A 55,604-nucleotide genomic window follows, 5' to 3' on the forward strand; every position below is an offset into this window, starting at 1 on the left:
GCGATCCACGCCCCCGAACCGCGCATCGCTCAGTTCTGCTGTACCCTGGTCCTTGCGTCCCAAAACGGCCAGGACCTTGTCTTTGAAGGAAAATCTCCCGGCCGCCTCGTCTGGCCGGGTCGCGGCGAACAGGGTCATGGCTTCGACCCCATCTTCCTGCCCGATGGATACACCCAGACCTTCGGCGAGATGGACCGCTGGGAGAAGAACCGCCTCTCCCACCGCGCCGACGCCTTCCGCAAGCTCGTTGCCGCCCTGTTTGCTTAGATGGACGACTGGCGCCACGCCGGCTTCGGCCTGTATATACACTGGCCCTTCTGCCAGTCGAAATGCCCCTACTGCGACTTCAACAGCCACGTCGCCGCCCGCATCGACCAGACCCGTTGGCTCCGCGCCTTCCAGCTTGAAATCGACCGCATCGGCGCGCTGACCCAGGGCCGCATCCTTAACACCGTCTTCTTCGGCGGCGGCACCCCGTCGCTGATGGAAGCAGCCACGGTCCAGGGCATCCTCGACCGCATCCGAGCCACCTGGACCCTTGCGAACGACGTGGAGATCACGCTGGAAGCCAACCCCGGCAGTGTCGAGGCCGCCCGCTTCGACGGCTACGCCAAGGCCGGCGTCAACCGCGTTTCCCTTGGAATCCAGTCGCTTGACCCGGACGACCTCCGCCGTCTCGGCCGGATGCACACGGTGGGCGAGGCCGCAAAGGCCATCGCCATCGCCCAATCCACCTTTGACCGCGTCTCCATCGACCTGATCTATGCGCGCCAGAACCAGACCCTGCCCGCCTGGCGCGACGAGCTTCACCGCGCGCTGGACTTCGGTACGTCGCACCTCTCGCTCTACCAGTTGACCATCGAGGACGGCACCGTCTTCGGCCAGATGCACGCGAAGAACCTCCTCAAGGGCCTGCCTGAAGAGGACCTGTCGGCCGACATGTTCGAGCTGACACAGGAGATTACCCGCAGCGCAGGCCTCCCCGCCTACGAGGTCTCGAATCACGCCCGACCCGGCGACGAATCACGCCATAACCTGATCTACTGGCGGATGGGTGACTATGCCGGGATCGGCCCCGGCGCGCATGGGCGACTCACCCTCGATTCGACCCGATTCGCGACCGAAGCCGAACGCCAGCCGACCCCGTGGCTGACCCGAACCCTCGCCACCCCAGGTTCCGCCGAAACCACTGACCGCCTGACCGCCGACGATCGCGCTAGCGAATACCTCATGTTCGCGCTCCGCCTCCGAGAAGGCGCGTCGCTCTCGCGCTTCGCCGCACTTGCCGGTCAACCGCTCTCTCCATCGGCCCTCGCCGAAGTCGAGGCCCTCGGCCTTGTTGCCCGGGACGGCGACCGCATCCGCACCACCGACCGTGGCGTGATGATGCTGAACGGGATCCTCCGCGCGCTGCTGGCTGATCGTCAGTCTGCGGACTGATCAGTCTTCATCTGGTATTTGCGAAAGGATCCGACACAATCTGTCGAGGTCATCCAGCGATCCGTATCGGATCACCAGCTCCCCGCTCTCTCCGCCCGGGGAATGTTCGATGCGCACCGGCATCTTCAGGTTCGCCGAAAGATCATCCTCCAGAGCCCGAGTGTCGGCGTCCTTCTCTCTTCCCTTGATGGCCTTGGGTGCAGCCGCCTTGGCGCCGTCCTGTGCCTTCATCAGGCGCTCGACGTCCCGGACCGAAAGCCCCTTGGCCACGATCTGCGCCGCCAGCTCACTGGCTTTCGGGCTTCCGATCAGGGCCCGTGCATGGCCAGCCGAAAGCTTTCCATCGCGCACCAGATCCTGCACATCCTCGGGCAGCGTCAGCAGACGCAGCAGATTCGCCACATGACTGCGGCTCTTCGACAGCGCCTCGGCCAGTTTCTCCTGCGTATGGCCGAATCGGGTCATCAGCTGCCGGAAACCGAGGGCCTCCTCGATGGCATTCAGGTCGGCACGCTGGATGTTCTCAATGATCGCAACCTCGAGGACTTCGGTATCGCTAAGGTCCCGCACTACAACGGGAACCTCGTGCAACTGCGCCAGTTGCGCCGCCCGCCAGCGCCGTTCTCCGGCAACGATCTCATAGCTGTCGCGGCCGAGCTTCCGCCGCACGATCAGCGGCTGGATCACGCCTTTCTTGCGAATCGAATCGGCCAGGCTCTCCAACTCGTCCTGCCGGAAATCCAGCCGCGGTTGCTGCGGATTCGGTTCCAGCTTCTCCACTGGCACCAGCAACTCTGCTTTCCGCGCCGTTGCCATCTGTTCCGGACCTGCGAGGTGGACATCCGCCATCAGGGCGGACAACCCGCGGCCAAGGCCGCGCCTTTCGTTCTTGGACATGCTCAGGCCTCTGAAACTTCGGGGGTTTTCCGGCGATCTGCAATTTCTCTCGCCAGCGCGCGATAGGCTTCCGCGCCCTTCGAGCCCGGATCGTAGGTCAGAACCGGCAGCGCATAGGACGGCGCCTCGCTGATTCGGACGTTGCGGGGAATCGTCGTTTTCATCACCAGGTCGCCCATATTGGCGCGGGCATCGGCCTCCACCTGTGCTGTCAATCTATTGCGTCGATCATGCATGGTCAACACAACGCCTTCGATCCGCAGATCCGGGTTCGCTGACCGCCGGACATCCCGAATCGTCAGCATCAGCTGCGACAGACCCTCCAGCGCAAAGAACTCGCACTGCAGCGGCACCAGTACCGAGTGAGCGGCGACAAGCGCATTGACCGTCAGAAGGCTCAGGGCGGGCGGGCAATCGATCAGCAGATAATCGAAGCCGTAGGTGTCCATTTCCGGTCGGCGCAAGGCGTCGTGCAGCAGGAAGCTGCGTTTCTCGATCGCCACGATATCCAGGTCGGCCGAGGACAGGTCCGCGTTGGCGGGGATGATCATGATGTCGGGAATTCCCGTTTCAAGCACAACATCCTGTAGGTCAGCACCATCTACGATCAAATCGTAGCTTGTCTTCTTCCGCGCATCAGGGCGCACGCCCATACCGGTGGACGAATTGCCCTGAGGGTCGATGTCCACGAGGAGAACCCTCTTCCCAAGCTCGGCAAGGCCGGCGGCGAGATTGATCGCGGTGGTGGTCTTGCCGACGCCGCCCTTCTGATTGGCCAGCGCGAGGATGTAGGGTTTGTCAATCATGGCTGGCACGTTCGATGTTCCTGATCACAAGAATTGCAGCTTCGCCATCAGACAGGCTCGGCCGGGTGTCAACGTCAAAGTCCCAGGCGCTCCGAGCTGCCGCCAGTTCTTCTGCAAAGCGGGCACCTTTGGGGAAGATTGCAGTTCCACCGGGCCGCAACAGCCTGGCAGCGTAGCCGACGAGGTCGGCAAGAGGCGCAAGCGCCCGGGCCGACACCACATCAGCATGCAGGTTCGGGAGAGATTCGATTCTCTGGCTGCGAACGTCGACGACAAGCCCGAGTGACTGGGCGGCCTGGCGCAGGAAGGTCGCCTTGCGCAAATCGGACTCGACCAGTGTCACACTCATCTCTGGCGACAACTCGCGCGCCAGAACGGCGACGACAAGGCCAGGGAACCCCCCGCCCGAGCCAAGATCAACCCAGGTCCGGGCGCCCTTCGGACGGAACGCGAAGATCTGTGCTGAATCGACGACATGGCGGGACCATAGGTCCGGCAGCGTGGTCTTGCTGACAAGGTTTATTGCAGGATTCCAGCGCCTGACCAGCGCCTCGAGCGCCTGAAGCGCGGCGAATGTTTCACGTGAAACAACGAGTCCGCCGACCGAATCTTCAGCCACAGTCATCATCCGGCCCGTCGCTCGCCGGGTTTTCGCAGGTGTGCCAGCACAAGCAGCAGCGCGACCGGGGTGACGCCCTCTATGCGTGACGCCTCCAGAATCGATTCGGGCTCAGCCCGCGAGAGCTTCTGTCTGAGCTCGTTCGACAGCCCCGAGATCATCCCATAATCAAAGCCCCGCGGTATGCGCTGGGCTTCCTGTCGTCGCAGGTCTGCAACCTCCTTGGCCTGGCGTTCCGCATACTGCTCGTATGTCGAATCGATCTGGAGTTGCGCGAGCACATCCCGGTCCAACATCTGGTAGGCGGGGAAAGCCTGGGAGACAACACCCAGATCCATGCCAGCCAGAGACAGGACTTCATAGGCCGATCGTTTCACGCCGTCCTTGCTAACGGCAACGCCGGCCTCGTTAAGTGCCTTCGGCCCGATCATGATTTCGCAAAGCGTTCTTCGCCCAGCTTCAAGCTTGCACACCTTGCTTTCGAATGCGATTCGGCGCCCTTCACCCACGCACCCGGCGTCAATCCCGACGGGCGTCAGCCGCCGATCCGCATTGTCTGCCCGCACAGTCAGCCGGAACTCTGCCCGCGAGGTGAACATGCGATATGGCTCGGTCACCCCGCGCGAGACCAGATCGTCGATCATCACACCGATATAGCTGTCGGCCCGGCTGAACTCGATCGGCTCCCGATCCCTGGATGAGGCGGCCGCATTGATGCCTGCTACTATACCTTGTGCGCCCGCCTCCTCATAGCCGGTCGTCCCATTGATCTGTCCGGCAAAGTACAACCCCTTCACAGCGCGTGTTTCCAGACTTCGGTGCAGGCCGCGCGGATCGAAGTAATCGTATTCGATCGCGTAGCCCGGTTGGAGAATCACCGTCTGCTCCAGACCCGGAATCGTGCGGATATAGGCATGCTGGACCTCCTCGGGCAGCGAGGTCGACAGGCCGTTCGGATAGACTGTGTGATCGTCCAGCCCCTCCGGCTCCAGGAACACCTGGTGCGAGGTCTTGTCGGCAAAACGCACCACCTTGTCCTCGATCGACGGGCAATACCGCGGGCCGACACCTTCAATGTGACCACCATACATGGCGGAACGACCAAGGTTCTCCCGCACGATCTGGTGTGTCGCCTCGGAGGTATGGGTGATCCCGCAGGATACCTGCCTTGCCTCTGGCGCCCGGCTCAGGAAGGAGAACATCGCGGGATCATCGTCTCCCGGCTGGCTCTCCAGCCGGGCCCAGTCGATGGTGCGCCCGTCCAGGCGGGGCGGCGTCCCGGTCTTCAGGCGTCCCGCCGGAAGCGCCAGTTCGGCCAGTTGGGCCGCCAGCAGCCTGGAGGGCGAATCGCCCATCCGTCCGCCCGACATCCGCCGGTCGCCGATATGGATCACGCCGTTCAGGAAGGTCCCTGCCGTCAGCACGACGCGGCCCGAGGCAAGCTCCACGCCCGAGGCCAGCACAACGCCTGCCACGGCATCCCCAGCCATGCGCAGCCCCGCGACCTCGCCCTCGATCACGTCGAGGCCCGGAGTCGCCAGCAGCTCCGCCCGCATCGCCTCGCGGTACAAGCGCCGGTCGATCTGTGCCCTTGGGCCCTGCACGGCGGGCCCCTTCCGGCGGTTCAGCAGGCGAAACTGGATCCCCGCCCGATCCGCCATCCGACCCATCAGCCCGTCCAGCGCGTCAATCTCGCGCACAAGGTGGCCCTTGCCCAATCCGCCGATCGCCGGATTGCAGGACATCGCACCCAGCGTTTCCACGCGCAACGTGACCAGAGCCGTGGCCACCCCCATCCGGGCCGCCGCCGCCGCCGCTTCGGCGCCCGCATGGCCGCCGCCAATCACGATGACATCGTAGTGTTTCACGTGGAACACCCCTTACTTGCCGATACAGAAGCTGGCGAAGATCTCGCCCAGCAGATCGTCGACATCCACTCGTCCGACCAAGGCATCCAGTGCCCGGACCGCCTGCCGCAGATGCTCCGCCGCCAGCTCGACGCGCGAGTCGGGTCTTACCACTTCCGCCCGTGACTCGGCCAGAGCGGCAATCGCCGTCGTCACGGCCACGCGATGCCGTTCGCGCACCAGGGCGCCAGCCGAGCCCACCCGCTGCGCCAGGATTTCGCCGATCCGCGCCATCAGTTCCGGGACGCCTTGCCCGGTCTTGCCCGAGACAGCCAAGCCAGAAATCCCAGATCTGGTGTCGGCCTTACCTATTACCACAATATCATCGCCTACCGGCTCCAGCGGCAAATCCGATCCGTCCGACAGGAACAGCCGCAGGTCGGCCGCCTCGGCTCGGGCAAGCGCCCGCTCGATCCCGGCGCGTTCCAGCCGATCCTCGGTATCGCGCAGGCCGGCCGTGTCCAGAAAGGTCACGGGTAGCCCGGCAATCTCCATCCGCACCTCGATCACGTCGCGCGTCGTCCCGGCAATTTCGCTGGTGATCGCCGCCTCCCGCCCCGCCAGCTGGTTCAGAAGCGTCGATTTGCCGGCGTTCGGGGCGCCGACAATCGCCACTTCGAACCCGTCGCGGATGCGTTCGGCCGCCATGACCCCGGCGGCCTCGCGGCCAAGATCGTCCATCAGCCCGTCGATCAGCGCCAGAACCTCGGGCGAGACGTCCACCGGCACGTCCTCGTCCGCAAAGTCGATGGTCGCTTCCAGAAGCGCCCCTGCCCGGATCAGGTCACGTCGCCAGCCCTCGACCTTCTGGCCCACCGCCCCCGACAGCACCCGAACCGCCTGACGCCGCTGCGCCTCGGTCTCGGCGTCGATCAGGTCGGCCAGACCCTCGACCTGCGCCAGGTCCAGGACGCCGTTCTCCAGCGCGCGGCGGGTGAACTCTCCGGGCTCGGCCAGCCGAAGTCCCGGCTGCTCGGACAAGGCCCGAAGGACAGCCCCCACCACCGCCGGGCCGCCATGACAGTGCAGTTCCACCAGCGCCTCGCCGGTAAAGCTGGCGCCCTCGGCGAACGAAAGTACCAGGGCCTCGTCCAGAAGCTCTCCGCCCCAGGTCAACCGCCGCAGCCCCGCCACGCGGGCGGCAGGGAGGGACCCGCAAAGCGCAAGACCGGCCGCAGGCGCCGCCGGTCCCGAGATCCGTACCACGGCGAGGCCCGACCGACCCCGCGCCGTGGCGAGGGCATAGATCGTGTCCATCGCCAACCGCCTGTCAGGTGTTCATCGACTCGAAGAATTCCGCGTTCGTCTTCGTCTGCTTCAGCTTCGAGATCAGGAACTCGATGGCATCCGTCGTCCCCATCGGGTTCAGGATGCGGCGCAGGACATAGGTCTTCTGCAGGTCGGTCTTGTCCACCAGCAGGTCCTCTTTCCGGGTGCCGGATTTCAGGATGTCCATCGCCGGGAACACGCGCTTATCGGCGACCTTGCGGTCCAGCACGATCTCGCAGTTGCCAGTGCCCTTGAACTCCTCGAAGATCACCTCGTCCATCCGGCTGCCGGTGTCGATCAGCGCGGTGGCGATGATGGTCAGCGACCCGCCTTCCTCGATGTTCCGGGCAGCACCGAAGAACCGCTTCGGACGTTGCAGGGCATTGGCATCGACACCACCGGTCAGGACCTTGCCCGAGGACGGCACCACGGTGTTGAAGGCCCGGCCCAGGCGGGTGATGGAATCGAGCAGGATCACCACGTCGCGCTTGTGTTCGACCAGGCGCTTGGCCTTCTCGATCACCATTTCCGCCACGGCGACGTGCCGCGTCGCTGGTTCGTCGAAGGTCGAGGACACGACCTCTCCCTTCACGGACCGCTGCATGTCGGTCACTTCCTCGGGGCGCTCGTCGATCAGCAGGACGATCAGATAGCACTCGGGATGGTTGGTAGCAATCGAATGGGCGATGTTCTGCAACAGCACCGTCTTGCCGGTCCGCGGCGGCGCCACGATCAGCGCGCGCTGGCCTTTCCCGATCGGCGACACCAGGTCGATGATCCGGGCGGAGCGGTCCTTGATCGTCGGATCGTCGATTTCCATCTTCAGCCGCTCGTCCGGGTAAAGCGGCGTAAGGTTGTCGAAATGGACCTTGTGCTTGGCCTTTTCGGGATCGTCGAAGTTGATCTTCGTGGCCTTGACCAGGCTGAAATAGCGTTCGTTCTCCTGCGGGGCCTTGATGACGCCCTCGATCGTGTCGCCTGTGCGCAGGCTGAACTGGCGGATCATCTCCGGTGAGACGTAGATGTCATCCGGACCCGGCAGGTAGTTGGCTTCTGGAGAGCGCAGGAACCCGAACCCGTCCTGCAAGACTTCCAGCACCCCGTCGCCGCCGATCTCCCAGCCTTCCTCGGCATGCTCCTTCAGGATCGAGAACATCATCTCGCCCTTGCGCATGCTGGGGGCGTTCTCGATCTCCCACTCTTCGGCCATGGCCAGAAGATCGGCCGGGGTCTTGGCTTTCAACTGGGCGAGATTCAAGCGTTCGACGGTCATGTCATACCTTTGTGCGGGTCCCGCGCAATGCGGGAAACCTCGGCGGATCTGGAACGGGAGACGCGATGGACCGGACGGCCCCGCATGGCGGCACCTAATCGCGCCCCGGCCAAAAGTCAATCAGAAGCGGGTGATGACGGCAAAGACGATGACCAGCATCAGGATCGTCGGAACCTCGTTCATCATGCGATAGGTGCGCCCGCTGCGGGTGTTGGTGCCCATGACGAATTCTTTCCGTCGCAGTCCCAGCCAATGATGGAACCAGGTCATGGTCAGGATGCAGACGGCCTTTACCCAGGGCCAGACGAAGGACCAGTCCACCACGCCCGGCGTAAAGACCAGCGCCAGGCCGAAGACCCAGGTCGCGATCAACGACGGGTTCATGATCCCGCGCAGAAGCCGCCGCTCCATCGTCTGGAACATCTTGTCGGTGGGCGACCCCATCTCGACCTGTTCGACGTGATAGACGAAGAGGCGCGGCAGGTAGAAAATCCCGGCCATCCAGGTGATCACCGACACGACATGCAGCGACTTCGTGACCAGGTACCAGTCGGCCAGGAAATCCGTGATCGTTGCAAGCATCGTCCCACTCCGTTCGTTCAAGTCAACTTCTTCTATTAAGAATAAAGAAAAGAAGGAATGCTGATGCTGTTGGGGCTGTGGACGACGGGATTTCCCGACTCTCCCCCAGATCGCTCCACAGGGAAGAGGCTGTGGACAAATCCGGGAAAATCCCTGAAAGGCCATGGCGGGATGAAAAAAATCATTATAAAGCAAATACTTGTTTCTTGATCACTTGATGCGCAATCCACAGGCGAGTGCTGCCCTCTCCCCGGGCATAACCACTTCTCCCGAGTCGCGTGACAAGGCCATGCACAACGGGATATCTCTGGCACAGCCGCCGCGGAACTGGCTGCCTGATCACAGGGCCACCCGCAGAGCCTCAATGGCCCCCATTCCGGACCCAGGAACAAACCGAGGTTATTCACAGCCTTGCCCCCGACCCTGATCCTCGCCTCCACCTCCGCCACCCGCCTGTCGATGCTCCGCGCCGCGGGCCTTGAGCCGATCCCCGTCGCTCCGCGCGTGGATGAGGCCAGCGTCCGGGATTCCCTGGTGGCCGAGGGAGCGACCCCCCGCGACATCGCCGACGCCCTGGCCGAGATGAAGGCGCGCAAGGTCGCCGAGAAGCATCCCGACGCGCTTGTCCTCGGCTGCGATCAGGTCCTCGCGCTTGACCGCGATACCTTTGCCAAACCCGAAACCCCCGACGATGCCCGCCAACAGCTGCGGCAGCTTCGGGGCAAGACCCACAAGCTCCTCTCCGCCGCCGTCGTCTATGAAAACGCCGAACCCGTATGGCGCCACGTCGCCGAGGCCCGCCTGACCATGCACCGCTTCTCCGACGCCTATCTGGATGACTATGTCGAGCGGAACTGGGACTCGATCCGCCATTCCGTCGGCTGCTACAAGGTGGAAGAGGAAGGCGTCCGCCTGTTCTCCGCCATCGTTGGCGACCATTTCACTATTCTCGGCCTGCCGCTTCTGCCGCTGTTGGCTTGGCTCGGCAACCGGGGCATGATCGCCACATGACTGATCACCCCCGCATCCCCCTTGCCGCCGTCATTGGCCACCCCGTCGCGCACAGCCGCAGCCCGGCGCTGCACGGCTACTGGCTGAAACGCTACAACATCAAGGGCCATTACATCCCGATCGACATTGCGCCCCTCGATCTGCCCCGCCTGCTGCGCACCTTGCCGGACCTCGGCTTCGTCGGCTGCAACGTCACGATCCCGCTCAAGGAGGCCATCCTCCAGATCGCCGATGTCGTGACCGACCGCGCCGCGTTGATCGGGGCCGCGAACACGCTGATCTTCCGCAAGGACGGCAAGATCCACGCCGACAACACCGACGGTTCCGGCTTCATCGCCAACCTGCGCCAGAACGCACCCGACTGGAAACCGGCCTCCGGCCCGGCTGTCGTGCTTGGGGCAGGCGGCGCCGCCCGCGCCGTGGTCGCCGCGCTGATCGAGGTCGGAGTCCCCGAAATCCGCCTCGCCAACCGCACCCGCGCTCGCGCGGACGCCATCCGCCAGGACTTCGGCGCCAAGATCCACGTTCACGAATGGGTCCAGGCCCCGAACCTTCTCGACGACGCGGTCACGGTCATCAACACGACATCTCTCGGCATGACCGGCAAGGCCGACTTCAACGTCCCGATGCACCGCCTGAACCCCGGGGCAGTCTGCAACGACCTGGTCTATACGCCGCTCAAGACCCAGTTCCTGATCGAGGCCGAGGAGCGTGGCGGCATCGTCGTTGACGGGCTCGGCATGCTGCTCCACCAGGCGGCCCCCGGCTTCGAACGCTGGTTCGGCGTCCGGCCCGAGGTGGACGAGGCGACCCGCAAGGCCGTTCTTTCGGCATGAAAAGGGCTTTCGTCCTTGGCCTGACCGGCTCCATCGGGATGGGCAAGTCCACCACCGCCCGGATGTTCGCCGAAGAGGGTCTTCCCGTCTGGGACGCCGATGCCACTGTGCACCGCCTCTATCAGCCCGGCCAACCCGCCGCCCTGATCGTCTCGCGTCTTTTCCCCGATGCGATGGACCCGGACGGCCGCGTCAACAGGCCCCGCCTGCGCGCCCTCATCAACGAAGATGCCACAGTGCTTGACCGTCTCAACGCCGCCGTCCACCCGCTTGTCGCCCAGGATCGCGCCCGCTTCCTTGCCCATGCGGATGCGCCCATCGTCCTTCTCGACGTGCCCCTTCTCTATGAAATCGGCCTCGAAAAGGCCTGCGACGCTGTTGCCGTGGTCTCGGCGCCCCCGGAGGTTCAGCGCGAACGCGTCTTGATGCGCGGCATGACCGAGGCCGAATTCCAGACCATCCTCGACCGCCAGATGCCCGATGAGGAAAAGCGCCGGCGCGCCGATTACATCATCCCCACGACCAGCCTTGAAGGCGCCCGGCAGGCCGTGAAAGATGTGCTGAAAGACATCCGGCGGACCAAAGATGCGTGAAATCGTCCTCGACACCGAAACCACCGGACTGGAACCCGCAGAAGGCCACCGCATCGTCGAAATCGGCGCGGTCGAGCTGTTCAACCATCTGCCGACCGGCAGGACCTGGCACCAGTATATCAACCCCGAACGCAGCATGCCGCTGGGGGCGTTCGAGGTGCACGGCATCGGCCATGACATCCTGGAAAGCCCCGCAAAGCCCGTCCCCGGCGGCATCACCCTGCGGGACAAGCCGGTTTTTGCCCGGATCGCGCGGGCGTTCCTCGATTTCGTCGGCGATGCCCAGCTGGTGATCCACAACGCCGCCTTCGACATGAAGTTCCTGAACTTCGAACTGGAACGCGCCGGCCTGCCGGTGTTGCCCCTCGCCCGGGCGACGGACACGGTGATGCTTGCCCGGACGAAGTTTCCCGGCTCTCCTGCCTCGCTCGATGCGCTGTGCCGGCGGTTCGGCATCGACAACTCGATGCGCGAAAAGCACGGCGCGCTGCTCGACAGCGAAATCCTGGCCGAGGTCTATCTGGAGCTGATCGGCGGCCGGCAGCCCGATCTGGTCCTCGGCTCGGCCAGCCCGCTGCCCGGCCGCACCGTAACGGGCGAGGCTGTCGCCTGGCGCCCGCACCCGCGCCCGCACCCGCTGCCGCCCCGGATCACCGAGGCGGAAGCCGCTGCCCATGCCGAGATGATTGCCCGGATGGGCGCCTCGGCCATCTGGACAAAGGACGCCTAGCCAGAACCCAGGACTGCGGGCTCAGTTGATCTGCTCGCCCGGCGCCGCCTGTTGCGCCTGGGCTTGCGCCCGCCGCGCCAGTTCCTGACGGTAGAGCGACATGAAGTCTACGGTATCGACGTTCAGCGGCGGGAAGCCACCGTCCCGCGTCACGTCCGAGATGATGCGGCGCACGAAGGGGAACATCAGGCGCGGGCACTCGATCAGCAGGAAGGGGTGCAGCTGTTCCTCCGCGACGCCCTCGATGTGGAAGGTCGCGCCGTATTCCACTTCCAGCAGGAACAGCACGTCGCCGTTGACCTTGTTCTTCGAAGTCACCTTGTATTTGGTGATGACCTCGAACTGGTTCGGGACAGGGCGCTTGCGGGCGTCGAGGCTGACCGCGACCTGGATGTCGGGCTGCACTTCGCCGGCGCTCAGACCTTTCTGCACGACCACGTTCTCGAAAGACAAGTCGCGCACATACTGGGCCAACACTTGCATCTTTATCTGCTGCGGCGCAGCCGTCGCGCCATTCCCTGCCGGGGTTTCGTCTGCCATGTCCGGGTCTCCTCAAGAGTTGGCGCCTTCTATCAGGTCGGGCGCCCGCTCTCAATGCTGCGGTTCATCGAGATGGAAAAGGCCGACCAAGGGGGGTCGGCCAAAGGTTAATCTTTCGTATACGCCCACGATCAACATTTTGATTCCATGTCGAAATCGGAAAATGTCCACCGTGGACAGACTGGACCTCAGGTCAGAGAATCTCGCTCATCTTCACGACGCGCCCCTCGGCGACCGACTTCAGCGCGGCCTCGGCCAGGGCCAGGGCCAGAAGCCCGTCCTCGCCCGAAGGCGACGCCTTGGCCTTGCCCGCCATCGCGTCGATGAAGGCCGCGATCTCGGCCGCATAGGCCTCGGTATAGCGGGTCATGAAGAAGTCGTGCAGTGGCGGCCGGGTATAGCCCGCCCCCGTCGCCACCTCGATCGAAACGGGACGCTGGTTCTCCGCCGCGACCGATCCGCCCGACCCGTGCACCTCGATCCGCTGGTCGTAGCCATAGGTCGCCCGGCGGCTGTTCGAGATCACGGCCATCTTCCCCGAGGCCGTCCGCAGCATCACCTGCACGGAATCGCTGTCCCCGGCCTTGCCGATCTCGGGATCGACCAGGACCGAGGCCATGGCCGAGACCTCGGCGACTTCCTCGCCCAGCAGGAACCGGGCCATGTCGAAGTCGTGGATCGTCATGTCCCGGAAGATCCCGCCCGACCGCTTGATGTAATCCACAGGCGGCGCGCCCGGATCGCGGCTGGTGATGACCACCATCTCGACCTTGCCGATGGTGCCCTTGTCGATCTCGGCCCTGACCGCGCGGAAATGCGGGTCGAAGCGGCGGTTGAAGCCGACCATCAGCGTGCCCTTGTGGTCGCGGACGACCTCCAGGCACTGCTTCACGCGTGCGAGGCTCAGGTCGATGGGCTTTTCGCAGAACACGGCCTTCCCGGCCTTCACGAACTGCTCGATCAGGTCGGCATGGGTATCGGTCGGGGTGCAGATCACCACCGCGTCGATATCCTTGGCCGCCGCGATGGCGTCGATGGTCCGCACCTCGCAGCCATACTGATCGGCAATCGCCTGCGCCGCGGCGGGCATCGCGTCCGACACCGCCACCAGCTTCGCGGCCGGATTGCCCGTCACCGCCTTCGCATGCACCTTCCCGATGCGCCCCGCACCCAGAAGCCCGAATCTGATCGTCATTTCTCTCCTTACTCCGGGTAGGCCCCGGCGACGTTCTGATCGAAATCCACCAATGCGCCGGTCATCACGCCGGACGCGTCGGAAAGCAAGTAGCTGGCCAGCCCAGCGACATGGACGGGCTTGACCAGCATCCCCATCGGCTGCCGCGCCTCGGCCTCGGCAAGCCAGCCATCCCGCGCGCCATGGAAGCGGCGCTGCGTCTCGTCCTCTCCGGGCGTGTCCATCCAGCCGCAGTTGATCCCGTTGACCCGGATCCGATGCTTCCGCAGCGCCTGGGCCGCGTTCTTCGTGACATTCGCCAGCGCCGCCTTCGAGGCCGAATAGGGCGCAAGGTAGGACTGGCCGCAATGCACCACCATCGACAGGATGTTCACCGCGCTTGCCGGATGCCCGCCGGCCACCGCCAGCTGTGCGAACCGCTGCAAGGCGAAGAACGGCCCCCGCGTGTTCACCGCGATATGCCTGTCGAAATCGGCGGGCGAGCAGTCGAGGATCGACCCCCTCTCGGTCGTCGCTGCCGCGTTGACCAGCGCCGTCACCCGCCCGAACCGGGCCGCCGCCGCATCGACCAGCGCCACTGCATCCTCGACCACGCCCATGTCGGCGCGCCGGAAATGCGCGTCGGCGCCCAGGCCCCGCAGACGACGCACCGCCGCCTCGCCCCCGGCCAGCCGACGGCCCGCGACGACCAGCCGAGTGCAGCCATCGGCGACCAGTGCCTCGGCGATCGCCAGACCGAGGCCTTGAGTGCCGCCCGCGATGACGGCGACGGTGTCCTTGTGGTCAGGCATAGGCTGCGTCCGATCCGCCCTTCACGCCGGTGATGTAGGACACGATGTCGTTCCCGTCCGTCTCGTCCCGGCGCAGCGAGGCGACGATCCGGCCGCGACGGAAGACGACGATCCGGTCCACCAGATCGAACACCTGCCGCAGGTTGTGGCTGATCAGGATCATCGGGATGCCCCGGTCCTTCAGCCCCCGGATGATGTTTTCCACCTGCGCCGTCTCTTGCACCCCCAGCGCCGCCGTCGGTTCGTCCATGATGACGAGCTTGGACGCGAATGCCGCCGTCCGCGCGATGGCAACGCACTGGCGCTGGCCGCCCGACATGTTTCGGATCGGGTTGTCGACATTGGGGATCTTGACGGCCGTGGTCTTCAGCGCCTCGAGCGTCCGATCACGCATCGTCTTGCGGTCCAGCCAGGAAAACGGCCCGAGCCGCCATTTGAAGATCTCGCGCCCGAGAAACAGGTTCGACGGTACGTCCAGATCGTCCGCCAGCGCCAGCGTCTGGAACACCGTCTCGATTCCCGCTTCGCGCGCTTCGAGCGGTCCCGAGAAATGCACCGGCCGGCCGTCGAAGATGATCTCGCCCGCCGTGCGCTGCTCCACCGCCGTCACCTGGCGGACGAAGGTGGACTTGCCCGCGCCGTTGTCGCCGACGACGGCGACGTGTTCGCCCTCGTGCAGGATGAAGTTCGCATCCTCCAGCGCATGAACGCCGCCGTAATGCTTGGTCAGACCCCGGGTTTCCAGAATGATCCTGGACATGCGCCTTACCCCCTTGCCCGCTTGCGCTGCCGCCACTGGTCCAGCACCACGGCGCCGACGATGATCGCGCCCTTGACCATCTCCTGATAGTAGGCGTCCAGCTTGACCGAGGTGAAGCCGGAGATGATGACGGAAAAGATCGCCGCGCCGAGCACGGTGCCGATGATCGAGCCACGACCCCCGGCAAGGCTGACCCCGCCGATCACTGCCATGGCGATGGCGTCGAGTTCATACATCACCCCCATACCCGCCTGGGCCGTGAGATTCTTCGAGGTCAGAAGGACGGCCGCAACCGCCGCCAGCAGCCCGGCAATCGCATAGACCAGCACCTTGTGCCGATCGACGTTGATCCCCGACATCCGGGCCGCGGCCTCGTTCGACCCGATGGCATAGCAGCGCTTGCCGTAGAGCGTGTAGGTCATGATGACGTGGAACAGCACCGCCAGCATCACGAACACCACGGCGGGGTTCTGGCCCGGCCAGTGGATCAGGCCGAAGGTCAGACTGCCCAGGAGGTCGCCGTTCGCAAGTTGGCCGTATTCGGCGGTGGGAAAGCTGACCGGCTGCCCGTTCGACCACCAGCGCGCCACGCCCCTTGCGCTGACCATCATCCCCAGCGTGGCGATGAAGGGCGGGATCTTCGTGTAGGCGACCAGCAGGCCATTCACCAGACCGGCGACCAGGCCGCAAGCGAGACCCACCGCGATCGGCACGATCACCGGCAGGTCCATCGCCCAGTCGCCGAAGATCGCCTTCGGGTTCGGGTTGCCGTTGACCACGGCGGTCTGCGCGAAGCTCATCACGATCATCGCCGTCGCGCCCACGACGCTGCCCGACGACAGGTCGATCCCGCCGATGATGATGACCTGGGTCACCCCCAGCGCGATGATCCCGACGATCGCGACCTGCAGGATCATGATGTCCAGCCGCTGCTGGTTGAAGATCGCATCGACGTTGTCGCGCATGTTGAAGAGGAACGACCCCCCCTGCATGCGGTTCAGGATCTCGAAGATCAGGACGATCAGGACGAGCGCGCCGAAGACGTTCCATTCGGGCGCGCGCGTGCGCTTTGCCGGATCGTATTTCAGGCCGCCCAGGCCATGGGTTGCTTCTGCCACGTCGCCCCTCCCCAAGTAAGCGATGACGGAATTCGGTCGATGATACCCGATCCGCCAGAAAACGGGGCGACCGTCGCCGGCCGCCCCGCAGGTGCCCGGAAGGGGCTCAGTTCTTCGCCATGTAGTCGGCCATGTTCGCCGGGGTCACCAGCTCGAACGGGATGTAGACCTTCTGGTCCACCGCCTCGCCCTTCGCCAGCTTGACCGCCGCGTCCAGCGCGCCACCCCCTTGGGCCGCTGCGTTCTGGAACACGGTGATGTCCAGTTCCCCGGCCTGCATCGAGGCCAGCGCGTCCTGGGTTGCATCGACGCCCGAAACGATGACCGACGCCATGTCGATCCCCGCCGCCTTCATCGCCTGGATCGCGCCCAGAGCCATCTCGTCGTTGTTGGCCAGCACGCCGTCAAAGGCCGTGCCGGTCGAGAGCCAGTTGGTCATCAGGTTCTGGGCCTCGTCGCGGCTCCAGTTCGCGGTCTGCTGGTCGATCACGTTGACCTTCACCGGGCAGAGGCCTTCGTTGATCACGTCGTAATAGTTCTGCGTGCGCTGCACGGCGGCCTGGTTTGAAAGCTGGCCCTGCAGGACGTAGACGCTGACCTCCTCCTTGCCCGCGGCCTTCCACTGGTTGCACTGTTCGATGAAGCCCTGCCGCGAGGACTCGGCTTCGTTCGAGGCGACGAAGGCCTGGTTGTCGGGCAAGCTGTCCACGTTGATCGGCTGGCGGTTCACATAGACCAGCGGCACGCCCGCGGCAGCGGCGGCGTCGGATATCGCCTGGGTCGCCGAGGTATCGACCGGGTTCACGATGATCGCGTCCACGCCGCTCGCGATGAAGTTGTTGATCTGGTCCAGTTGCTTGGCGACGTCGTCCTGAGCGTCCTCGATCTGCACCGAAAGCCCGGCGGCATCGGCCTGGGCCTGGATGCCGTTGCGCAGAACGGTCAGGAAGTTGTCGTCGAACTTCGCCATCGACACACCGATACCTTCCGCCATCGCGGTTGTGCCCATCAGCGCGGCGAAGCCTGCGGCAAGAAGCGTCTTTTTCATCTCTCTCTCCCTAGTTGGATGTCCGGCGGCATCCTGGATCGTGCCGGAAGGACCCGTTTCTTCCGGGGTCCGGAACTCAGGCAGCGCGGGCGGCAATGCCCTGGCGGATGACTTCGAAGGACTTCGCCAGCGCGGCGCCAGGATCGGCGAAGGCGTGCACCTCTGGCGAGAACGCCTCGAAGCTGATCGGCCCGTTCCATCCCGCAGCCAGCAGCGCCGCGATCTGCTCCACGTTGCCCAGCCGGTCCTGCGGCGTGACCAGCACCCGGTGCGGGTCGCGCATGTCGGCGATGCCAACCTCCTGGTCCACCACGCCCGAGACATGCACGATCCCGGTATGTTCGGGGAACAGTGGACCGCCATGGGCCAGCGTGTGGTGGAAGGTGTCGTGCACCAGCTTGAAGCGGCCCCTGCCGCCGACCGCCTCGATCCCCTCGACCGCCTCGGACTTGAAGCGCAAGGCGCAGATCTCGAAGCCCAGGGGCTCGACCATGCCGACCAGCCCGTGATCCTCGAGCATCGGTTTCAGCGCCTTAAGCGCGACGCGCAAGGATGCCTGCCGCTCGCCGTTGCCCATGCCCAAGTTGTCGTTGCGCGGGATCAGGCTGACAGCCTCGGCCCCGGCGGCCCGGGCAATGCGCATCAGGGCAAGCGCCTCGGCTTCCTTGTCGGACGACCAGTCGTTGAACCGCTTTACCTCCGCCACAGCCAGGAGCCGCAGTCCGCTCTGCCGCACATGAGCGCCCGCTTCTGCCGGATCCATGCCGTCGAATAGCGGCTGTGGCAGGTCGTTCCTGACTTCGACGCCAATACAGCCCAGCCGCTTCGCCAGCGCGACAAGATCGCGAAAGGACAGCCGCGCCACTGTCATGTGGTTCAACGCAAACTGCACCATCCCCGGCCTCCCCAACCGCGACGACTTCCTTGGCCGGACCTTCCCCGAGACTCTCCGGCCGCGTCAATCGGCATAGGAACGATCCCATCATTCCTGACGAAGGTGGCCATGTTAGTCTGACAGTTTTTCGTCAGACGCTTTCAGGAAGGTAAAGGTCGGGAGGCAGGAAATGCTGACCCTGAACAGGCACCATGCCGTCCGTCACGGCCGCGGTTGCCAGCCGGATCAGATCGTCGCAAAGCCTTTGAAGCGGCGTTGCGATCACCATTGTAACATGGCGCCCGATCAGCGCCGCGCGGCTTTCTGGCGTAAGCTCGTTGACGACCAGCGCCACCTCGCCCGGGGCCCGAGCCTCGCGGACCGCAGCGATGGCACCCTCCATCCCGCCACCCGCACAGTAGATGCCGCGGAGATCGGGGTGGCGGGAAAGCAGGTCCAGCGTCGCTTCGTAGGTCAGTTGCCGGGTTTCAAGGTTGATCAGGGTATCGAGGACCTGGAACTGAGGCGCGTGTTCCCGGAAGTAGCTGCGGACGCCGGTTTCGCGCAGCTCGTGACCGTGCCAGCGATAGCCGCCGACGAAGACCGCGATCTTGCCCGCGTGGCGCGAGGCGGTCGCGATCATGTGCGCCGCAATCCGCCCGACCTTCAAGTTGTTGAGGCCAAGATAGTTTTGCCGGACTCCCTGGCCGAAGTCGTTCAGGAGCGCAAAGCAGGGTATGCCCCTGGAATTGAGGCGCATGACGGCTTCGGTCACTTCGGGATGTGTTACCGCTGTCGCGGCGACTGCATCGACGCGACCGACCATGCCTTCCATCAGTTCGGTGAAGTCCTTTGGCGACTGCGAGGCCGCAAAGGCGACCTGGATCGAAGCCCGGACGCCCGTCGCCCTGGTCACCGCCCTTTCGGCCTCGGCCTTGAAGGCCTGGTAGAAGGCCTGCCTTTCCTTGTGCAGCACCAGACCCAACCGCAGGCGCGGCAGGTCCACCTGCACCCTTTGTCCGATAAGGGGTGCGGCATGATATCCGATCAGGCGGGCGGCCTCGTAGACCTTGCGCGCGGTTTCCTCGCGAACCCTTTCGCGCCCGTTCAGGACGCGGTCCACCGTGGCGCTGGACACGCCCGCCTCGCGGGCGACGTCATGAATGGTGGGGCGATTTGCCATAACGCTTGACGAAAATCTATCAGGGCTTTGCCGGATCATGATGGATCATGACGAAACCTGCAAGCCAGGCACTTGGCGATCGGACCCGGCCCAACCTATGCACGATGGCAGGAGGCGTTTCTGGCAGGAAGCGCAGGGAGACGGGGGTCACACATGGGCAAGCGCAACTACAGCCTGTTCGGTCCTGACGCCGCGCGCGCCGTGGAAAGCGGGCTGACGGCGGCCGAGTGGTATCACACCGAGGTGCCACGCAAGGTGATGAAGGATCTGATGGCACGCAGCGACGCGCCGGCGATCCGCGACACGATCATCCTTTACGGCAGCATGATCCTGCTGGCGGGCATCGGCATCGCGCTCTGGCCTTCGTGGTGGTCGGCGCCGTTCTGGCTGGCCTACGGCGTGCTTTACGGTTCGGCCTCGGATTCGCGCTGGCACGAATGCGGGCACGGCACCGCCTTCCGCACGCCTTGGATGAACAACGTCGTCTACGAGATCGCCAGCTTCATGATCATGCGCAACTCGGCCACCTGGCGCTGGAGCCACGCCCGCCACCATTCCGAGACCTATTTCGTCGGCCGCGATCCCGAGATCGCCGTGATGCGTCCACCGGAAGTGGCCAAGCTGATCCTGAACTTCTTCGGTATCCTCGACGTGATCGCCTTCATCCCGCGCATCCTGAGGAACGCCGTTTCCGGCCCGACGCCGGAAGAGCGCACTTATGTGCCGCAAAGCGAATGGGGCAAGGTGCAGCGAGTCGCCATCGTCTACGTCGCGATCTATGCCGCGACGATCGGGCTTGCGGTCTGGATGGGCTCGATCCTGCCGCTTATGGTGATCGGCCTGCCCCGGATGTATGGCGCCTGGCACCACGTCATGACCGGGCTTCTCCAGCACGGCGGCCTGGCCGACAACGTGGTGGATCACCGGCTGAACAGCCGAACGGTCTACATGAACCCGATCAGCCGGTTCATCTACTGGAACATGAATTACCATGTCGAACACCACATGTTCCCGATGGTGCCCTACCACGCGCTGCCCCGTCTGCACGAGGTCATCAAGGACGACTTGCCGCCGCCCAACCGCTCGATTGCCGAGGCCTTCCGGGAAATGTGGCCAGCGATCCTGCGCCAGGTGCGGAACGAGGACTACTTCCTGAAGCGTGCACTGCCCCCCATGGCCAAGCCCTACCGCGAGGATTTCCACCAGTATGTGCCGGGCATGATGCGTCCGGCCGCCGCAGAATGAGGACGGATCATGCCCTGGATTGACGCCTGTTCGACCGCCGACATCGACGCCGAGGACCTGATCCGCTGGGATCACGCTGGCCAGACCTTTGCCATCTACCATTCGCCGGAGGGCGAATTCTTCGCGACGGCCGGTCTTTGCACGCATGAGCAGGTCCATCTCTGCGACGGCCTGGTGATGGGCCATCTGATCGAGTGCCCAAAGCACAACGGCCAGTTCGACTACCGCACCGGAGAGGCCAGGCGCGCACCGGTTTGCGTGAACCTCAGGACCTTCCCGGTGAAGGTCGAGGGTGATCGCGTGTTTGTCGAGGTGGCGTGATGGCCCCGCCCACTGTCAGGGACCTGATGGATGCGCGTGGCACGCATCAGTTCGCCATGCTGCGGGTCGAGACGCTGGAGGAAGCCGAGGCCGCGGCCCGGGCCGGCGTCGAGCTCTTGTCCGTGCCGCCCGCCATGGTGATGGACCGCCGTTTCCGCGAGGCTGCCCCGGACGCCTTCGCCTTTCCCGGTGACAACTTCTACGAAATTGGCGGGACGGATGATTTCCTGCGCTGGGCCTTCCCGCTCTACAAGCACGGCGCGGACGGGTTCTACTGCTCTGGTTCACTGGCGACCGTGCGCGCCATGGCCGATCACGGGTTGCCGGTTTGCGGTCATGTCGGCCTGATCCCCTCGAAACGCACCTGGACCGGCGGGTTCAAGGCAGTGGGAAAGACGCTGGAGACGGCGCAACTGGTCTGGGCCCAGTGCAGGGCGCTGGAAGAGGCCGGCGCCTTCGCGGCGGAAATCGAGGTCGTGCCGCATTCCATCACGCGCCTCATTGCCGAGAAGAGCAAGCTCTTCCTCATTTCGATGGGCGCGGGGGCGGGCGGGCACGCGCAGTACCTTTTTGCCGACGACGTGCTGGGCCAGAACCGGGGCAAGGTCCCGCGCCACGCCAAGGTATATGCGGATTTCGCCGCCGAATACGACCAGCTGCAAGCCATGCGGATCGAGGCCATGGGCCGCTTCGTCAACGATGTGCACGAAGGCGACTACCCTGCTCCGCAGCATCTGGTGGACTGCGACGCGGAGGTGGTGTCCGCCTTCGCCGACTGGCTGGATCGGAATGCCTAGGACGCGGCCAGCACCGCATCCGCCAGCCGCTGGGCCGAGGGGGTCATCTGGGCGCCGATCCGGGTCACCAGGCTGAACGGGGCCACGGCCAGGCCAAGGTCGATGGGCAGGGACACGAAGGGCACCGATGGATTGCCCGCGAAACTGTCAATGACCGGTGTTGCCAGCGGCGCAATGGCGTCGGTCTGGTTCAGAAGGGCGAGGGTGAACAGGAAGGAAGAGGTCGAGATCCGACGCTTCGGCAACGGAAGGTCCAGTTCGGTCAACCGGCTGACCACGGTTTGCGTGAGCAGGGTTTCGTCGTCGCCCATGACCCAGTCGAACCCGAGCAGGTCATGCAGTGACAGGATCGGCCTGACCAGCAGCGGATGGCCGCGCCGGACCACCAGCGACAAGGGCTCTCCCGCCAGCACGCGCGCCTCAAGCTGTGTCTCGCCGGGTGACAGCCGCGCGAGCGCGAAATCCAGCCGCCCCTCGCGTAGCAGATCGCACAGCGTGACCGAGGTCGCCACCGTCACCTCGGCCCGGAAGTCGGGAAGATCCGACTGCAAGGCGATCAGGGTCGGCATGACCAGACTGAGCGCTGGGCCGGTCACCGCGCCCACCCGGACCACGCCCGCCCTTCCGGTGGCAGCCTCGGCCATGTCGCGCGCGGCGTCGGCCAGTTCGATCTCGATCCGGGCCGCGCGCCGGGCGAGGGCTCTACCGACGGCGGTCAACTGCAACCCGCGCCCCTGACGTTCGTGCAGGGACAGGCCGAGCAGGGCCTCCATGTCGGCCAGCAACCGCGAGGCGGCCGGCTGGGCAATCCCGATCCGTGCGGCCGCCACGCCCAATGCGCCGGCCTGGTCCAGTTCTGCTAGCAGCCGCAATTGCACGGGTTTCAGCCGGCGCAGCTGGATCGAAAGACCGGCCTCGGTTTGATTCATAACGAAATCATCATGTATCTCTTCATAAACCCTATTTGACAGATATGGGTTGTCCACGCAATCTGCGGCGCGTCCGTGAGCAAGGGCTGCAAAGGCACGCCCAAAGCGGATGCAAATGAAGAATCATCGGGAGGAAACAAGATGATCTTGACCCGCCGCGGCCTTATGGCCCTTGCCGGTACCACCGCTGCGCTGTCCGCGCTGCCTGCCTTCGCCCAGGACAAGGGCACCATCGGCATTGCGATGCCCACGAAATCCTCGTCGCGCTGGATCTCGGACGGCGAGTCGATGGTGAAGGCCTTCCAGGAGGCCGGCTACGCCACCGACCTGCAATATGCCGAGGATGACATCCCGACGCAGCTGAACCAGATCGAGAACATGATCACCTCGGGCGTCAAGGCACTGGTGATCGCGGCCATCGACGGCACGACGCTGTCGAACGCGCTGGATAATGCCGCCGCGCAGGGGATCAAGGTCATCGCCTATGACCGACTGATCCGCGACAGCGGCTCGGTCGACTACTACGCCACCTTCGACAACTTCAAGGTCGGCGTGCAGCAGGCGGAAAGCCTGGTGAAGGGCCTAAAGGAACGTTTCCCGGATGTGAAGCCGTGGAACGTCGAACTGTTCGGCGGCAGCCCGGACGACAACAACGCCTTCTTCTTCTACAATGGCGCGATGTCGATCCTGCAGCCGATGATCGATTCGGGCGACATCGTCATCCCGTCGGGTCAGATGGGCATGGATGTGGTCGGCACCCTGCGCTGGGATGGCGCCGTTGCCCAGGCGCGGATGGACAACCTTCTGACCTCGAACTACGGCGACAAGCAGCTGCACGGCGTGCTGTCGCCCTACGACGGCCTGTCGATCGGCATCCTGTCGTCGGTCAAGGGCGTGGGCTACGGCTCGGGCGACCTGAAGATGCCGATCGTCACCGGCCAGGACGCCGAGATCCCGTCCGTCAAGTCGATGATCGCGGGCGAGCAGTATTCGACCATCTTCAAGGACACCCGCGAACTCGCCAAGGTCACCGTCAAGATGGTGGACGCGGTTCTTGCCGGCGGCGAGCCCGAGATCAACGATACCTCGACCTACGACAACGGCGTGAAGGTCGTGCCGTCCTACCTGCTGGAGCCGGTCTCGGTGGACATCTCGAACTACGAGGAAGTCCTGGTCGGTTCGGGCTACTACACCGCGGACCAGCTGAAGTAGGCTGAGCCGAAGGGCCCGCCTGCGCCGCTCCCGCGCAGGCGGGATCCCCTGGGGGAGGGATCATGACCACACTTCTTGAAATGCGGGAGATCACCAGGGTCTTCCCGGGCGTCAAGGCGCTTGATCGGGTCAGCCTGACGGTCGAGGCCGGGGAAATCCATGCCATTTGCGGCGAGAACGGCGCCGGAAAATCCACGCTGATGAAGGTGCTGTCGGGTGTCTATCCGCACGGCACCTACGAAGGCGAGATCATCTATGAGGGTCAGCCGCTGCACAACCGCGGGATCCGCGACAGCGAGCACAAGGGCATCATCATCATTCACCAGGAACTTGCGCTGATCCCCCTCCTGTCGATTGCCGAGAATCTGTTCCTGGGCAACGAGGTGGCGTCGAACGGCGTCATCTCCTGGCCGATGGCGTTCAAGAAGACCGAAGACCTGTTGCGCCAGGTTGGCCTCAACGAGCCTCCGGGCGCTGTCGTCGGCAAGCTGGGCGTCGGCAAGCAGCAGCTGATCGAGATCGCCAAGGCCCTGTCGAAGAACGTGCGCCTCCTGATCCTGGACGAACCAACCGCTGCCCTTCAGGAGGCTGACGCCGACCGGCTTCTCGACCTGATGCTGGACCTGAAGGCACGCGGCGTGACCCAGATCATCATCAGCCACAAGCTGAACGAGATTTCCCGCGTCGCGGACCGGATCACGGTGATCCGCGACGGCACCTCGGTTTCCACCCTGACCAAGGACGAGATTTCCGAGGACCGCATCATCAAGGACATGGTCGGCCGCGACATGGCGCACCGCTACCCCGAGCGCGAAAGCCACCCCGGCGAGATTCTGTTCGAGGTCGAGAACTGGTCCTGCTGGCACCCCGAACAGGCGGGACGGCAGATGATCAAGGCCGTCTCGCTGAACGTCCGCAAGGGCGAGATCGTGGGCATTGCGGGGCTCATGGGCACCGGCCGCACCGAACTGGCCATGTCGATCTTCGGACGTAGCTACGGCAAGGGGCACCAGGGGTCCGTGAAGATGCACGGCAAACCTGTCGATGTCTCGACCGTGACCAAGGCGATCGAGGCGGGCATCTCTTACGTCACCGAGGACCGCAAGGCGCTGGGCCTGATCCTGGAAGAGCCGATCCTGAGGAACATCAGCCTGGCCAACCTGGTCGGCATCGCGAAGAACTCCATCCTCGACAAGCGGCGCGAGGCGCAGGTGGCCGAGACCTACCGCAAGCAGCTGGCGATCCGCACCCCTGGCGTGCAGCAGAAGGTGGTGAACCTGTCCGGCGGGAACCAGCAGAAGGTGGTGCTGTCGAAATGGCTGTTCACCGACCCCGAGCTCTTGATCCTCGACGAACCCACCCGCGGCATCGACGTGGGCGCGAAATTCGAGATCTACACGATCATGAAGGATCTCGCCGACCAGGGCCGCGGCGTGCTGATGATCTCGTCCGAGATGCCCGAGCTTCTGGGCATGTGCGACCGGATCTATGTGATGAACGAGGGCCGCATCGTCGGCGAGCTGACGCGCGACGAAGCAAGCCAGGAAAAGATCATGGCGCTGATCGTGAAGGACAACGGCAAGACCACGGGGAAGGTGGCGTGAATGGCTGAAAAGCAAAGCTCCTTGGGCGGACATCTCCGCGAAAACGGCATGCTCCTGGCGCTGGTCGCCATCGTGGCGCTGTTTTCACTGCTGGTATCCATGCAGGGCAAGCCGATGTTCCTGCAGGCTCCGAACATCACCAACATCTTCCTGCAGAACGGCCACGTCATCATCCTGGCGCTGGGCATGCTTCTCATCATTGTCTCGGGCCACATCGACTTGTCGGTGGGCTCGGTCGCGGCCTTTACCGGGGCGGTGGCAGCCTGGCTGACGGTCAAGCAGGGCCTGCCGGTCTGGGCGGTGATCCCGCTGACATTGCTGGTGGGCGGGCTGATCGGGGCGGCGCAGGGCTACTGGGTGGCCTACTGGCGCATCCCCAGCTTCATCGTCACGCTGGCAGGGATGCTGGTGTTCCGCGGCGCGACGCTGTGGCTTCTGGGCGGGCAGAACATCGGTCCGTTCCCGAAAGAGTTCCAGGCCATGTCCTCGGGCTTCATTCCCGACCTGACCGGGGTGATGAAGCCGCACGGGCTGACCCTGATCATCGCGGCGCTGGCCATCGCGATCGTGATCTGGATCGGACTGCGCGCCCGCAAGCGCGATGCGGAATTCGGCATCACGCCCGAGCCCGGCGGCCTGTTCTGGGGCCGGACCCTGGTGATCGCAGCCGCCATGGCCTTCGTGGGCTGGCAGCTCGCCAGTTTCCGGGGCCTGCCGAACGTTCTGGTCGTGCTGACCGTCCTGATCGTGCTTTATGCCTTCTTCACCGAGAACACGGTTCAGGGCCGCCGCATCTATGCCGTGGGCGGCAACGAAAAGGCGGCCAAGCTGTCCGGAATAAACACCGAACGCCTGGTCTTTGCCTGTTTCGTCAACATGGGCGTGCTGGCGGCCCTGGCCGGCATGATGGTCACCGCGCGCCTGAACTCGGCCACCCCGAAAGCCGGAACAGGGTTCGAATTGGACGCCATCGCCGCCGTGTTCATCGGCGGGGCCTCGATGACCGGCGGATCTGGGAAGATCATCGGCGTGGTGATCGGGGCGCTGATCATGGGCGTGATGAACATGGGCATGTCGATCCTTGGCGTCGGCATCGACTACCAGCAGATGATCAAGGGGCTGGTGCTGCTCGCTGCCGTGATCTTCGACGTCTACAACAAGAACAAGTGAGATCCGTCATGCATCTGTCCACGGTCAAGGGGATCGGCGTGGTCGTCCGTCAGGGCGACGAGGCGCGCGTCCTGCGCAATACCGCCTCGGTCTACGAACTGGCGCAGGCGGCCATCAGGTCCGGGCAGGGGATCGCCGCCGAAATCGGCCGCCGTGGGCTGGGCGAGACAGTGGACCTGACCCGCGCCACCTTCGAGCTGCCGGTCAGTCACCCGGACCCAGCGCATCTGCATCTGACCGGGACGGGGCTGACCCACCTTGGCTCGGCCTCCGCCCGGGACGCGATGCATGCCAAGCTGGAAGGCGCCGAGACCCTGACCGACAGCATGAAGATGTTCCGCATGGGACTGGAAGGCGGCCGCCCCGCCCCGGGCGAGGTCGGTGCGCAGCCCGAATGGTTCTACAAGGGCAACGGCTATGCCGCGGTCGCCCCTGGTGCGGCCCTCGAAGCCCCGGGCTTCGCCGAGGACGGTGGCGAGGAACCGGAAATCGCCGGGATCTACCTGATCGGCCCCGACGGCACTCCGCACCGGATCGGCTGGGCGCTGGGCAATGAATTCTCGGACCATGTCACAGAGCGGGTGAACTACCTCTGGCTTGCTCATTCCAAGCTGCGGGTGGCCTCCTTCGGCCCCGAAATCCTGGTGGGCGACCTGCCCCCCGATGTCCGCGGCCATTCCCGCATCCTGCGCGACGGCAAGACCCTCTGGGAGAAGCCTTTTCTGAGCGGCGAGGCCAACATGTCGCACACGCTGGCGAACCTTGAACACCACCACTTCAAGTATGCCATCTTCCGCCAGCCTGGGGACCTCCACGTCCACTATTTCGGCACCGCCACCCTGTCCTTTGCCGACGGCATCAAGACACAGGCCGGCGACATCTTCGAGATCGAGGTTGCCGACTTCGGTCAGCCGCTTCGCAACACCCTGACCTTCGCGCCGAAGTCTTCCGGCGCAACCCGTGTCCAAGCCCTGTAAGGAACCCGAGATGTCCAGCTTCAAACCCGCCCCCTGGCCACGCAAGTTGCGGTCGCAGGAATGGTTCTCCGGCACCTCGAAGGATGCGATCTACCACCGCTCGTGGATGAAGAACCAGGGTCTCCCCGCCGACCTGTTCGACGGACGTCCGGTCATCGGCATCCTGAACACCTTCAGCGAGGCGAATCCCTGCAATGCGCACCTGAACGACCTGGCCGAGCGGGTGAAGCATGGGGTTTACGAGGCCGGCGGCTTCCCGATCATCGTGCCGGTTTTCTCGGTCTCTGAAAGCGCATTTCGTCCGACCGCGATGATGTTCCGCAACCTCGCCGCGATGGCGGTCGAGGAGACGATCCGTGGCCAGATGATGGACGGCGTCGTCTGTCTGGTCGGCTGCGACAAGACCACGCCGTCGTTGCTGATGGGTGCGGCATCGGTCGATCTGCCCACCATCATGGTCTCCGGCGGACCGATGCTGAACGGTTACTTCCGGGGTGAGCGCGTCGGCTCGGGCACGCATCTGTGGAAGTTCTCCGAGGCGGTGAAGGCGGGCGAGATGACCGCCGCCGAGTTCGTCGAGGCCGAGGCTTCGATGTCCCGCTCGCCCGGGTCCTGCAACACGATGGGCACCGCCTCCACCATGGCCTCCATGGCCGAGGCACTGGGGATGACGCTGTCCGGCAACGCGGCGATCCCTGCGGTGGACAGCCGCCGTCGGGTCATGGCGCAGCTGACCGGGCGGCGCATCGTGCAGATGGTGAAGGACGACCTCCGGCCATCCCATATCCTGACACGCGAGGCCTTCCAGAACGCGATCCGTACCAACGCGGCCATCGGCGGATCGACCAACGCCGTCATCCACCTTCTGGCCATCGCCGGCCGCTGCGGCATCGACCTAACGCTCAACGACTGGGACAACTGGGGCAAGGGCGTGCCGACCATCGTCAACCTGATGCCCTCGGGCAAATACCTGATGGAGGAGTTCTTCTATGCCGGCGGTCTGCCGGCCGTCATCAAGCGTCTGGGCGAAGCCGGGATGCTGAACAAGGACGCACTGACGGTCAGCGGCGGGCCGATCTGGGACGAGGTCAAGGACGCCCGCATCCACAACGACGATGTGATCCTTCCGGCCGAAAAGGCGCTGACCCAGTCGGGCGGGATCGTGGTGGTCAAGGGCAACCTCGCCCCCGATGGCGCGGTCCTGAAGCCCTCGGCCGCCACCCCTGCCCTGATGAAGCACCGCGGCCGCGCGGTCGTCTTCGAGGATATCGACGACTATAAGGCAAAGATCGAGGATGAGAGCCTGGACATTGACGAGACCTGCGTGATGGTGCTGAAGAACTGCGGGCCCCGCGGCTATCCCGGCATGGCCGAGGTGGGCAACATGGGCCTGCCGCCCAAGGTCCTGCGCAAGGGCATCACCGACATGGTGCGCATCTCGGATGCGCGCATGTCCGGCACCGCCTATGGCACGGTCGTCCTGCACACCTCGCCCGAGGCCGCGCGCGGCGGCCCGCTGGCCGTTGTCCGCAACGGCGACATGATCGAACTGGACGTTGAGGCGCGGCGCATTCATCTCGACATTCCCGACGAGGAACTGAAGGCCCGCCTCGCCGCCTGGAAGCCGCCGGTGGAACCCCCGGCCTCGGGCTATGCCAAACTTTACCACGATCACGTGCAGGGCGCGGACAAGGGCGCCGACATGGATTTCCTGGTCGGCTGCCGCGGCAACGCCGTCGCGCGGGAGAGCCACTGATGCCGAAGATGAAGGTCGCCCTGGTCGGCATCGGCAAGATCGCGCTGGATCAGCACGTCCCGGCGATCGCGGCCAGCCCCGACTGGGAGCTTGCAGCAACCGTCAGCCGCAAGGGCAGCGTTCCCGGGGTGCCGGCCTTCTCCGACTTCGCGACCTTTCTTGCGGAACGACCGGACGTGCCCGTGGTGTCGTTGTGTCTGCCCCCCGTCCCGCGCTTCGACTATGCCGAGGCCGCGCTTCTGGCCGGGAGGCATGTGATGCTGGAGAAGCCCCCCGGCGCCACTCTGGCCGAGGTGCATGAGCTTCAGGCTCTGGCACGCGACCGGGGCCTGACACTCTATGCCACCTGGCACAGCCGCATGGCCCATGCGGTTGCCCCGGCGAAGGCCTGGCTTGCCGACAAGGCGGTGCACGAGGCCCACATCACCTGGCGCGAGGACGTGCGCAAATGGCACCCCGGCCAGGATTGGGTGTTCGAACCCGGCGGGATGGGGGTCTTCGATCCCGGCATCAACGCCCTGTCGATCCTGACCGAGATCCTGCCGCAGCCCGTCCACCTGACAAAGGCGCGGCTGGAGTTTCCGGCCAACCGGCAGACACCCATCGCGGCACAACTGACCTTCACCGGCAATGTCACGGCCGATTTCGACTGGCGTCAGGAAGGCCCGCAGACCTGGGACATCAGCGTCCGGACCGACCGGGGGGAACTTGCCTTGCGAATGGGCGGCAATGTCCTTGAAATCGACGGAAGACCGATGGCAGGGGAAAACTCGATCATGGGCGAATACCCGGCACTCTATGCCCGCATGGCGCATCTGGTCCGCCGGGGCGAAAGCGAGGTGGACCTTGCCCCGATGGTCCATGTTGCCGATGCGCTGACCCTTGGCGAGCGGGTAACGACCGCCGCCTTCGACTTCTGAGGGAGGTTCCCTTGCTGACAGGAAAGCACCTGATCGCGGGAGAATGGGTGGGCTCCGCCCAGGAATTCCAGTCGTCGCCGGCCCACGGCCCGGCGCACAACTTCGCAACCGGAACCCCCGCTCATGTCGAGGCGGCCTGCGAAGCTGCCGAGGCGGCATTTGCCGACTACTCAGCCGTTTCGCGCGCGGGTCGCGCGGCCTTCCTGAACCGGATCGCCGACGAGATCGAGGCCCGGGGTGCCGCGATCACCGAGATCGGCACTCAGGAGACCGGCTTGCCCGCCGCACGGCTGGAGGGCGAGCGGGGCCGGACCACGATGCAGTTGCGGCTGTTTGCCAGCCATATCCTGAAGGACGACTGGCTGGACCGGCGCCATGATCCGGCGCTGCCCGATCGGCAGCCGCTGCCGCGCCCCGACCTGAAGCTGATCCAGCGGCCCATCGGCCCGGTCGCGGTATTCGGGGCCTCGAACTTTCCGCTGGCCTTTTCGGTGGCGGGCGGAGACACGGCCTCGGCGCTGGCGGCGGGCTGTCCCGTCGTGGTCAAGGGTCACTCCGCCCATCCGGGAACCGGAGAGATCGTCGCCCAGGCGATCCTGGCCGCCATTCAGGCCTGCGACATGCCGCGCGGCACCTGCAGTCTGGTGCAGGGCGGCAAGCGCGATGTCGGCGAGGCACTGGTGCAGCATCCCTTCATCAAGGCGGTCGGCTTCACCGGATCGCTTGCGGGTGGCCGGGCGCTTTTCAATCTGTGCGCCGCGCGGCCGGAGCCGATCCCCTTCTTCGGCGAGCTGGGGTCGGTCAACCCGATGTTCCTGTTGCCTGCCGCCCTTGCCGCGCGCGGTGAGGCGATCGCGAAGGGCTGGGCCGGCTCGCTCACGCTTGGCGCCGGGCAGTTCTGCACCAATCCCGGCATCGCCGTGGTGATCGATGGCGCCGAGGCCGATGCCTTCGTGGCAGCAGCGAAGGAGGCCGTGGGCGCCGTCGGCCCGCAGACCATGCTGACCGATGGCATTGCCGAGGCCTTCCGGGCAGGCCGCGACCGCGTGGCCGCCGGCACCGGGGTGCGCGCCGTGCTGACCACGATGTGCGACCTGCGAAATGCCACACCCTATCTATTCGAGGTTTCCGGCGCGGACTGGCTAGCCGACCACATGCTGGCCGAAGAGGTCTTCGGACCGCTCGGCCTGATCGTCCGGGTCCGTCATGCGGCCGAGATGCAGGCCGTCGCACGCAGTCTGCAGGGGCAACTGACCTGCACGCTGCACCTCGACGATGCGGACATGGACCTTGCGCGCAGCCTGATGCCGGTGCTCGAGCGGAAGGCCGGACGGATCCTCGCCAATGGCTTCCCGACCGGGGTCGAGGTCGTGGATGCGCAGGTCCACGGCGGCCCCTACCCGGCCAGCACGAATTTCGGTGCAACCTCGGTCGGCACCCTGTCGATCCGGCGCTGGCTGCGGCCCGTCGCCTACCAGAACATGCCGGATGCGCTTTTGCCGCAGGATTGGGCGCACTAGCAATGTCCAGCATCACCAGCGCCGGGCAGATTGACGGCCAGGACGTCCGGCGCATCGTCCTGACCGGCTCCCAAGGGTTGAAGGCCGACATCCTGACCTATGGCGCACGCCTCGTGGCGCTTTGGGTGCCGGATGGCAGGGGCGTGCTGGCGGATGTGGTCCTCGGGTTCGATGTCCTGTCGGACTGGCGGGACCGTGGCGGTTATCTGGGGGCGACCTGCGGTCGATATTCGAACCGGATCGCGGGCGGTCGGCTCATCCTGGATGGGCGTCTGGTCCAGTTGGACCGCAACGAGGGCGACCAGCACCTGCACGGTGGTCGTTCGGGACTGGACACGAAGCACTGGCGGATCGAGGACGTTTCCGACAGCCATGCCGTTCTGACCGTGACCTCACCTGCGGGTGAAATGGGCTATCCCGGCGCTCTGGACGCGAAGGTGACCTATCGGGTCGAGGGATTGCAGCTGGTCATCACCATGGAGGCCGCGACCGACGCCCCGACCGTGGTGAACCTGGTCAACCACGCCTATTTCAACCTGACCGGTCATGCTTCGGGTGATGTGCTGGGGCAGGAATTGCAGATCGAGGCCGCGCACTACCTGCCGGTGGATGATCATCTGATCCCTACCGGAGAAGTCCGCGCGGTCGCGGATACTCCGTTCGATTTCCGCCGCCTGCGCAAGGTGGGGGACCGGATGCCCGGACCCGGTGGCTTTGACCACAGTTTCTGCCTTTCCGCCGCCACCGATGCGACGGGCCTGCGTCCCTGCCTGAGAGCCCTTGATCCGGTCTCGGGCCGCCAGATGCGGCTGGACACGACCGAACCGGGCCTCCAGCTTTACACGGGAGCGCATTTCGATGGCACGCCCGGCAAGGCTGGCGCGCGCTATCCGCGCTTTGCCGGCTTTGCGGCGGAAACCCAGCGGTTCCCGAATTCGCCCAACATGCCGCAGTTTCCGTCGGCACGGCTGGATCCGGGCCAGACCTATCGTCATATCATGCGGTTCGACTTCACGCCCGCCGCATGAGGCCGGCTCGCCGCCCTGTTAGACCGACCTTGTCAGGCCGCCATCGACGCGCAGCGTCTGACCCGTGACATAGCTGCTGTCATCGGTCAGCAGGAACGCCGCCGCCTTGGCCTGCTCCTGCACGGTCCCGATGCGTTTCAGCGCCGCAAGCTCGCCATACCTTGCCACGTCGAGACTGTCGGTGAAGCCGGGCGCCAGGCAGTTCATTCGGATGTTGGACGGCCCATAGCGGTCGGAGTAGAGCTTGGTGAAGGTCGAGACGGCGGCCCGGTAGGTGCAGGAGGCCGGAAACCACAGCGAAGGTTCGTGACTGGCATAGGTGGTGATGTTGACGATGGATCCGCCCTTCTGCTGCTCCATGACCGGAGTGACCAGACGGGCCATTCGGATGACCGAGGCCAGGATCATGTCATGCGCGAGCATCCAGCCTTCGTCGGGGATGGACAGAAGGTCGCCCTTCGGCGGATGGCCGGTATGATTGAGGACAGAGTCGATCCGTCCATATGTGGACATCGCCAGATCGACCAGCGCCTTCAGATCCTCGGCGCTTTGCGCGACCCCACGCCGGGCCACTCCGCCCAGTTCGGCGGCCAGGGTCTCGCAGGAGTCGGACGGCGACATCAGCACCAGTGCGTATCCGCGCGCATGCATCTCGCGGGCGACAGCGGCGCCAATACCTCGCCCTCCTCCGGTGACGATGCAAACCTTGCGGGTCATTGTGCGATCCTCAGTAACGGTTGATCCGGTAGGGATGGAGATCGATCGGAGGCCGCTTCCCCGTGATCAGGTCCCCCATCAGCCGAGCCGTGGTGGCGGCCAGGGTCAGTCCAAGATGCCCGTGTCCGGTGGCGTAGAAAAGGCCCTTCGTGCGGGCACTGGCCGACAGGATCGGAATCGTGTCCGGCAGGGCGGGACGGTGGCCCATCCATTCACTGAAGTCCTCGCAGCGCAGATTCGGCAATGCCTCCTGCGCGCGCCTGACCGTGACCTTTGACCGGCGGTAGTCGGGCGCGGCATCGAGACCGGCCATCTCTACCGTGCCGCCGACACGGATGCCGCCCGATGTGGGTGTCACCATGAAGGCCTTTGCGGGCCAGATGATCGAATGTCGCAGCCCGATTCTGGGTGCCATGATCTGCGTGTGATAGCCACGCTCGGTTTCCATCGGGATCGGCTCGCCCAGAGACTTTGCCAGCCTGCCGGAATGGGCCCCGGCGCAGATGACGACCTCGTCCGCGGGCAGGTGGCGCCCGTCCGCCAGCACTACCTCGCGCATCCGGTCCGACCGGTTGAAACCCGCGACGTCGCCGCGCTCGATCCGTCCGCCAAGGCCGACGAACCGACTGGCCAGGGCCAGCACCAAACCGTAGGGATCCTTCATCGACCGGTTCTGCGGAAAGAGGACCGCCATGCCGACCTTGTCCGAAAGCTCCGGCTCCAGCGCGCGGATCGCCTGGCGTCCGATGACCTCGTGCGGGAAACCGAACCGTTCAAGCAGTTCGATGTGATCGTGGTCGGCCCTGAACTCAGCCTCATCAGCGTAAAGCGACAGGCACCCCTCGTCGCTGATCTGGTCGGACAGGCCGGTGTCGCGCAGCCGGTCGAGCGTGTCGTCCAGAGCGCGACCACACAGCACGGCGCCCTGTGCTTCCAGCTCGCGCAGCCTGGAGGGACGCGACGCGGCGAGAAAGCGCAGGAACCAGGGCGCAAGCTTTGGCATGCAGGATGGTCGAACCCGGACCGGGCCCTCGGGGTCCAGCATCCAGCCCGGGATCTTTTTCCAGACAGAGGGGCGGGAGGCCGGCATGAACTCGGTCACCGCAATCGAGGCCATGTTGCCGAAAGAGGCGCCTCTACCCGGTGCGTCGCGGCCGACCAGCACAGCCGGCCGACCGCGCCGCTGAAGGTCATGCGCGATGGCGGTGCCGATGATTCCGGCGCCGACAACGACAGTCGCCATGACCTAGGTCCAGGCCAGGATCGGCTGCATGGCGGCGGCGAATTCGGCCTTTTCGGCGTCGGTCAGCGGACCGAATGGCATGCGGCAGTCGCCGACCGGGTTGCCCTGAAGCTCGCAGCCGTATTTCAGCTTCTGCACGAACTTGCCGGATTCCAGCACGTTCATCGCCGGCCAGACCACCTGCATGATCTCCTTTGCGCGCGCATGGTCGCCCCTGCGGAACGCCGCGTCCATTTCGCAGACGGGTCTTGCCATGCAGTTGGCCGGCCCGCAGATCCAGGCATCGGCACCCCACTGCATGAAATCCCACGCGATGTCGTCCGATCCCGACACCAGCTGGATGCGGCCCGCATAGTGCGTCGAGATGCCGATGGCCCGCTGCAAGACGCCCGAGCTTTCCTTGATCGCGATGATCCGGGGATTGTCGGCCAGCGCATCCAGCGCCTCGTAGCCGATCTCGACTCCGTCCTTGCCGGGGTAGGAATACAGAACGATGTCCATGTCGGTGGCCGCGGTCACGGTCTCGAAGTGGCGGATGATCTCGGCCTGGGTCGGCCTGGTGTAGAAGGGCACGGCCAGAAGGACGGCATGATAACCGAGTTCCCTGGCGCGGCGCGTATTGGCGATCACTCCGGCGGTCGAGGGCGCATTGGTGCCGGCGATCAGCAACGCGCCGGGGCGGGCGTGGTCCCGGACGAAGGTCAGCACGCTGTCGCGCTCGGCATCGCTGAGCAGGTTGTACTCGCCCGACGAGCCGCACGGCACCCAACCCGATACGCCGGCCGCACGCAGGCTGTCGAGGTGCCGCGCGAAGGCAGCGAAGTCGATGGCGCCGGTGCGGTCGAATGGCGTCACAAGCGCAGGCAGAACCCCCGAAAGCTTCAGCATGACTTTGTCCTTTCCGACCCCTGGTCGCCCAACGCGGCACTTCCAGCGCCTCTTATGACGACACCATGACGACACGTCAAATCGAAAATGGACTGTGTCGACTTGTTGGCCTGCGATGGTCTAAGCTGCCCGGCGCGTGGGTGCCGGGAGCCAAGACATGCGGAATGAGACGGAACCGAAGCGGGTCAAGGGCAGCGGAGTGCGCTTCGCCTACGAGACGTTGCGGGACGAAATCCTGTCGTTGCACCTGCAGCCGGGCGCGGTGCTGGACGAGACCTCGCTGGCCGAGCGATTCTCGATGTCGCGCTCGCCTGTCCGCGAGGCGCTGATCCGCCTGGCGGGGGACGAGCTGGTCGTCACCCTGTCGAACCGCTCGACCGTGGTCGCGCCGATCGACGTGCAGAGCTTTCCGAAATATGTCGAGGCGCTGGACGTTGCCCAGCGGATGAACACCCGTCTGGCGGCCGAGCTGCGCACGGATATTGACCTCAAGACCATCGCCCGCCGCCAGAAGGAGTTCGTCGCGACGGTGCAGCGGGGTGATCACCTGGCCATGTCCGAAGCGAACAAGGCTTTCCACATGGCCATCGCCCACGCCGGCCGGAACCCATATCTCGCGGCCTTCTATGAAAGGCTGCTGAACCACGGGCGGCGCATGCTGCACCTGCACTTTGCCTATCTGGAGCAGGGCAACGAGGGTGTGCTGCTGACCGACGAGCATGACGAGATGCTGGCCGCGATCCGCGACCGGGATGTCGCCCGCGCCGATGCGCTTGCCCATGCCCATACGCGGCAGTTCCGCGACAACTTCATGAGCTACCTGTCGAAGAACTACTTGCAGAACGCGCCACTGGCATCGCTTGGGCCTGCGGCCTGACCCGAACCGGGGACAGTCGGCAGCGCAAGCCTCTGTCCGTCAGGGTGTGATCCGGTCAGCCGGCAGAAGTTCGGCAATCTCGCGCCGGAAAGGCAGGGCATCGCCGCGATCCGGCTGGTCGAGGGATTCGGCCCAAGCCCGGCCGGCATAGGTGGCCCAGGCGATCGGACCCGGCGCGGCGGCATCGCCGATGACCTTCAGGCTGCGGATGCCTGCGCCTTGCCAGTCCAGCGCCCGGGTCGCGTGGAAAAGCCCGTCCTCCGGACTGCGCGAGGTCACCAGCACCACGGCTTCGACCGGCAGCGCAGTCTGGCGGCCGGTCCAGGTGCAGCCGAGGATCACCTCGTCCTTGCCGATCGACTCCGGTGCCTTGCTCAAGTGCACCTCGACGCCGATCTCCAGCAGGCGGCGCATGATGGTTCCCTGTTCCAGCGTGTTGTCCGTCCACTCGGCAACCTTCGCCGCGGGCGTGACGAACTGCACGCGGTTTCCCTTGGTCACCAGAAGCTCGGCGAGGACGGAGCCCATGTAGAAGTGATCGTCGTCATAGACCGCGACGGTCAGGCCCTCGGGGCAGCGGCCCGCCATCAGGTCATCGGGGGTGAAGATCGGCATCGCTGGATCGGTCGGGATCGGGTGCAGGTGGAACCGCGCAACCGCGTCGCGCCGCCAGCGCGACCCGGTGGCGATGGCGACGTGATCCACCCCCATGGCAAGGATGTCCTCGGGCGTCAGGGGGCTGTCGCGATAGATCTCGACATTGGGCATCACGGCCATCTGGCCGATGCGATAGTCGGCGACGCGGCCCCAGGCGGACAGGCCGGGAAGCTGCCGCTCCTTCGCCACACGGCCGCCGAGCGTGGTGCTGGCCTCGGCCAGGGTCACTCGGTAGCCCCGCCTGCCGGCCTGCAATGCGGCCTCAAGCCCCGCCGGCCCTGCCCCGACGATCAGAACGCTTTCAGAAGCGCCCTTGGGGCGGGCGCGGTCCGGGTGCCAGCCCTTGCGCCATTCCTCCATGAAGGCGGTGTTCTGCGTGCACCGGCTGATGCCGCCCGTCATGTCGCCCGAGACGCAGATGTTGCAGCCGATACATTCGCGGATGTCCTCGTAACGGCCCTCCTCCACCTTCACGGGCAGGAACGGGTCGGCGATCGAGGGCCTGGCAGCGCCGATGAAATCCAGGATCCCCGAACGGATCTGGCGCACCATCGCGTCGGGAGAGGTGAAGCGCCCGACGCCGACGATGGGTTTCGGCGTCAGGTCCTTGATCCCCTTGACCAGATCCTCTTGCGCCCCCTCCGGCTTGAAGCGCGAGGTGCCCGAGCAGGCCTCCCAGGTGCCCTGGGCAAGGTCCCAGAGGTCGGGCAGTTCGGCGTGCATTGCGATGAAATCGCGCAGTTCCGCATTGGAAAAGCCGTAGGCCCCGGCTTCGTGCAGCGACATGCGCAGGGTGACGGCCAACTCGCCCTTGGTGACCTCGCGCAGATCGTCGACGATCTCGCGCAGGAACCGGCCGCGGTTTTCCAGGCTGCCACCGTATTCGTCGGTGCGCTGGTTGGTGGCCCGGGACAGGAAATGTTGCAGGATCCCGAAACCGTGCGCGCCATAAAGGCAGATCAGGTCAAAGCCCGCCTCATGGCTGCGGCGGAAGGCATTGCGGAACCAGCGGCGCAGGTCGCGGATGTCCTCCTTGTCCATGGTGCGGGCCTGGACCGGATCGGAGGTAAAGGTCAGGATCGGGCCGCCGGTCACGGCCAGCGGCACCTCGCGCGAATACAGGTTCGGGCCGTTGATCCCGGAATAGGCCAGCTGGATCCCGGCCAGCGCCCCGTGCGACTTCATCGCCTCGGCCATACGGGCGAGGGCCGGGATGTCGCGGTCGTCCCAGAGGTGCTGTTCGATGAAGGGCGTGATTTCCGAGGTCGGGTGGATTTCCGTCTGTTCGGTGAAGATCACGCCCCAGCCGCCCTCGGCCTTGGTGCGGCGCATTTCCACGACGGCCGATGGGTCGCGATAGCCGCCGCCATTGCAGTGCGGGACCTGGTAGAATCGGTTCTTCGCCACCTTGGGGCCGATCTGCATCGGCGTGAACAGGATGTCGTGGGCGGGCAGGCGGGTCATGGCAGGGTCCTGAGGTCGGCCGACTGTGTGGACAGCCGGGCCGGATCGCGCGGCGGGATGTCAGCTATCAGCAGCGCGGGATGCCCGCCGGCCTGGGCCAGCACCTCGCCATGCGGCCCGGCGATGAGGCTGCCACCGACATAGGTAAGGTCGCCTTCCTGGCCGCAGTAATTGGCATAGGCGATGGAGACGCCGTGGTTCGCGGCCATCGCGGGCACGGTGTGGCGTACGACATGGGTGAAGGGCATCATATTGGCCGTGGGCGCGAGGATTACGGTCACGCCCCGGTCGGCCAGCGCCTTCACATGGGGGGCGAACTCCACGTCGTAGCAGATCAGGATCGCGGTAAACGTTTCACCGAGGCGGAAGGTGACGTAAGCGTCACCCGCCAGAAAGAACGCGCGTTCGCGCGGGCCGTAGAGCTGGATCTTGCGGTAGTTGGCCAGAAGCGACCCGTCCGGACCGAAGCAGGCGGCGGAGTTGAAGACCCGGTCTCCGTCACGCTCGGCATAGCCGACCACCAGCGCCGTTGCGCTGTTCCTCGCCGCGGTGGCGAGGCGCCGCAGGGGCTGGCTGTCGAGGGTCAGGGCCCTGGCCGGGACATCCGGCTGATTGTAGCCCGGCAGCCAGACCTCCGGCAGGACAAGGGCGGCCGCGCCCAGGGCTGCGGCCGAGGCGAGGGCGGCCTCTGCCTGTGCGCAGGCGAGATCCGGGTCACCCGAGGGAGAGGGGGCTTGCAGCAGGGCGAGGCGCATGGGCGGCGATCCTGTGGGCCGCTCATCGCTGTCCTGCGGACGCTCTTCGCAGGTTTTGCGCGAAGAGCGTCCGCAGGGGCCGATGAGCGGGGGCGTTTCACTTCTTGAGGTTCGTCCAGATCGCGTCGTAGAGGCGCTGGGTCGCTTCGTCGCAGGCCTCGATGAAAAAGCCCTTCTGGCCCTCGGGCGGGTTGTTCTCCGGGCTGCCCGAGATCTCGGGCGCAAGGAACGGCTCCACGCCCTTCACCCCGGCGCTGTAGGCGGCGTAGTTGGTGACGGCGGCCGCATTCTCGGGATCGAGGAGGAAGTTCATGAACTTCAGCGCGTTCTCGCGGTTCGGCGCATCTTTCAGCAGGACCACGTTGTCCATCCAGACGACGTAACCCTCTTTCGGAAAGGCGTATTCCACATTCGCGCCCTCGGCCCGGGCCTTGGCAGAAAAGCCGTTGTAGATCATCCCCGCCGCCGCATCGCCCGAGACGAGCACATCCTTGGCGATGTCCGAGCCGAAGCTGGCCCAGTGCGGCTTGGCGGCCAGCAGCATGTCGTTCAGCGCCTTCAGCTGGTCGCGGTCCTGGGTGCATTGCGGGATGCCAAGATAGATCGAGCCCAGCGTCAGGACCTCGCCCTGGCTGTCCAGCACGTTGATCCTGCCGCGCAGCTCTTCCGGCGGATCGAAGATGATCGACAGGCTGGAAATGTCACCCTTGTAGACATCCCGGTTCACCGAAAAGGCCGTGGATCCCCACTGGTAGGGGATCGAATGCTTGCGGCCCGGATCGAAGGGCACGTCCAGCCACTGCGGCTCGATGTTGCCGAAGTTCGGCAGCTCCTCGGGAGTGAAGCTGTCAAGGATTCCCTCGCTGGCCATGATCTTGACCATGTAGTCGCCGGGCACCGCCACGTCATACTGGCCCAGCTTCCCGGCCTTCAGCGCGGCGAGCATTGCCTCGTTCGAATCGTAGGTGTCGATCGTGACCTTGATCCCGGTCTCGGCCTCGAACTTCTGCACGAGGTCGTCGGGGATGTATTCGAACCAGTGATAGACCTTCAGCTCGCCTTCGGCGAAGGCGGGCGTGGCGAGGAAGGCGGTCAATGCGAGCAGGCGTTTCATCGGTCTCTCCTGTTGAGTTCAGGGCGTCTGGCGGCCCTTGCGGTTGATCAGATAGGCGGCGGTGACAAAAAGCACGCTGACCAGCAGCATCAGCGTGGACAGGGCCATGATGTTCGGCTTGATCCCCTGTTTCACCGACCCGAAGATCGCGGTGGGCAGCGTCTCCATCCCGGCGCCCTTGACGAAATTGGTGATGATGAAGTCGTCGAGGCTGATGATGAAGGCCAGCAGCCAGCCCGAGACTATGCCGGGCATCATCAGCGGCAGAAGGATCAGGCGGAAGGCCTGCGCGCGGGTGGCATAGAGGTCGCGGGCGGCCTGTTCGTAGGTGGCCTCGATCCCCTCCAGCCGTGCGACGATGGGCAGATAGGCGAAGGGGATGCAGAAGGTGATGTGGGCCAGAAGGATCGTCAGGTAGCCCGTGGTCAGCCCGATGGCTGAAAAGAAGATCAGCGTGGCCACGGCGATCACGATTTCCGGCACCATCAGCGGCAGGTTGATCAGCGCGAAACTCGCCTGACGCCCGCGGAAAGCCCCGCCCCGGACCATGGCCAGCGCGGCCGCGGTCGCGATCACCGTTGCGACCGTCGAGGCGATCAGCGCGATCGTGATCGAGTTCCAGGCCGCCTGTCCGAAGCGCGCGGCCTCGCGTCCGGTGAACACCTCGCCATACCAGCGCAGGGAAAAGCCGCCCCAGCTGGTGATCGAGGTCGAGGCGTTGAAGCTGTAGATCGCCACCACGATCAGCGGTGCGTAGAGCACGACCAGACAAAGGATCGTCAGGGCAAGAAAACCGGGATAGTGCCGCACGCCCTTCATCGCGGGGCCCTCCCCTGCGCGCGGGCGTAGATCAGGAGCACGAAAAGGACGAGCGTCATCAGGATAATCGCCGCCGCGGCGCCGAAGGGCCAGTTGCCTTGGCTGCCCCGGAACTGCTCGTCGATCAGGCTGCCGATCATGAAGGTCTTGGCACCGCCCAACAGGTCTGGCGCCAGGAAAGCGCCGAGCGAGGGGATGAAGACCAGGATGCAGCCGGCGACGATGCCGGGCTTGACCACCGGCAGCACGATCTCGCGCAGGGTGGCCCAGCGGCTGGCGTAGAGATCGGCGGCGGCCTCGGACAGCGCGAAGTTATAGCGTTCGACCGCGGCATAGATCGGCAGGACCATGAAGGGCAGATAGCTGTAGAACAGCCCGATCTGCACCGCGAGGTTGGTATTGATGATCGGCAAAGGCGCGTCGATCAGGCCCAGCGATTGCAGCGCGCCGTTCATCGGCCCGGTGTCGCGCAACAGGAACCGCAGCGAAACGGTGCGGATCAGCAGGTTCACCCAGTAGGGGATCGTGATCAGGAAAAGCCACAGCCCGCGCGTCCGCGCCGGCCGCGTTGCGATGATCCAGGCGGTCGGGAAGCCGATGACCAGGCACATGAGCGTTGCCAGCCCTGCCTGCCAGATCGAGCGCCAGAAGATCGTGATGTAGGTCCATTCGATCCGCGGCGGCTCGTCGCCGAACAGGCCGCGGTCGAAGAAGAACTGGTCGTAGGCGGCCAGCGTGAATTCCCAGATCACGCCGCCGCGGAACTCTCGCGTCAGGAAGGAATATACCGCCGTCAGGCCGACTGGCAGCACCATCAGGATGCCGATGACCAGCCAGCTGGGCAACAAGAGCGGGCGCGCAAGAGCGCGGTAGGTCGCCTCGCCAGAGGGCGCGTCGGTGCCGGGCCTGGCCATCAGTCGGCCAGAAGGCGGGCGCCGCCTTCCTCCAGATGCAGGCAGATGCGTTGGCCGGGTTCGGGCAGTCTGGTGCGGGCGGCATTCTGGAGCCGCAATGTGATCGGCTGGCCGCCGTCCAGATGCGCGATAACCTGAAGGTCGGTCCCCAGATAGACCACCCGCTCCACGGTTGCCGTCAGTTCGGCCGTGTCCGAGATCGTCAGGCGCTCGGGGCGGATCGACAGGTGATGCGTGCCCGCCGTCTGACTGGACGATGGACAGCTGATCCGGGCACCGCCGGGCAGGACCACCGTTGCCCGCCCATCGGACACTGTCTCGACCTCGACTTCCAGGAGGTTGGTCTCACCGATGAAATCGGCGACGAAGCGGTTTACCGGCGCCTCGTAGATCTCGCGCGCCGTGCCGATCTGCTGCAGCCGACCCGCGCTCATCACCGCGATCCGGTCGGACATGGTTAGCGCCTCCTCCTGGTCGTGCGTGACGAAGATGAAGGTGATCCCGGTCTCTTCCTGCAACTGCTTCAGCTCGACCCGCATCGCCTGGCGCAGCTTGAGGTCCAGTGCCGACAGCGGCTCGTCCAGCAGCAGGACCTTCGGCTCCGGGGCCAGTGCCCGGGCCAGCGCCACGCGCTGCTGCTGGCCGCCGGAAAGCTGGGCCGGAAGCCGGTCGGCGAAGGCGGAAAGGTGCACCATTTCCAGCATCCGGCCCGCCCGTGCCCGGCGGGCGGCAGGGTCCACCCCCTTCATCTTCAGCCCGAAGGCCACGTTGTCCAGCACCGACATGTGCGGAAACAGGGCGTAATTCTGGAAGACGGTGTTCACCGGACGCAGGTTCGGCTCCAGCCGGGCGATGTCCTGGCCGAAGAGACGGATTTCGCCTTCCGAAATGTCTTCGAAGCCCGCTATCAGGCGCAGAAGCGTGGTCTTGCCGCAGCCTGACGGTCCGAGAAGCGTGAAGAATTCGTTGTCCGCGATGCTCAGCGTCACCCCGTGCAGCGCGGTGACTGTCCCGTACCGCTTGACCACCCCTCGCAGATCCACCGCATCCGTCATTGACGCATCCATACCCCCACAGCTATCTGAAAAGCATAGCCGGCCCGGTTTCCGGTGGTATATACCCCCAGAGAGGTATGATGCGGGCGCAACCCAATTGTGCAGAGGAGGCTCTTGCCGAGGCCGTGCGGCGCCTGGGCCGTCCGGGGTTCGACAGCGCACTCTGGGCCTGGTTCCACCGGGCAGTTGCACCCGACAACCTGATCGTCCTGGCCTATCGCGACGGGGTCGCTCCGCAGGTCATGTTTCGTCACTCGGCGCCCGGAAGCCCAGTCTTCGGGCAACTTGACAGCACATACCTGGGCGGCGCCTATCTGCTAGATCCCTATCATGCGCTGCACCTCGCGCGGGTGCCGCCCGGGCTTTACCGGCTTTCGGATGTCGCCCCCGATGCCTTTCAGCGCAGCCGCTATTTCAATGACTACTACCGCCAGACCACGCTGGTCGATGAACTGACTTTCGTCGCCTATCCGGCGCACGGTGTCACGTTGAACCTGTGCCTCGGCCGGGACGGTCAGTCGCGCCGCCCGTTCGAGGCCCGCGCCCTCGAAACCTGCCAGAGAATCTCGCCTGTCGTCGTGGCACTTGCCGAGGGGCACTGGTCCGGGCTAGCGGCTGCCGGGTCTCCCCCGGAGGCAGTGACCCGGCAGATCCGGGCTCGCCTGGCAGAGGCAGACATCCGGCTGACCCCCCGGCAGGTCGAGGTCGCGCTCCTGATCCTGCAAGGCCACTCTACCGCCTCGATCGCCCTGCAGCTCCAGATAAGCCCGCAGACCGTCAAGGTGTTCCGTCGCCAACTTTATGCTCGCTGCGGGCTTTCGAGCCAGGCCGAGCTTTTCGGCCTCCTGATGCCGCTGTTGGGGGAGCGAAAGGAATCCCAGGCGGCCGAAGCCAGATTTCGTGAGTGACCGCCTGCTCGATCATCGATGCTGCGGGACCCGCCAAGGCTTCGAGAATTGTGTTCCGCACGTGTTCCTGCCACGCGCAGGTCAGCTTCGTGCCGGCGGTCTGGAAGCGGCCCGCACCGGTGGATCCGATGATCGGGCCACCCCCTGATGGGGCCGGCTCAACCCATCGGGTTTCGCAGAGCGGTCACATTGGTTGCTGCAACTTCGATTCCGCCGCGCAGGACGAGGATCGTGCCTGCGCTGCCTCCCTTGGCTTCCGTCACCAGGGCGTAGTGTTCGATCGGGCGGGAATCGATCCGTGTCTCTCCCCTCATGCTTTCGAGAGTGATCGAGTAGATGCCGGTCGGCAGGGGTGCGCCATCCATTCCGGCACCAAGCCACTGATAGGGCTCGGTGCCGACCGGGATCTCCTCGCGCGAGACGAGGTTTCCGGCATTGTCCCGCACCACGAGCACCGCACGGTCGGACCCGACCGCCGGGTTCGGCGACAGTGTTACCGGAGACCCTTCGTAAAGAACCGGTGCGTCCGACCGCGCCTCCTTGCCCACCCAGCTGGCCATTTCCGCCATGCCCAGCTGCTGGAACCGGCCTTGCAGGTCGGCCAGCAGCTGATTGGTGCGCACCTGCTGCTCGACCCCGGAAAAGGTCGCCAGCTGAACTGCGTAGTCAGCTGAGTCGATCGGTTTCAGCGGATCCTGATTCTGCATCTGCACCGTCAGCATCCGCAAGAACGTATTGAAATCCGAAGTGATCTTCGATGCCGCTGCGGGTGCCTGCGTTGGGGTCGTCGCGGAACTGACGGATGAGATGTCCATGGTAGCCTCACAATCTGAGATCTAGGGTTTCCCCGGTGACATTGCGGAAAGGAAGCTGCCCGCGTTCCATGTCGCGGGACTCCGGCGCGGCGAGGCTGGGCCGATCATCGCGTCCGGCTTCGCGCTGGTTTCCCTGGCCCTGTTGCCCGAAGTCGATGCTGGACCCCGAGTAGCCCGCGCTTCGGATCGCGTCTGCAAGGTCGGCCGCATGACGCCGAAAAAGCTCCAGCGTCTCGGGGCGTTCGACGTTGATCAGGATCAGCAATCGGTCTGGATCCCTCGCGTCGGGCTCGATCCGCAACCGGACGCGGCCAAGTTCGGTCGGGGCAAGCGAAAGCTCGATGGTGCCACCGGCAGTCCGGCTAAGGACGGCAGCGACTTGGGCGGCCACCTGCGGAACCGGAAGGAAAACGGGCGAGCCATGCGCTGCGGCCTGACTTGCTGGCCCCGAGGACGGTGCCGACACGCCGGATACAGCTATCGCTTCCGTTGCGGCCGCTGTAAGGGAAACCGGGTCGGGCCAGGCTTCGACCACGAGCCGCGAGACGAGGTCGGCCTGCAAAACCGCGGAGGTTGGCGTTGCAGGGCCAGCGATTTCGGTCGGATCCGGTGGCCATGTACTGTCTACTTGCGCGGGCGCAATGGAAGCGACCGTCTGATCCTTGTCTGGCGCATGAGCCGTCGAAGTTGCGACCGGCAACGGGATGGCCTCGCCGTCCGTAGACGGCTGCTGTGCGCCAGCGGCCTGTGCTTTGGTTGCGTCATGGAAAACCCGTTCCCAGAAACTGCCCGTAACCGAAGGGTATGAGGCTGGTTCATCGGGCTCGGAGCTCGTTTCTAAGGGCAGCCGAATGACCGTTTCCGGCGGGAGATAAGGCAATGTCCCGTCCGGTCTGGACCGACTGCCAACCGGCGCGGCCCCATGTCCAGAGACATGTTCCGCCCAGGGATCGGCCGGCTGGTTCGGAGTGCCTGCCTCTGATCGATGATCAGCAACCTCGACCACCGCGATCGCCGAGGTCGGCAGCCTCGACACTGGAACTTCCTCGGACCAGCCGGCTGTCATGGGGCCAATCTGGCTGATCGCTTCGGGCTGGCTGTGCTGCAAGGCGACTGCACCGGTGGGCACCCCGACGGCTTGTAGCCTGTCGTCGCCACTCATTGGGCGAAAGTGGCCGTCATCGGCAGCTTGGTCGCCGTCCTGTACGATCTCGGCCGGTGCGAGCGTCGAGGGCAAATCGTCCGCTCTTCCGAGTGATTGGGGCTGCCCAGCCGAAGTTTCGGATGGCGCGAGCGCATGCCCGCGCCCGTCGAAAAACGGGATGGCAGCGAAGAAGTCATCAGGGGCTAACGGTCTGTCGCAACTTGCTGCGGCACCGGGTGTGGCCTGCAGGAGAATCGGGCTGTTGGCCGCTTCGCCTTCCGGAACGTCAGCAGCGGGTCTGATGTCGAGACCCGCAGGCGCTGGTTCCGTGTCCGCACTTCCCGAATCTGATCCTGCCCGTCCCCGGTCCGGCAAAAGGGCGCCCGGAATTACCGTCGGCAAGGCCAGCAGGTCTGCGTCTGACGCATCCCGAGGTGCATCTGGTTCAGCATGCGTCCAACCCCGCAAGGCCGTGGAACGCAGGCTGTCGTTCCAGACAAAGGTCCCGCCTGCGGCAGGAAGGCTATCGGTTTCCGGATCGGTAGGGCCCGGGTGGACAAGAATTTCGCAAAAGCTGCCCGCAAATGCCTGGCCATCGTGCCGGGTTTGGATGAACCCGGCTTCTGTAACGGAAACTGCGATCGGTGCGATGATGAGTGCGTTCTGCATGGATCCACGACGTTTGCCGCTGTGCCACCGTTATCCGGTGCAGAAGTTACCCATTCTTTACCCGCTTGCCGGATGCTGGCGAAAATTCGAGCTTTCAGGAGCATGCGATGGACATTCCCCCGATCAGCGGCACGGCGCCTGCGCGCGAAGTCCTTCTCATGACAAAGGCAAAGGAGCTGGAGGTGACATTCCTGTCCGAGATGCTGGGGCATTCGGGCCTCGGCGAACTCGACGGCGCTTTCGGAGGCGGGCAGGGTGAGGCGCAGTTCGCCTCGTTCCTGCGCCAGGAGCAGGCGAGACTGATCGTGCAGGGTGGCGGCCTCGGGCTGGCGGAACTCATCTTCAAGGCGATGACGGAGGCAGAGAATGGAACGGCTTGACAGCCTTCTTGATGCCGTTGCCGCGGCCTTGACCGCAGGCGATTTCGCGGCGCTGTCCGAACTTGCGCCGCAGGTCGAGGCCATCAGCCTTGCGGCGGAAGACGCGCGACTGGCAGAGCTGATACTGGCCAAGGCCCGGCGGAATGCCCGGCTGATCGAGGCGGCCGGGCGGGGCGTCAGGGCGGCAAGGCTCCGACTGTCCGAAATCACGCAGGGCAGGGAACTGACCACCTACAATGCGCGCGGCCAGAAAGCGCAGATCACCGTGCGAGGTGCCGAGCGGACATACCGCGTCTGAGCAGCTAGCGGCCAACCCAGGCGAGAATGACTTGCTCGGGCCTGGTAGCCTATGTGGGCGCGGGCGGATCGCCACCGGGTGATCCGCCGGGATTCAGGCGGGCAGAAGTTCGACAGCCACGCCCTGACCGACCCCGACGCAAAGCGTTGCCAGTGCCGACCTGCCGTTCGATTCCGCCAGACGCCTCGCCGCCGTTGCCACAATGCGCGCGCCGGACATCCCTAGCGGATGCCCCATGCTGATCCCTCCACCATATGCGTTCAGTCGCGGGTCGGAGTCGTCCAGCCCCCAGGCGCGGGCGCAGGCCAGCACCTGGGCGGCAAAGGCCTCGTTGAGCTCGATCACGTCCTGTTCGACCGGGGGTCTGGCGCCCGCAGCGACGAGCAGTTCGACTGCCGCAATCGGGCCGACACCCATAATTCTCGGGGCAACGCCGGCCGCGGCGGCGCGACCGATCCGGGCCAGGGGAGCCAGGCCCGCCTTCTGCAGGCCACGGGCCGATGCCAGAAGCACGGCGGCGGCGCCATCGTTGACTCCGGCGGCATTGCCCGCCGTTACCGTCCCGCCGTCCCGGAACGGGGTTGGCAGTGCCGCGAGGCGGTCCGCAGAGGTGACGCGCGGATGCTCGTCGGCGCTTACGACCGTGTCGCCCAACCGGCTGCGGAGGGTCACCGGCAGGATGTCGGACCGATGCCAGGCCGCGTCATAGCGCAGTTGCGAGCGCAGCGCATAGCCGTCCTGGTCGGCGCGGCTGACCGCAAAGTCCTGCGCCACGTTCTCGGCGGTTTCGGGCATGGACTCGATGCCATACAGCCTTGCGATGCGCTGGTTCACGAAACGCCAGCCGATCGTGGTGTCGTGCATCTCCGCCTGCCGGGAAAAGGCGGCTTCGGCCTTCGGCATTACGAAGGGCGCGCGGCTCATGCTTTCGACGCCGCCGGCGATGATGATGTCCGCCCCTTCGCGGATCGCGCGCGCGCCGGCGATCACCGCATCCATGCCCGAGGCACAGAGCCGGTTGACGGTCAGCGCGGGCACGGTTTCCGGCAGCCGCGACAGAAGCACGGCCATGCGGGCGACATTCCGGTTGTCCTCGCCCGCCTGGTTGGCGCAACCGAAGATCACCTCGTCAACCGGCAGGTCGGGGCAGAGGTCGAGAAGGCCGTCGATCACCAGGGCCGCCATGTCGTCCGGGCGCAGGCTGGCAAGGGCGCAACCATAACGGCCGATCGGCGTGCGGCGCATGGTGCAGAGGAAGACGTCTCGGGTCATGCGGCATCAAGCTCCGGTGCGGGCAGATAGCGCCCGCGCAGATGCGCAGGGGCCAGGCGCTCGAGGCGTTCCAGTTCCGCGAGGATCGTTGCGGTGCCATGCGCGCGCAGGCATTCGAAGGGTCCGCGGGGCAGGTTCAACCCAAGCTTCATCGCGGTATCGATCCCCTCGCGCTGCACGCCGCCCTCGGCCAGAAGCCAGCCCGCCTCGTTCGCCAGCATCGCTTCGATCCGCAGGACGATGGCGGCGGCATCGGACGGCGGGGAGGCCAACGGATCGGGAAAGACGAAGCCCCTTCCCGTCTTGCGTCCGAGGTTGCCGCTGGCGACCTGCGCACGCAACGCCGCAAAGACATGATAGCGCGGATGCCCGCCCATGGCCCGGTTGAGCCCCTCGGTCGCGGCAAGGTTGATGTCGGCGCCGACCAGATCGATCAGCGAGAACGGACCCATCCGGTAACCCGACGCCAGCATCGCCGCATCCACCTCGGCGGCAGCACGACCCTCCTCCAGCAGGGCCAGCGCCTCGCCGTAGAACGGACGCGCGCAGCGGTTCACGATGAACCCTGGGCGGTCGGGACAGTCGATCAGGGTCTTGCCCGCAGGCTGCATCAGGGCCCGGACCTTCTGCAGCGCCGGGGCAGACGTGCCGGAATGAGGGACGAGTTCGACCAGCTTCATCGCAGGGGCCGGGTTGAAGAAATGCAGGCCGACCAGCCGCTCGGGTCTGTCCAGTCCCTGCGCAAGTGCGGCAATCGACAGCGACGAGGTGTTGCTGGCCAGAACGGCATCCGGTGCCATCACCCGCTCAAGCGCCGCGAAGATCTCCTGCTTGGCTGTCAGATCCTCGACCACCGCTTCGATGGCCAACTCGGCATCCCCCATCTGCCCGGGGTTTTCGACCAGCTGGACCCGTGCAAGCGTCTCGGCGTGCGTCGCCTCGGTCATCTTGCCGGCCGCGACTCGCGAGGCCAGGGCGGCGGCAAGCCGGTCCACGGCGCTGTTGCGGGCCGGCGCGTGGCTGTCGGTTGCCAGCACCTGATACCCGGCCGCGGCGAAGACCTGGACGATCCCGATCCCCATCGTTCCGAGGCCGATCACACCGATGGATGCAGCGTTCATGCGTCTCACCTGCCCTGGAAATCCGGCTTGCGTCGCGCACGGAAGGCCTGGATGCCTTCCTGCTTGTCGGCCGAGGACAGAAGCGCCTCGAAACCCGCCCGTTCCCCGGCGAAGGCAAGGTGTGCCTCCGCCCCGGCGACGAGCGCCGCCTTGGCCGCCCGCAAGGCCAGCGGCGCACGTTCGGCCAGCCGTGCTGTCAGGGCCGCGCCTTCGGCCACGGCATCGGCCGTTCGGTGCGAGGCGATGCCCCAGGCATGGGCCGTGTCGGCGTCGATGATCTCTCCGGTCAGCACCATCCGCGCCGCCCGGGCCGGGCCGATCCGGGACAGAAGCCGCTGGCCGCCGCCGGCACCGGGGATCAACCCGAGACTGGTTTCGGGCAGGCCCAGCCGGGCCGTATCCCCGACCACCATCAAATCCGCCATCAGGGCAAGTTCCAGCCCGCCGCCCAGCGCAAAGCCCTCGATGGCGGCGACCAAGGGCTTCGGGAAGGCGCGAATCGCCGCCCAATGCGCCTTGCGCGGATCGGTTGCGGCATCGGCTGTGGTGCGGGTCTCGATCTCGGCGATGTCGGCACCGGCCGCGAAATTGCCCTCGGCGCCCTGGATCAGGACCGCCCGGCAAAGCGGCACGTCGGCAAGCCGCCGAAGGGCTGCCGCCAGATCGCCCAGCAGGGCGGTGTTCAGCGCATTCCGGGCGGCCGGCCGGTTCAGCACCAGCCGCACCCATGTGCCTTCGTCGATCTCCAGCAGGTGGTCCATGGGCGCAGAATGGAACAAGTCCGGAGATTTTCAAGCGTAAAAGTTTTAAGCTTGAAATTGCTGGCCGACCTGCCAAACTTGCGGGCAAACAGGAGCACCGGGTGATGAAGATACTTTGCCTCGGCGGCGGGCCGGCCGGTCTGTATTTCGCGATCTCGATGAAGCTGCGGGATCCGTCGCATGATGTGACCGTGCTGGAACGGAACCGCGCGAATGACACCTTCGGCTGGGGAGTGGTCCTGTCCGAGGACGCCCTGAGCCGGATGCAGAAGAACGACCCCGTCTCGACCGAGGCGATCCGGTCGAACTTCGCCTATTGGGACGATATCGCCGTGGTCCATGACGGTGTGCGCACCGTTTCGGGCGGCCATGGCTTTGCCGGAATCGGCCGCAAGGCGATGCTGATCCTGTTGCAGGCCCGCGCGCGCGAGCTGGGCGTGAAGCTGGAGTTCGAGACCACCTTCAAGTCGGCCGAAGAGTATCGGCAGGACTACGACATCGTGGTCGGCTGCGACGGGATCAACAGCCTCGTGCGGCAGGAATACAGCGACACCTTCCGCCCCGACATCGATGTGCGCCGCTGCAAGTTCGTCTGGCTGGGCACGCATCAGAAGTTCGACGATGCCTTCACCTTCATCTTCGAAAGGACCGAACATGGCTGGGTCTGGGCCCATGTCTACCAGTTCGACGACAACACCGCGACTTTCATCGTCGAGACCCTGCCCGAGACCTGGGACCGCTTCGGCTTTGCCGGGATGACCAAGGAGGAGACGGTCGAGACCTGCCGCAGGATCTTCGAGCGTCACCTCGGCGGGCATGACCTGATGTCCAACGCCGCCCACCTGCGCGGCTCGGGGGTCTGGATCCAGTTCCCTCGGGTGATCTGCGAGAAGTGGTACCACGAGAACGTCGTCCTGATGGGCGACGCGGCGGCGACCGGGCACTTCTCGATCGGCTCGGGCACGCGGCTGGCCTTCGATAGCGCCATCGCGCTGGCCGATTACCTGCACTCCGAGCCCAGCCTGGAAGACGCCTTCCGCCGCTATCAGGAGGAACGCCGGCTCGAGGTGCTGCGCCTGCAATCGGCGGCGCGCAACAGCCTGGAATGGTTCGAGCAGGTCGAGCGCTATCTCGACATGCCGCCGATCCAGTTCGCCTATTCGCTGCTGACCCGGTCGCAGCGGATCAGCCACGAGAACCTGCGGCTTCGCGATCCCGCATGGCTGAACGAGGCCGAGGCGTGGTTCCAGAAGCAGGCCGGCGGGACCGTCGGCAGCCGCCCGATGTTCGCGCCATTCAAGCTGCGCGAGATGCGCCTGAAGAACCGCATCGTCGTATCGCCCATGGCGCAGTACAAGGCGGTGGACGGCTGCCCCACCGACTGGCACCTGATCCACTACGCCGAACGCGCCAAGGGCGGGGCCGGACTGGTCTATACCGAGATGACCTGCGTCAGCCCCGAGGGACGGATCACCCCCGGCTGCCCCGGCCTTTACGCGCCCGAACACGAGGCCGCCTGGAAGCGGCTGGCCGATTTCATCCATTCCGAAACGTCTGCGAAGTTCTGCATCCAGATCGGCCATTCCGGCCGCAAGGGGTCTACCTGCGTGCCCTGGGACGGCGGGATCGACCGCCCGCTGCCATCCGGCAACTGGCCGATCCTGTCTCCCTCGGCCATCCCGTACCGGCCCAACAATGCGGTGCCGAAGGCGATGGATCAGGACGATCTGGAGCGGGTGAAGGGCCAGTTCGTCTCGGCCGCGCGCATGGCTGACCGGGCCGGGGCCGATATGATCGAGCTGCATGCGGCGCATGGCTACCTTCTGGCCAGTTTCATCAGCCCGGTGACGAACCATCGGACCGATGCCTACGGCGGCAGCTTGGAAAACCGCATGCGCTATCCGCTGGAGGTGTTCCGCGCGATGCGCGCGGTGTGGCCGGCGGAAAAGCCGATGTCGGTGCGCATTTCCGCCAGCGACTGGATCGACGGCGGCGTCACGCCAGAGGAAGCCGTTGCAATCGGGAAGCAATTTGCCGAAGCCGGGGCGGACATCATCGACGTGTCCTCGGGCCAGACCGATCCGGCCGAGCGTCCGATCTATGGCCGGATGTTCCAGACCCCGTTCAGTGACCGGATCCGCAACGAGGCGGGGCTGGCCACGATGACGGTGGGCAACATCACCGACTGGGATCAGGTCAACGGCATCCTCATGGCCGGCCGCGCCGATCTGGTCATGCTGGCGCGGATGCATCTGGCCGATCCCTACTGGACGCTGCATGCTGCCGTCGAACAGGGTGAGACCGGCGCCGACTGGCCCGCCCCCTATCGCGGCGGGCGGGATCTTCTGGTCCGTCTGCGCCAGCGCCAGCAGGAGGTGATCCGCGCATGACGGGTGGCATGCTCGATCCGCGCTGTCGGCGCGTCCTGATCAGCGGCGGCGGAACCGGGGTCGGCGCCGATCTCGCCCGTGGTTTCGCGGCAGCCGGGGCCGAGGTGGTGATCTGCGGCCGGCGCGAGGCGCCGCTGCGCGCTGTGGCCGAGGCGACCGGGGCGCGCGTGCTTTTGGCCGATGTGACGGACGAGATCCAGGTGGAACGGCTGTTTGCCGAGGCGGGGCGCTGCGACGTGGTGATCGCCAATGCCGGGGCGGCGACCAGCGCACCTTTCGGCAGGACCACGCTTCAGGACTGGAACGCGATGCTGGCGGTCAACCTGACCGGCGTCTTCCTGACCTTCCGCGAGGGTCTTGCCCAGATCGCCGACTGGGGGCGGCTGATCGCCGTCGCCTCGACCGCCGGGTTGAAGGGCTATCCCTATGTCGCGCCTTACGCTGCCGCCAAGCATGGCGTGGTGGGACTGGTGCGGTCGCTCGCGCTGGAAGTGGCGCGCAAGCCCGTCACGGTCAACGCGCTCTGCCCCGGGTTTCTCGACACCGAGATGACGGATCGTTCGGTGGAGACCATCATGCAGAAGACCGGCATGAGCGCCGAGGCCGCGCGGCAGACGCTCGCCGCCCACAACCCGCAGCGCCGCCTGATCCAGCCGGCCGAGGTGACGTCGGCCGCGCTCTGGCTTTGCTGCGCGGGGGCCGAGGGGATCAACGGGCAGGCCATCGCCATCGCGGGAGGAGAGGCATGAGCGAGGGATCGAAACGCCGCCTGAAGCTGTGGATCCGGCTTCTCTCCGTCACCCGCTCGGCCGAGGCCGAACTGCGCGAGTTCCTGCGGGTGCGGCATGACTCCACCCTGCCCCGCTTCGACGTGATGGCCACGCTCTATCGCCGGCGCGAGCCCTGCAGCATGAGCGAGTTGAGCCGGATGCTCCTGGTCTCGAACGGCAACGTGACGGCGGTGGTGGACCGGCTGGAGGCGGACGGTCTGGTCGTCCGGCGCCCGTCGGAAAGCGACCGGCGCACCGTGCTCGTATCGCTCACGGCCGAAGGTCTGGCGCATTTCGAGACCCTAGCCCGCGAGCATGAGGCCGAAGTGGCCCGGATCTTCTCCACCCTCAGCGATGCCGATGTGGACGCGCTGACCGACATCCTGAAAAGGGCGACGAAGCGATGAGTCAGCTGACCCGCACCGAGCTTTCCAACCTGAAGCCCGCGCATTTCCTGTGGCAGCTCCGCGACCGGATCGGCACCATCCGGCTGAACCGCCCGGACCGGAAGAACCCGTTGACTTTCGACAGCTATGCCGAGCTGCGCGATCTGTTCCGGGCCCTGCCCTATGCGACAGATGTCGATGTGGTGGTGCTGGCCTCGAATGGCGGAAACTTCTGTTCCGGCGGCGACGTGCATGACATCATCGGGCCGCTGATCGGAATGGAGATGAAGGACCTGCTGGCCTTCACACGGATGACCGGGGATCTGGTCAAGGCGATGCTCGGCTGCGGCAGGCCGGTGATCGCGGCGGTGGACGGCGTGGCGGTCGGGGCAGGGGCGATCCTGGCCATGGCCTCGGATCTGCGGCTGGCCACGCCGGATGCGAAATGCGCCTTCCTGTTCACCCGTGTCGGCCTGGCCGGCTGCGACATGGGCGCCTGCGCCATGCTGCCGCGCATCATTGGGCAGGGACGGGCGGCAGAGCTTCTCTATACGGGGCGCACGATGCGGGCCGAAGAAGGCCATGCCTGGGGCTTCTGGAACGCGCTGCATGCCCCCGAGGCACTGGACGAGGCCGCGATGTCCCTCGCCCGGCAGCTGGCGGCGGGGCCGACCTTTGCCCATGGCATTACCAAGACCCAGCTGAACCAGGAATGGAACATGGGTCTGGACCAGGCGATCGAGGCCGAAGCGCAGGCCCAGGCGATCTGCATGCAGACGAAGGACTTCGAACGGGCCTACCGGGCCTTCGTGGCGAAGGAAAAGCCCGTGTTCGGAGGGGATTGAACCGATGGCCGGATCCGTTGACCGCAGCTTTCTCGACTGGCCCTTCTTCGAGCCGCACCACCGCGATCTGGCCGCGCGGCTGGAGGACTGGTGCGCCGCCAATCTGCCTGTGGCGCATGATGACGTGGACGCCGCCTGCAAGGCGCTGGTTGCGCGGCTGGGCGCGGGCGGCTGGCTGCGTCATACGGGGGCGGCAGAAGGCGAACGGCTGGACGTGCGCACGCTCTGCCTGATCCGCGAGACGCTGGCCCGTCATGACGCCCTGGCAGATTTCGCCTTTGCCATGCAGGGGCTTGGCATGGGCGCGGTCTCGCTGTTCGGCACGTCAGATCAGCGCGCCTGGCTGGACCGGACCCGCACCGGCACCGCCATTGCCGCCTTTGCCCTGACC

General features: G+C 65.5%; 56 protein-coding genes (2 of these 56 only partly in view). 26 read left to right on the forward strand and 30 right to left on the reverse strand.

The window, feature by feature from the left end; translation table 11 throughout:
• Both rdgB and hemW read left to right on the forward strand, forming a co-directional pair.
• On the forward strand, positions 1-267 hold the 3' portion of the coding sequence (gene rdgB / locus ACK4IU_RS03160) for an RdgB/HAM1 family non-canonical purine NTP pyrophosphatase (protein ID WP_409731589.1). 339 nt of this gene lie to the left of the window's left edge; only the last 267 of its 606 coding nucleotides appear in the window; its start codon lies off the left edge, out of view; it ends in the stop codon at positions 265-267.
• Positions 268-1,440, forward strand: a complete 1,173-nt coding sequence (gene hemW / locus ACK4IU_RS03165) for a radical SAM family heme chaperone HemW (protein WP_409731591.1) — start codon at positions 268-270, stop codon at positions 1,438-1,440.
• On the opposite strand, the gene ACK4IU_RS03170 is transcribed toward hemW, so the two are convergent.
• The 7 genes from ACK4IU_RS03170 to ACK4IU_RS03200 all read right to left on the reverse strand — a co-directional run bounded on the left by ACK4IU_RS03170 (position 1,441) and on the right by ACK4IU_RS03200 (position 8,793).
• Entirely contained in the window at positions 1,441-2,337 is an 897-nt protein-coding gene (locus tag ACK4IU_RS03170; RefSeq protein WP_409731593.1) for a ParB/RepB/Spo0J family partition protein, read from the reverse strand.
• 2 nt (positions 2,338-2,339) lie between these two features.
• The gene (locus tag ACK4IU_RS03175) at positions 2,340-3,143 is read right to left on the reverse strand and encodes a ParA family protein (RefSeq protein ID WP_409731595.1); all 804 of its coding nucleotides are present in this window, start codon (positions 3,141-3,143) and stop codon (positions 2,340-2,342) included.
• Positions 3,136-3,762, reverse strand: a complete 627-nt coding sequence (rsmG, locus tag ACK4IU_RS03180; RefSeq protein WP_409731597.1) for a 16S rRNA (guanine(527)-N(7))-methyltransferase RsmG — start codon at positions 3,760-3,762, stop codon at positions 3,136-3,138. Before rsmG ends, ACK4IU_RS03175 begins: the two co-directional genes overlap by 8 nt.
• Positions 3,763-3,767: 5 nt before the next feature.
• Complete coding sequence (gene mnmG, locus ACK4IU_RS03185; protein ID WP_409731599.1) at positions 3,768-5,630, reverse strand: tRNA uridine-5-carboxymethylaminomethyl(34) synthesis enzyme MnmG; 1,863 nt, start codon at positions 5,628-5,630, stop codon at positions 3,768-3,770.
• A 12-nt stretch (positions 5,631-5,642) separates the two neighbouring features.
• On the reverse strand, positions 5,643-6,926 hold the full coding sequence (gene mnmE / locus ACK4IU_RS03190; protein WP_409731601.1) for a tRNA uridine-5-carboxymethylaminomethyl(34) synthesis GTPase MnmE: 1,284 nt from the start codon (positions 6,924-6,926) through the stop codon (positions 5,643-5,645).
• Positions 6,927-6,939: 13 nt separating this feature from the next.
• Complete coding sequence (gene rho, locus ACK4IU_RS03195) at positions 6,940-8,211, reverse strand: transcription termination factor Rho (RefSeq protein ID WP_149587222.1); 1,272 nt, start codon at positions 8,209-8,211, stop codon at positions 6,940-6,942.
• 120 nt (positions 8,212-8,331) lie between these two features.
• Positions 8,332-8,793 carry a CopD family protein gene (locus ACK4IU_RS03200; protein WP_409731603.1) on the reverse strand — a complete coding sequence of 154 codons (462 nt, stop codon included), beginning with the start codon at positions 8,791-8,793 and terminating at the stop codon, positions 8,332-8,334.
• Between the two features lie 411 nt (positions 8,794-9,204).
• On the opposite strand from ACK4IU_RS03200, the gene ACK4IU_RS03205 reads away from it, so the two are divergent.
• Genes ACK4IU_RS03205 through dnaQ form a run of 4 tightly spaced genes read left to right on the forward strand, consistent with a single transcriptional unit; the run spans position 9,205 to position 11,963 of the window.
• The gene (locus ACK4IU_RS03205) at positions 9,205-9,804 is read left to right on the forward strand and encodes a Maf family protein (RefSeq protein ID WP_409731605.1); all 600 of its coding nucleotides are present in this window, start codon (positions 9,205-9,207) and stop codon (positions 9,802-9,804) included.
• Positions 9,801-10,640: a shikimate dehydrogenase gene (locus ACK4IU_RS03210; protein ID WP_409731607.1), complete on the forward strand. Its 840-nt coding sequence runs from the start codon at positions 9,801-9,803 to the stop codon at positions 10,638-10,640. The genes ACK4IU_RS03205 and ACK4IU_RS03210 overlap by 4 nt, the downstream gene beginning before the upstream one ends.
• Entirely contained in the window at positions 10,637-11,233 is a 597-nt protein-coding gene (coaE, locus tag ACK4IU_RS03215) for a dephospho-CoA kinase (RefSeq protein ID WP_409731609.1), read from the forward strand. Before ACK4IU_RS03210 ends, coaE begins: the two co-directional genes overlap by 4 nt.
• Positions 11,226-11,963 carry a DNA polymerase III subunit epsilon gene (gene dnaQ, locus ACK4IU_RS03220; RefSeq protein WP_409731611.1) on the forward strand — a complete coding sequence of 246 codons (738 nt, stop codon included), beginning with the start codon at positions 11,226-11,228 and terminating at the stop codon, positions 11,961-11,963. Before coaE ends, dnaQ begins: the two co-directional genes overlap by 8 nt.
• A 21-nt stretch (positions 11,964-11,984) precedes the next feature.
• On the opposite strand, the gene secB is transcribed toward dnaQ, so the two are convergent.
• The 8 genes from secB to ACK4IU_RS03260 all read right to left on the reverse strand — a co-directional run bounded on the left by secB (position 11,985) and on the right by ACK4IU_RS03260 (position 19,472).
• On the reverse strand, positions 11,985-12,503 hold the full coding sequence (secB, locus tag ACK4IU_RS03225; protein ID WP_409731613.1) for a protein-export chaperone SecB: 519 nt from the start codon (positions 12,501-12,503) through the stop codon (positions 11,985-11,987).
• 193 nt (positions 12,504-12,696) lie between these two features.
• Positions 12,697-13,698 (reverse strand): inositol 2-dehydrogenase, encoded by a 1,002-nt coding sequence (gene iolG / locus ACK4IU_RS03230; protein WP_409731615.1) that lies wholly within the window; start codon positions 13,696-13,698, stop codon positions 12,697-12,699.
• A gap of 8 nt (positions 13,699-13,706) precedes the next feature.
• The gene (locus ACK4IU_RS03235; RefSeq protein ID WP_409731617.1) at positions 13,707-14,489 is read right to left on the reverse strand and encodes an SDR family oxidoreductase; all 783 of its coding nucleotides are present in this window, start codon (positions 14,487-14,489) and stop codon (positions 13,707-13,709) included.
• Complete coding sequence (locus ACK4IU_RS03240) at positions 14,482-15,249, reverse strand: ATP-binding cassette domain-containing protein (protein WP_149587213.1); 768 nt, start codon at positions 15,247-15,249, stop codon at positions 14,482-14,484. The genes ACK4IU_RS03235 and ACK4IU_RS03240 overlap by 8 nt, the downstream gene beginning before the upstream one ends.
• A gap of 5 nt (positions 15,250-15,254) precedes the next feature.
• Complete coding sequence (locus tag ACK4IU_RS03245; protein WP_409731619.1) at positions 15,255-16,367, reverse strand: ABC transporter permease; 1,113 nt, start codon at positions 16,365-16,367, stop codon at positions 15,255-15,257.
• Between the two features lie 106 nt (positions 16,368-16,473).
• Positions 16,474-17,415, reverse strand: a complete 942-nt coding sequence (locus ACK4IU_RS03250) for a substrate-binding domain-containing protein (RefSeq protein WP_409731621.1) — start codon at positions 17,413-17,415, stop codon at positions 16,474-16,476.
• A gap of 76 nt (positions 17,416-17,491) precedes the next feature.
• Entirely contained in the window at positions 17,492-18,310 is an 819-nt protein-coding gene (locus ACK4IU_RS03255) for a TIM barrel protein (RefSeq protein ID WP_409731623.1), read from the reverse strand.
• A 130-nt stretch (positions 18,311-18,440) separates the two neighbouring features.
• Entirely contained in the window at positions 18,441-19,472 is a 1,032-nt protein-coding gene (locus tag ACK4IU_RS03260) for a LacI family DNA-binding transcriptional regulator (RefSeq protein ID WP_409731625.1), read from the reverse strand.
• Positions 19,473-19,625: 153 nt separating this feature from the next.
• Between ACK4IU_RS03260 and ACK4IU_RS03265 the strand changes: the two genes are divergently transcribed.
• The 3 genes from ACK4IU_RS03265 to ACK4IU_RS03275 are packed head-to-tail and all read left to right on the forward strand — an operon-like array spanning position 19,626 to position 21,835.
• The gene (locus ACK4IU_RS03265) at positions 19,626-20,717 is read left to right on the forward strand and encodes a fatty acid desaturase family protein (protein WP_409731627.1); all 1,092 of its coding nucleotides are present in this window, start codon (positions 19,626-19,628) and stop codon (positions 20,715-20,717) included.
• A gap of 9 nt (positions 20,718-20,726) precedes the next feature.
• Entirely contained in the window at positions 20,727-21,038 is a 312-nt protein-coding gene (locus tag ACK4IU_RS03270) for a MocE family 2Fe-2S type ferredoxin (protein ID WP_409731629.1), read from the forward strand.
• A complete protein-coding gene (locus tag ACK4IU_RS03275; RefSeq protein ID WP_409731631.1) occupies positions 21,038-21,835 on the forward strand; it encodes a 3-methyl-2-oxobutanoate hydroxymethyltransferase in 798 nt (265 codons plus the stop codon). The genes ACK4IU_RS03270 and ACK4IU_RS03275 overlap by 1 nt, the downstream gene beginning before the upstream one ends.
• Here the strand turns inward: ACK4IU_RS03275 and ACK4IU_RS03280 are convergent.
• Entirely contained in the window at positions 21,832-22,764 is a 933-nt protein-coding gene (locus tag ACK4IU_RS03280; RefSeq protein WP_409731633.1) for a LysR family transcriptional regulator, read from the reverse strand. The two genes, ACK4IU_RS03275 and ACK4IU_RS03280, sit on opposite strands and share 4 nt — an antisense overlap.
• Before the next feature lie 165 nt (positions 22,765-22,929).
• On the opposite strand from ACK4IU_RS03280, the gene chvE reads away from it, so the two are divergent.
• The 8 genes from chvE to ACK4IU_RS03320 all read left to right on the forward strand — a co-directional run bounded on the left by chvE (position 22,930) and on the right by ACK4IU_RS03320 (position 32,951).
• Positions 22,930-23,976, forward strand: coding sequence for a multiple monosaccharide ABC transporter substrate-binding protein (gene chvE, locus ACK4IU_RS03285; protein ID WP_409731723.1), 1,047 nt, complete (start codon positions 22,930-22,932; stop codon positions 23,974-23,976).
• 62 nt (positions 23,977-24,038) lie between these two features.
• On the forward strand, positions 24,039-25,580 hold the full coding sequence (gene mmsA / locus ACK4IU_RS03290) for a multiple monosaccharide ABC transporter ATP-binding protein (RefSeq protein ID WP_409731635.1): 1,542 nt from the start codon (positions 24,039-24,041) through the stop codon (positions 25,578-25,580).
• On the forward strand, positions 25,581-26,750 hold the full coding sequence (mmsB, locus tag ACK4IU_RS03295) for a multiple monosaccharide ABC transporter permease (protein ID WP_409731637.1): 1,170 nt from the start codon (positions 25,581-25,583) through the stop codon (positions 26,748-26,750). It begins immediately after the preceding gene.
• 8 nt (positions 26,751-26,758) lie between these two features.
• The gene (gene araD1 / locus ACK4IU_RS03300) at positions 26,759-27,727 is read left to right on the forward strand and encodes an AraD1 family protein (RefSeq protein WP_409731639.1); all 969 of its coding nucleotides are present in this window, start codon (positions 26,759-26,761) and stop codon (positions 27,725-27,727) included.
• Positions 27,728-27,737: 10 nt separating this feature from the next.
• Positions 27,738-29,483 (forward strand): L-arabinonate dehydratase, encoded by a 1,746-nt coding sequence (gene araD, locus ACK4IU_RS03305; protein ID WP_409731641.1) that lies wholly within the window; start codon positions 27,738-27,740, stop codon positions 29,481-29,483.
• Between the two features lie 8 nt (positions 29,484-29,491).
• The gene (locus tag ACK4IU_RS03310) at positions 29,492-30,403 is read left to right on the forward strand and encodes a Gfo/Idh/MocA family protein (protein ID WP_409731725.1); all 912 of its coding nucleotides are present in this window, start codon (positions 29,492-29,494) and stop codon (positions 30,401-30,403) included.
• An 11-nt stretch (positions 30,404-30,414) separates the two neighbouring features.
• Complete coding sequence (locus ACK4IU_RS03315) at positions 30,415-31,923, forward strand: aldehyde dehydrogenase (NADP(+)) (RefSeq protein ID WP_409731643.1); 1,509 nt, start codon at positions 30,415-30,417, stop codon at positions 31,921-31,923.
• Positions 31,924-31,925: 2 nt separating this feature from the next.
• The gene (locus ACK4IU_RS03320; RefSeq protein ID WP_409731645.1) at positions 31,926-32,951 is read left to right on the forward strand and encodes an aldose epimerase family protein; all 1,026 of its coding nucleotides are present in this window, start codon (positions 31,926-31,928) and stop codon (positions 32,949-32,951) included.
• A gap of 18 nt (positions 32,952-32,969) precedes the next feature.
• On the opposite strand, the gene ACK4IU_RS03325 is transcribed toward ACK4IU_RS03320, so the two are convergent.
• Genes ACK4IU_RS03325 through ACK4IU_RS03335 form a run of 3 tightly spaced genes read right to left on the reverse strand, consistent with a single transcriptional unit; the run spans position 32,970 to position 35,799 of the window.
• Positions 32,970-33,668 (reverse strand): SDR family oxidoreductase, encoded by a 699-nt coding sequence (locus ACK4IU_RS03325; protein ID WP_409731647.1) that lies wholly within the window; start codon positions 33,666-33,668, stop codon positions 32,970-32,972.
• Between the two features lie 10 nt (positions 33,669-33,678).
• Complete coding sequence (locus ACK4IU_RS03330) at positions 33,679-34,911, reverse strand: NAD(P)/FAD-dependent oxidoreductase (RefSeq protein WP_409731649.1); 1,233 nt, start codon at positions 34,909-34,911, stop codon at positions 33,679-33,681.
• Between the two features lie 3 nt (positions 34,912-34,914).
• A complete protein-coding gene (locus ACK4IU_RS03335) occupies positions 34,915-35,799 on the reverse strand; it encodes a dihydrodipicolinate synthase family protein (protein WP_409731651.1) in 885 nt (294 codons plus the stop codon).
• A gap of 157 nt (positions 35,800-35,956) precedes the next feature.
• Here ACK4IU_RS03335 and ACK4IU_RS03340 point away from each other — a divergent pair, with 157 nt between their 5' ends.
• Entirely contained in the window at positions 35,957-36,676 is a 720-nt protein-coding gene (locus tag ACK4IU_RS03340) for a GntR family transcriptional regulator (RefSeq protein WP_409731653.1), read from the forward strand.
• A 39-nt stretch (positions 36,677-36,715) separates the two neighbouring features.
• On the opposite strand, the gene ACK4IU_RS03345 is transcribed toward ACK4IU_RS03340, so the two are convergent.
• The 6 genes from ACK4IU_RS03345 to ACK4IU_RS03370 form a co-directional block, all read right to left on the reverse strand.
• On the reverse strand, positions 36,716-38,797 hold the full coding sequence (locus ACK4IU_RS03345) for an FAD-dependent oxidoreductase (RefSeq protein WP_409731655.1): 2,082 nt from the start codon (positions 38,795-38,797) through the stop codon (positions 36,716-36,718).
• On the reverse strand, positions 38,794-39,552 hold the full coding sequence (locus tag ACK4IU_RS03350; RefSeq protein WP_409731657.1) for a nitrilase-related carbon-nitrogen hydrolase: 759 nt from the start codon (positions 39,550-39,552) through the stop codon (positions 38,794-38,796). The genes ACK4IU_RS03345 and ACK4IU_RS03350 overlap by 4 nt, the downstream gene beginning before the upstream one ends.
• A gap of 97 nt (positions 39,553-39,649) precedes the next feature.
• Entirely contained in the window at positions 39,650-40,666 is a 1,017-nt protein-coding gene (locus tag ACK4IU_RS03355; protein WP_409731659.1) for an extracellular solute-binding protein, read from the reverse strand.
• An 18-nt stretch (positions 40,667-40,684) separates the two neighbouring features.
• Positions 40,685-41,485 carry an ABC transporter permease gene (locus tag ACK4IU_RS03360; RefSeq protein ID WP_409731661.1) on the reverse strand — a complete coding sequence of 267 codons (801 nt, stop codon included), beginning with the start codon at positions 41,483-41,485 and terminating at the stop codon, positions 40,685-40,687.
• Positions 41,482-42,399 carry an ABC transporter permease gene (locus ACK4IU_RS03365; RefSeq protein WP_409731663.1) on the reverse strand — a complete coding sequence of 306 codons (918 nt, stop codon included), beginning with the start codon at positions 42,397-42,399 and terminating at the stop codon, positions 41,482-41,484. Before ACK4IU_RS03365 ends, ACK4IU_RS03360 begins: the two co-directional genes overlap by 4 nt.
• Positions 42,399-43,466 (reverse strand): ABC transporter ATP-binding protein, encoded by a 1,068-nt coding sequence (locus tag ACK4IU_RS03370; protein WP_409731665.1) that lies wholly within the window; start codon positions 43,464-43,466, stop codon positions 42,399-42,401. Before ACK4IU_RS03370 ends, ACK4IU_RS03365 begins: the two co-directional genes overlap by 1 nt.
• 68 nt (positions 43,467-43,534) lie before the next feature.
• Between ACK4IU_RS03370 and ACK4IU_RS03375 the strand changes: the two genes are divergently transcribed.
• Entirely contained in the window at positions 43,535-44,362 is an 828-nt protein-coding gene (locus ACK4IU_RS03375) for a helix-turn-helix transcriptional regulator (protein WP_409731667.1), read from the forward strand.
• A gap of 158 nt (positions 44,363-44,520) precedes the next feature.
• Here ACK4IU_RS03375 and ACK4IU_RS03380 read toward each other — a convergent pair whose 3' ends face one another.
• Positions 44,521-45,177, reverse strand: coding sequence for a flagellar hook capping FlgD N-terminal domain-containing protein (locus ACK4IU_RS03380; protein ID WP_409731669.1), 657 nt, complete (start codon positions 45,175-45,177; stop codon positions 44,521-44,523).
• Between the two features lie 7 nt (positions 45,178-45,184).
• On the reverse strand, positions 45,185-46,990 hold the full coding sequence (locus tag ACK4IU_RS03385; RefSeq protein WP_409731671.1) for a flagellar hook-length control protein FliK: 1,806 nt from the start codon (positions 46,988-46,990) through the stop codon (positions 45,185-45,187).
• 107 nt (positions 46,991-47,097) lie between these two features.
• Here ACK4IU_RS03385 and ACK4IU_RS03390 point away from each other — a divergent pair, with 107 nt between their 5' ends.
• Entirely contained in the window at positions 47,098-47,370 is a 273-nt protein-coding gene (locus ACK4IU_RS03390; protein ID WP_409731673.1) for a rod-binding protein, read from the forward strand.
• The gene (locus tag ACK4IU_RS03395) at positions 47,357-47,668 is read left to right on the forward strand and encodes a hypothetical protein (RefSeq protein ID WP_409731675.1); all 312 of its coding nucleotides are present in this window, start codon (positions 47,357-47,359) and stop codon (positions 47,666-47,668) included. Before ACK4IU_RS03390 ends, ACK4IU_RS03395 begins: the two co-directional genes overlap by 14 nt.
• A 93-nt stretch (positions 47,669-47,761) precedes the next feature.
• On the opposite strand, the gene ACK4IU_RS03400 is transcribed toward ACK4IU_RS03395, so the two are convergent.
• Genes ACK4IU_RS03400 through ACK4IU_RS03410 form a run of 3 tightly spaced genes read right to left on the reverse strand, consistent with a single transcriptional unit; the run spans position 47,762 to position 50,822 of the window.
• A complete protein-coding gene (locus tag ACK4IU_RS03400) occupies positions 47,762-48,940 on the reverse strand; it encodes an acetyl-CoA C-acyltransferase (protein ID WP_409731677.1) in 1,179 nt (392 codons plus the stop codon).
• Positions 48,937-50,061: a 3-hydroxyacyl-CoA dehydrogenase NAD-binding domain-containing protein gene (locus ACK4IU_RS03405; RefSeq protein WP_409731679.1), complete on the reverse strand. Its 1,125-nt coding sequence runs from the start codon at positions 50,059-50,061 to the stop codon at positions 48,937-48,939. The genes ACK4IU_RS03400 and ACK4IU_RS03405 overlap by 4 nt, the downstream gene beginning before the upstream one ends.
• 5 nt (positions 50,062-50,066) lie before the next feature.
• Entirely contained in the window at positions 50,067-50,822 is a 756-nt protein-coding gene (locus tag ACK4IU_RS03410) for an enoyl-CoA hydratase-related protein (RefSeq protein ID WP_409731681.1), read from the reverse strand.
• Between the two features lie 104 nt (positions 50,823-50,926).
• On the opposite strand from ACK4IU_RS03410, the gene ACK4IU_RS03415 reads away from it, so the two are divergent.
• The 5 genes in view from ACK4IU_RS03415 to ACK4IU_RS03435 are tightly spaced (at most 4 nt apart) and all read left to right on the forward strand, a layout consistent with a single transcriptional unit that may run on beyond the window.
• Positions 50,927-53,212, forward strand: coding sequence for a bifunctional salicylyl-CoA 5-hydroxylase/oxidoreductase (locus ACK4IU_RS03415; RefSeq protein ID WP_409731727.1), 2,286 nt, complete (start codon positions 50,927-50,929; stop codon positions 53,210-53,212).
• Complete coding sequence (locus tag ACK4IU_RS03420; RefSeq protein ID WP_409731683.1) at positions 53,209-53,961, forward strand: SDR family NAD(P)-dependent oxidoreductase; 753 nt, start codon at positions 53,209-53,211, stop codon at positions 53,959-53,961. Before ACK4IU_RS03415 ends, ACK4IU_RS03420 begins: the two co-directional genes overlap by 4 nt.
• Positions 53,958-54,389 carry a MarR family winged helix-turn-helix transcriptional regulator gene (locus ACK4IU_RS03425; RefSeq protein ID WP_409731685.1) on the forward strand — a complete coding sequence of 144 codons (432 nt, stop codon included), beginning with the start codon at positions 53,958-53,960 and terminating at the stop codon, positions 54,387-54,389. Before ACK4IU_RS03420 ends, ACK4IU_RS03425 begins: the two co-directional genes overlap by 4 nt.
• On the forward strand, positions 54,386-55,213 hold the full coding sequence (locus tag ACK4IU_RS03430; protein WP_409731687.1) for an enoyl-CoA hydratase family protein: 828 nt from the start codon (positions 54,386-54,388) through the stop codon (positions 55,211-55,213). Before ACK4IU_RS03425 ends, ACK4IU_RS03430 begins: the two co-directional genes overlap by 4 nt.
• 4 nt (positions 55,214-55,217) lie before the next feature.
• Positions 55,218-55,604 carry the 5' end (the start) of an acyl-CoA dehydrogenase family protein gene (locus tag ACK4IU_RS03435; protein WP_409731689.1) on the forward strand. The gene runs 762 nt beyond the window's last position, so 387 of the gene's 1,149 nt are visible here — the first part of the coding sequence; the start codon lies at positions 55,218-55,220; the stop codon falls past the right edge of the window.

This window comes from Tabrizicola flagellatus (assembly GCF_046295235.1).
GTDB classification, from domain to species: domain Bacteria; phylum Pseudomonadota; class Alphaproteobacteria; order Rhodobacterales; family Rhodobacteraceae; genus Tabrizicola; species Tabrizicola flagellata_A.

Coding starts and splice junctions, on each gene's coding strand:
- ACK4IU_RS03415 (WP_409731727.1), top strand. CDS start 50,927: ATGAAGATACTTTGCCTCGGCGGCGGGCCGGCCGGTCTGTATTTCGCG.
- mmsB (WP_409731637.1), top strand. CDS start 25,581: ATGGCTGAAAAGCAAAGCTCCTTGGGCGGACATCTCCGCGAAAACGGC.
- coaE (WP_409731609.1), top strand. CDS start 10,637: ATGAAAAGGGCTTTCGTCCTTGGCCTGACCGGCTCCATCGGGATGGGC.
- ACK4IU_RS03425 (WP_409731685.1), top strand. CDS start 53,958: ATGAGCGAGGGATCGAAACGCCGCCTGAAGCTGTGGATCCGGCTTCTC.
- ACK4IU_RS03430 (WP_409731687.1), top strand. CDS start 54,386: ATGAGTCAGCTGACCCGCACCGAGCTTTCCAACCTGAAGCCCGCGCAT.
- ACK4IU_RS03335 (WP_409731651.1), bottom strand. CDS start 35,799: ATGCTGAAGCTTTCGGGGGTTCTGCCTGCGCTTGTGACGCCATTCGAC.
- ACK4IU_RS03235 (WP_409731617.1), bottom strand. CDS start 14,489: ATGCCTGACCACAAGGACACCGTCGCCGTCATCGCGGGCGGCACTCAA.
- ACK4IU_RS03375 (WP_409731667.1), top strand. CDS start 43,535: ATGCGGGCGCAACCCAATTGTGCAGAGGAGGCTCTTGCCGAGGCCGTG.
- rho (WP_149587222.1), bottom strand. CDS start 8,211: ATGACCGTCGAACGCTTGAATCTCGCCCAGTTGAAAGCCAAGACCCCG.
- chvE (WP_409731723.1), top strand. CDS start 22,930: ATGGCCCTTGCCGGTACCACCGCTGCGCTGTCCGCGCTGCCTGCCTTC.
- ACK4IU_RS03365 (WP_409731663.1), bottom strand. CDS start 42,399: ATGGCCAGGCCCGGCACCGACGCGCCCTCTGGCGAGGCGACCTACCGC.
- ACK4IU_RS03420 (WP_409731683.1), top strand. CDS start 53,209: ATGACGGGTGGCATGCTCGATCCGCGCTGTCGGCGCGTCCTGATCAGC.
- ACK4IU_RS03405 (WP_409731679.1), bottom strand. CDS start 50,061: ATGAACGCTGCATCCATCGGTGTGATCGGCCTCGGAACGATGGGGATC.
- ACK4IU_RS03260 (WP_409731625.1), bottom strand. CDS start 19,472: ATGGCAAATCGCCCCACCATTCATGACGTCGCCCGCGAGGCGGGCGTG.
- ACK4IU_RS03345 (WP_409731655.1), bottom strand. CDS start 38,797: ATGACCCGCCTGCCCGCCCACGACATCCTGTTCACGCCGATGCAGATC.
- mmsA (WP_409731635.1), top strand. CDS start 24,039: ATGACCACACTTCTTGAAATGCGGGAGATCACCAGGGTCTTCCCGGGC.
- ACK4IU_RS03385 (WP_409731671.1), bottom strand. CDS start 46,990: ATGCAGAACGCACTCATCATCGCACCGATCGCAGTTTCCGTTACAGAA.
- secB (WP_409731613.1), bottom strand. CDS start 12,503: ATGGCAGACGAAACCCCGGCAGGGAATGGCGCGACGGCTGCGCCGCAG.
- ACK4IU_RS03310 (WP_409731725.1), top strand. CDS start 29,492: ATGAAGGTCGCCCTGGTCGGCATCGGCAAGATCGCGCTGGATCAGCAC.
- mnmE (WP_409731601.1), bottom strand. CDS start 6,926: ATGGACACGATCTATGCCCTCGCCACGGCGCGGGGTCGGTCGGGCCTC.
- ACK4IU_RS03255 (WP_409731623.1), bottom strand. CDS start 18,310: ATGGTGCAGTTTGCGTTGAACCACATGACAGTGGCGCGGCTGTCCTTT.
- iolG (WP_409731615.1), bottom strand. CDS start 13,698: ATGACGATCAGATTCGGGCTTCTGGGTGCGGGGCGCATCGGGAAGGTG.
- ACK4IU_RS03240 (WP_149587213.1), bottom strand. CDS start 15,249: ATGTCCAGGATCATTCTGGAAACCCGGGGTCTGACCAAGCATTACGGC.
- dnaQ (WP_409731611.1), top strand. CDS start 11,226: ATGCGTGAAATCGTCCTCGACACCGAAACCACCGGACTGGAACCCGCA.
- ACK4IU_RS03380 (WP_409731669.1), bottom strand. CDS start 45,177: ATGGACATCTCATCCGTCAGTTCCGCGACGACCCCAACGCAGGCACCC.
- ACK4IU_RS03200 (WP_409731603.1), bottom strand. CDS start 8,793: ATGCTTGCAACGATCACGGATTTCCTGGCCGACTGGTACCTGGTCACG.
- ACK4IU_RS03340 (WP_409731653.1), top strand. CDS start 35,957: ATGCGGAATGAGACGGAACCGAAGCGGGTCAAGGGCAGCGGAGTGCGC.
- ACK4IU_RS03360 (WP_409731661.1), bottom strand. CDS start 41,485: ATGAAGGGCGTGCGGCACTATCCCGGTTTTCTTGCCCTGACGATCCTT.
- ACK4IU_RS03390 (WP_409731673.1), top strand. CDS start 47,098: ATGGACATTCCCCCGATCAGCGGCACGGCGCCTGCGCGCGAAGTCCTT.
- ACK4IU_RS03350 (WP_409731657.1), bottom strand. CDS start 39,552: ATGCGCCTCGCCCTGCTGCAAGCCCCCTCTCCCTCGGGTGACCCGGAT.
- araD1 (WP_409731639.1), top strand. CDS start 26,759: ATGCATCTGTCCACGGTCAAGGGGATCGGCGTGGTCGTCCGTCAGGGC.
- ACK4IU_RS03330 (WP_409731649.1), bottom strand. CDS start 34,911: ATGGCGACTGTCGTTGTCGGCGCCGGAATCATCGGCACCGCCATCGCG.
- ACK4IU_RS03275 (WP_409731631.1), top strand. CDS start 21,038: ATGGCCCCGCCCACTGTCAGGGACCTGATGGATGCGCGTGGCACGCAT.
- araD (WP_409731641.1), top strand. CDS start 27,738: ATGTCCAGCTTCAAACCCGCCCCCTGGCCACGCAAGTTGCGGTCGCAG.
- ACK4IU_RS03270 (WP_409731629.1), top strand. CDS start 20,727: ATGCCCTGGATTGACGCCTGTTCGACCGCCGACATCGACGCCGAGGAC.
- ACK4IU_RS03325 (WP_409731647.1), bottom strand. CDS start 33,668: ATGACCCGCAAGGTTTGCATCGTCACCGGAGGAGGGCGAGGTATTGGC.
- ACK4IU_RS03280 (WP_409731633.1), bottom strand. CDS start 22,764: ATGAATCAAACCGAGGCCGGTCTTTCGATCCAGCTGCGCCGGCTGAAA.
- ACK4IU_RS03355 (WP_409731659.1), bottom strand. CDS start 40,666: ATGAAACGCCTGCTCGCATTGACCGCCTTCCTCGCCACGCCCGCCTTC.
- ACK4IU_RS03250 (WP_409731621.1), bottom strand. CDS start 17,415: ATGAAAAAGACGCTTCTTGCCGCAGGCTTCGCCGCGCTGATGGGCACA.
- hemW (WP_409731591.1), top strand. CDS start 268: ATGGACGACTGGCGCCACGCCGGCTTCGGCCTGTATATACACTGGCCC.
- ACK4IU_RS03395 (WP_409731675.1), top strand. CDS start 47,357: ATGGAACGGCTTGACAGCCTTCTTGATGCCGTTGCCGCGGCCTTGACC.
- ACK4IU_RS03170 (WP_409731593.1), bottom strand. CDS start 2,337: ATGTCCAAGAACGAAAGGCGCGGCCTTGGCCGCGGGTTGTCCGCCCTG.
- ACK4IU_RS03210 (WP_409731607.1), top strand. CDS start 9,801: ATGACTGATCACCCCCGCATCCCCCTTGCCGCCGTCATTGGCCACCCC.
- ACK4IU_RS03370 (WP_409731665.1), bottom strand. CDS start 43,466: ATGGATGCGTCAATGACGGATGCGGTGGATCTGCGAGGGGTGGTCAAG.
- ACK4IU_RS03320 (WP_409731645.1), top strand. CDS start 31,926: ATGTCCAGCATCACCAGCGCCGGGCAGATTGACGGCCAGGACGTCCGG.
- ACK4IU_RS03400 (WP_409731677.1), bottom strand. CDS start 48,940: ATGACCCGAGACGTCTTCCTCTGCACCATGCGCCGCACGCCGATCGGC.
- ACK4IU_RS03410 (WP_409731681.1), bottom strand. CDS start 50,822: ATGGACCACCTGCTGGAGATCGACGAAGGCACATGGGTGCGGCTGGTG.
- ACK4IU_RS03265 (WP_409731627.1), top strand. CDS start 19,626: ATGGGCAAGCGCAACTACAGCCTGTTCGGTCCTGACGCCGCGCGCGCC.
- ACK4IU_RS03175 (WP_409731595.1), bottom strand. CDS start 3,143: ATGATTGACAAACCCTACATCCTCGCGCTGGCCAATCAGAAGGGCGGC.